Below are 56,817 nucleotides of genomic sequence, written 5' to 3'. Positions count from 1 at the left end.
TCGGCCCGGCTCGGGGACGAAACGCCGATGGCGCCGGTGAAACCGAGCGCGGCCGAGAAGGCGACGGCGCAGAGCAAAAATGTTATCGTCCTGGTCATGAGGTTACCTTCTTCATTTTTGGTTTTTTACACGACTAAATTTATCTAGCACAAAAAATTAAAGCCGTCAAGGGCCACCTTATAAAATAAGGGGCCCCATCGGGACCCCTTTCACGAAGATGGAGAGCGGTGCTACTGGGTGACGGGCTCTTCCGTGGTCTCCGTGGTGGGCTCGGCGACCGTTCCGGCACCTTCCTCAGTCGGAGCTACCTCAGTGGTCGGCGCAACCTCGGTGGTTGTTCCCTCGGTCACTTCGGGGGTCACTTCCGGAACGACCTCTTCGGTGGTGGCGTTGGCGTCGGCTTCGGCATCTTTACTCTCGTCGCAACCGATGAGAATCAGTGGAACGATCGAGAAGGCGCCGATCAGCAGGGCGATGAGTAGTTTCTTCATTTCACTCCCTTTTGTGTTGACGGGTGTTCCCCGCCGAGAGATTTTCTCGGACGATCTGCCGCCCGAATTTTTTCTTTCGTTCTGTATCCTCCAGATACAGTTATCGTAGACTAACACAGCGAAGAGGCTCTTGTCAAGGGTTTACTGATTTTTGCATACTTGTCTAAGGTTTATCCGATCAAAGAGATGGTATGACCGGCGTAAAAAAAGCGTTCAATCTCACCGGCGTGGTCCTCCACACGGGCCTGGGTCGCGCCCCCCTGGCGGACGAGGTCGTAGCCGCCATCGTCGCCGCGTCTCGGGCGGCCGAGGTGGAAATTGACGTCCCGACGGGTGTGCGGGGCCGGCGGCAGGAGGCCGTCCGGGAGCGCTGCGAACGGCTGTTCGGCCTTCCCGGTTGCGCCTTCAACAACAACGCCGCGGCCACGCTTCTTACCCTGGCCGCCACGGCCGCGGGGCGCGAGGTCGTCGTAGGCGTGTCCCGTCTGGTCGCCATCGGCGGGTCCTTCGCCATGCCCTCGGTGATGCGCCAATCGGGCTGCACCCTGCGGGAGGTGGGGAGCGTCAACCGAACCACCGTCAGCGACTACGCCGAAGCGGTTGGGGAGAACACGGGTGCCATTTTTACGGCCCACCGTTCCAACTTCCGCCTCGAGGGCCGCTTCACCGAGCCGTCGCTCGTCGAGCTGGCGGAACTGGCGCATTCCCGCGGGCTCCCTATAATCTACGACCAGGGGTCCGGTCTGGTCCGGGAGGTCCCCTGGGCTCCGGGGGCGGAAGACGTGACGGCGGCCCTGAAAGCGGGCGTGGACATGGTTTGCTTCTCCGGCGACAAGCTCTTCGGCGGGCCCCAGGCCGGGATAGTCGTCGGTCGGGCGGACCTGGTGGAGGGCTGCGTCCGTCACCCCCTCGCCCGGGCGGTGCGGCTGGACAAGGTGGTGCTCGCCGGCCTGGCCGCGACCCTCGACTTTTACCTCGCAGGGCGGGAGGACGAGCTGCCCGCGTACCGCCTTCTTTCCGCCACCGGCGACGAGCTCTTGAAGCGTGCGGAGGCGCTGCTCCCCGAGCTCGAGCGCATCGGGGTCGGGCGCTGGGGGGTGCGTGTGGAGAAAACGGTTGGGCGGGCCGGTTCCGGGGCGCTGCCGCTGGTGGATTTCCCCTCCGCCGCGCTGGTGCTCACCTCCAATGTTGCGGGTGGCCGGGAGCTGGCGCGGGAATTTCGTACCCACGGGATCTTCGGGCGCGTGGAGGACGAGCGGCTCCTGCTGGACCTGCGCGCCCTGCTACCGGAGGAGGAGGGGGGGTTCCTGGCGGCGGTTTCCGCCGCGGCCCCCCGCCCGTAAAAAAACGAGGGGTCGTAAATGGGCCCCTCGGGAAAATCCTTTCCTCAGATGGCGACCCGCTCGGGCCGCCTTTTTTCCGTGACCGCGAACCGAGCGAAGCGAGCTATGCCCCCGGCAAACCCTCACACCTTCCGGGTCAACACCTCCTCGGCCAACTCCACGAGCACGGGCCCGACCTCGGGGTGGGGGTGCGACCGGGCGATTTCCCGGGCGCGTCGGGCGTAGCCCCGGGCGACCTGGGTGGCGTAGCCCAGCGAGCCGGTGCGATCCAGGAGCTCGGCGACCCGTTTTCTCAGGCCCCCGCCGTCCAGGCTCAGAAGGCCGAGGAGCTCGCGGCCGTGCTCGTCGTGGTGCAGGCCGTGGATGAGGGGCAGGGTCAGCCTCCCCGCGGCGAGGTCGTTCCCCTCGTCCTTGCCGGTGACCTCCCGGGCGCCGGCGTAGTCCATCAGGTCGTCGGTTATCTGAAAGGACATGCCGAGGTTGAAGCCGTAGCCGCGCATCCTCGCGACGGTCTCGCCCCCGCCGACCAGGAGGGCGCCCATCTCCCCGCAGGCGCCGAAGAAGCCCGCCGTCTTGCGGGCGATTATCTCCAGGTACTCCCGCTCCATGGGCTCGAAACGCACCGCGAAGCTCCCGCCGGCGTCGGGGCGGACGACGCGCCCCAGCCAGCGCGTCTCGTTGAGCTGCCTTATTTCCCCCTCGCAGAGGTCCGCCACCGTGCTCGCCAGAATGCGGACCAGGTCGGCCCTCCCCGTGGCGGTGATGAGATGGCGGATGGCCCGGGCGTAGAGGTGATCCCCCATCAGCACCGTAATCTGGTTTCCGAGGTCGGTGTGAATCGTGGGTACGCCGCGGCGCGTCGTGGACTGATCTATGACGTCGTCGTGGATCAGGGTGGCCAGGTGGACCAGCTCGCAGACCGCCGCCACCTCCACCGCCGTGTCCCGCGGGCCGCCGTCCTCTCCTCCGCCCCGGGCCGCGAGGAGGACCAGAATGGCCCGCAGCCGCTTTCCGCCGGCGGCGACGAGGCGGGACGCCATGGTGCTCACCAGCTCGAACTCGCCGGCGATTATATCCAGCAGCCGCTCCTCCAGGCGGAGCAGCTCGTCGTTCAGGAGGTCCTTGGCGGTGGCGAGTTTCACGGGTCGGGCCTTACAAAGGGATTAACACGGCCAGGGCGAAACCCAGGGACAGGGCCAGGTTGCCGGCCAGTTGGAGCTGCACCGTCTTCCCCTCGGCGGGCACGAGAGCCCGCGGCTGGTCGTAGTTCGAAAAAACGCCCCGGACGGCGCCGACGGCCAGCGGCAGCGTGAGGAAAACGAGGAGTGTCCAGTAGGGCAGTACGCCCAGCAGCGCCAGGACGAGCGAAGAGACGTACACCGCCGCGACGATGACGGCGAAGGCGGTCCGCGAGCGGCGGGCGCCAAGGCGGACGACCAGGGTGCGTTTCCCCACCGCGGCGTCGGCCTCGATGTCGGGAATCTGGTTCACCCAGATGACGCCCAGGATGAGAAAGGCGGCGGCGATACCGGCGTAGAAGGCGCCGGAATCGAAGGTCCCGGCCTGGACGTAGTAGCCGCCCAGGACCGGCAGGAGGGCCACGTCCAGGGCCACGATGAGCTCCCCCAGGCCGCGGTAGCCCAGCTTGAACGGCGGAGCCGCGTAGAAGAACCCGGTGACGAGGCCGAAGAGGCCCAGGTAGAGGACCCAGTTTCCCGGCGTCAGGAGCCAGAGGACCGCGCCGAGGCCCCCCGCGATCAAGAAACAAACCAGGGATACGAGGCCCACGGTGCGTCGGCTGACCAGGCCGTCCTGGATGACCCGGGAGCCGCCGTTGAAGGGGGAGTAGTACCGGTTGGCCTCGTCGTTGCCCGACACCGAGTCGAAGAAATCGTTGGCGGTGTTCACGCCGGCGTTCAGGGCGGCGATGCCCGCCAGGGAAAGGAGGAGCATCCAGGGATCGAGCGTCCCCGTCCGCCAGAGGGCCACCAGGTTGCCCAGGAGGGCGGCCGAGGTGGTGGCGGTGAAGAAAGGCGCCCTCAGGGTGCGAATGAGCAGTTTGAACGTCATGGGTCCCGATTCCGGTTGCGTCTGTCAAACAACAACGCACAATAGCATCCCCGCCTGGGGCTGTCAATGCAAGCCTTGCCTATGCGGCCGTCCGCCCTTATAATATGGCCGTGATGTCCGAGATGCCAAGTCCCCCGGAACGGTTGCTCGCGAAAATCGCCGGACGCGAGGTCCTGGTCGTCGGCGACCCGTGCCTGGACGAGTACCGCTACGGGCCGGTCGGCGCCATCGCCCGGGAAGCCCCGGTGGCCTGCCTCGACGAGAGGGAGCGGGTCTTTGCCCCGGGGCAGGCGACCAACGTGGCGGTCAACGCGGCCGCCCTGGGGGGGAGGGTGACCGTGGTCGGCGTCCTGGGCGACGATTCCGCCGGCGAGCGCCTGTCGGGCCTGCTCCGGGAGCGGGGCGTCACCTTCGCCGGGGTGATTTCCCCCGACCGACCCACCACGGACCGGCTCAAGCTGGTCGCCACGGAGCCGGACGCCCAACACGTCTTCCACTCGTACCACGAACAGAGGTCGCCGCTCGACCGCGACACCGCGGGGCGGCTGCTGGAGGCGGTCCGTGAAAGGCTGCCGCGGAGCGACGCCGTGGTCGTCTCCGACTACTCCAACGGCGCGGTTTTTCCGGAAATGATAGCCCTGGTGCGGGAATCGGGGCGGCCCTGGGCGGGCGATACGCGCAACCCCCTCGAAAACCTGGCCGGTGCGACCTGCCTGAAGCCCAACGCGCGGGAGGTGCGCCTCTGGGGGAGCACAGTCGGTTCGGAGGGTTCCGACTGGGGCGCACTCTGCGATCGCTGCCGGCGCGAGCTCGGTTTGCTCTGGCTCTGCCTGACCCTCGGCGACGACGGCCTCGAGCTCTACCACGACGGAGGTGTGGAGAAAACCACCGCTCTCTGCCCGCGTCATTTGGTCCGCGACCACACCGGGGCCGGCGACACCGTGACCGCGGCGCTGGGGCTGGCCCTGGCCGCGGGCCTGACACCCGCGGAGACGACGGCGCTCGCCTCCTGGGCGGCGGCCGACGTGGTGGCCCAGACGGGGACCAGCGTTCCCCGGGTATTTCACCGATGAGCCGCATCCTCGTTCTGGATTACGGCTCCAACTCCCTGCGCTGGCTCGTGGTGGACCGGGTGGACTCGCGGGGGACGGACGCGCCGTTGGGGCCCGTGGAGAGCGGCGGGCGCTCGACCGGGCTCGGCAGGCCGGGGGAGGACGGCCGTGTTTCGATGGAGGCCGTCGAAAACACGCTGGCGGCCACACGGGAGGCGATCGCACGCGGGCGTGAGCTGGGAGTAAACCGCACCCTGGCCGTCGCCACCCACTTCGCCCGCGAGCTGCCCGGCGTCGAGACTCTGGCGGACGCGCTGAAATCCCGCTGGGGCGTGGAGCTCACGCTCCTCTCCGGTCCCGACGAGGCCTGGCTGACACGGGTGGGGGTGGACGAAGGGCTACGCTGTCTGGACCTGGACGGGCGGGTGTATCTGGCCGTGGACGTGGGGGGCGGATCCACGGAGTTTTCCTGGTGGGGATGTGAGGAGACGAGGGGTTTAAACCCCTTGCCCCCAAAAGGCGGTCGGGAGCGCAGGCCGAGCCGTAGGTTAAACCTATTCACCCGATCCTTCCCCCTGGGGGCGATAAACCTCACCGGCCGTCATTTCCACACCGACCCTCCCGCGCCCGGGGAGATGGGGGAGCTCAGGGATGGTGTCCGGGCCGTGTTCAGCCGGTTGCCTATGGATACCCACGATTTACCCGTCGTCGCTTCCGGCGGCACGGCGACCGCCCTGGCGGCGCTGCACCTGGGCTTGAATGAGTATCTGCCCCTGGTCATCCAGGGCACGCCGTTGAGCCGGGGCGACCTGGCGGCGCTCATCGAACGCCTGGCGGGTGTTCCCCTCGCCGAACGTAAGCGGCTGCTGCCGACCGACGAGCGACGCGCGGAGATTATCGTCGCCGGGGCCCTGGTCCTCGAGACGCTCCTGGCGCACCTGGGCGACGACGGGCGTAGGCCGGGCCGTAGGTTAAACCTCCTGGTATCGGATTACGACCTGAAGCACGGGGCGGCTGTCGCCCTCGGAGGCGATAAACCGGCCACCTTACCCTCGAAGGGTTTCGGACATGGCACTTAGAACGCTGGCGGTGATACTGGCGGGCGGCAGGGGCAACCGGTTGGGGGTCCTGACCGCCAAGCGCACCAAACCGGCGGTGCCTTTCGGCGGCAAGTACCGCATCATAGACTTCACCCTCTCCAACTGCGTCAACTCGCTCATTTACAACGTCTGCGTCCTGACCCAGTACCGTCCCCACTCCCTGCAGTCCCACCTCGGTCGCGGGGCGCCCTGGGACCTGAAGCGATTTGATGGCGGACTCGTACTTCTGCACCCACACCCGGGCGGTGGGCTCGGCGGGTGGTACCGCGGCACGGCGGACGCCGTGTACACGAATCTCCCCTTCATCCGCTCCGTCAAGCCGGAGTTGGTTCTCATCCTTTCCGGCGACCACGTGTACAGGATGGACTACTCTCGCATGATAAAAGAGCACGTGGAGTCCGGCTCCGGGGTGACGATGGCGGCCATGGAGGTTCCCCGGGAGGACGCCCCGCGCTACGGCGTCATCGAGACAGACGCTTCGGGGAACGTCGTGAGCTTTTTAGAGAAGGTGCCCGACCCGCCGTCCAACCTGGCCAACATGGGCATCTACGTGTTCGACACCGCCCTCCTGGAGGAGCTTCTCGTGGAGGATGCGGGAAGGGACGACTCGGAGCACGATTTCGGTCGCGACGTGCTGCCGCGCTGCGTCGAACTTCAAGTTACGCGGAGCATACCCTTCCGCGCGTTTTTGTTCCGGGAGAAATACTGGCGCGACGTGGGGACGATAGAAAGCTACTGGCAGGCCAACATGGACCTCATCGCGCCCGTCCCCGAGTTCGACCTCTACGATGAAAAATCGAGGGTGCACACCCGCTCGGCGGAGGCCCCGGCGGTGAAGCTGGGCCGGGGGGCTCAGGTTACCGAAAGCCTGGTGTCCAACGGGTGCGTGGTGGACGGACTGGTCGCCCGGAGCATCCTTTCACCCTACGTCGAGATAGGCTCCGGAGCGGTGGTGCGCGACTCGATAGTCTTCTCCGGGACGGTCATCGAGGAGGGGGTCCAGGTGGACCACGCCATCCTCGACAAGGAGGTCATCGTGGGGGCCGAGAGCCTGGTGGGCACCGGCGACGACTTCACCTACAACCAGCGCTTCCCCTCGATCTACAACTCCGGGATGGCGGTCATCGGAAAGAACGCCGTGATTCCGCGCGGCACCTCCATCGGGCGCAACGCCTGCGTGTTCCCCGACGTCACCGACCCCAGGGCCTTCCACGACCGCGAGATCGCCTCCGGGGAAACGGTGGACGGGTAGGCTCAGAGTGTTTTAATGGAATCGGCCTTTCACGAACAGCCCTCCGCGACGGAACCGGCGCCCGAAACGAAGCGAAGCGAGTTAAGCTCCGGCAAAAAGCCCGGTATTTTTCGCCGCTTCCGCCGCGCTCTCGGGGCCGCTTACCACCGCCTCGGTCGCTTCCTGGCCGCCGAGTGGAGGCGGGAGCGTACCGAGTTCAAGGTGGACAAAGGCTTCCTGCTCCTCGGTCTTTTCGTGGCGGTCGTCCTCTTCCTCATCCCCGTTCCCTCCTTCGACGCCTTCGAGCTCGCCATCCCGTCCTCGGGGGAGGTCGTCCAAACCTCCATGCCGCTGGCCCAGGGCCGGCTTTTTAAAATCACGGTGAGCGGGGTTTACCGCTTCCGGTTCGGTGGCCTGGCCGACGCCCAGTTCGCCAGCGTGTCGGGCGAGTTCGACTCCCTGCGGCCCTCGGTGGTCCTGGGCGGTCGTCTATTGCGCGCCCAGCGGCTCGACCTGGAGAACCACCGCTACACCTTCTACGTGGCCGGCGAGGGAAAACCGCTCACGGCCAGCGTATACGACACCTGGAACAGGGGGTTCGCCGAGAACACCATCCCGTACTGGGACAACTCCGGCTACCTGGTGGCCAACGTGCGCGAGGCCGACCTCCGCTGCATCCCTACTCCTTCCGACGGCCCCGACCACCCCATCCGATACCACCTGGACCCCATCCCCGATCCCTCCGACCGGGTCACGTTGAACGTCTGGCGTCTTTCGCCTTCCCGCGAGCGTAGGCCGAGCCGTAGGTTAAACCTGGTCTTCTCCGCCGACACCGACGCGCCGGTGAGCGATTACGGGGACCGGCACCGCCTGGGACGCCTCGCGGTGAACGTCTTCCGGTGGAACGGCGTGGCCAACCAGGGTGAGTTCCGGGGGCAACCGGTTCCCTACGGGGATTACGTGGTCGAGCTTGTGGTGGAGTCGCCTGACGGCCGTTTCAGCACCTGCGACTGGAACGATGAATCGCGTTTGGCGCACCTTGCGGTCCTGCCTGGTCCGTACTCTCCCGACGGCCCCGACGGCGAGCCGTTCGTCCTGGTCGCCCTCACCGACGCCGATGGTCGTCCCCTCTTCGGCCACAAGACCCCTCGCGCCCTCACGCCGACGCTTGGCCCGGCGCGAATCGTCCTCGTGCGCGAGGATTTCCCCTGCCTCTACTACCAGCCCGGCGTGACCGACGCGGTAGGGTATGACAGCCCGGTTCTGGCCTACCTGAAGCGTCAGCTCAACCTGGCGCTCACCACCGCCGCCGAGATAGACGGCGCGCAGTTCGATTCCTGCCGTGATTCCTCCGGCCGCTTCGACGCCGAGCTGGTCCGTCTGCTCGCCGCCTTCCGGGAGCGGTTCCCCTATCCGGCGCCAACCGAGGAGTCCTTCCTGGCCCGTTACTCGAACCTGGGGGGAGGTCGGGAGGGGGGGGCGGTGCCCCGGGCGTATCTCGCCCGCGTCGTCGGCCCGGAGACCTTCGCCCGGCTCCAGAGCATCCGGTTCGAGCTGCCCGGTCTCCCCGGAAGGTGGACCCTGGCCGACTTCGACAACATCCCGACCTACGACGCGGACAACCCGTCCCGCAGCCTGTGGCACCGGTTCGTGGACATCTGCGCCAGGATAAATTCCGAGCGTCCCGACGGTCGGCCCCACCCCGGTTTCTTCTCCCCGGATGACCGCGCGGCCGGGTTGGATTACACCAAGCGCTACGACATCTCAGACGAGGCCTTCCGCGCCTTCTGCCTGGCGGTGAGCTACCAGGAGTGCGGCCTGATGCACGTGCTGGGCTCGGGACGCAGCTACCGCGCCGCCTACGGCCACGGCTCGGCCACGGGGTACATGCAGCTCACCGGCGCCGTTGTCAAAGGGGGGAATTACCTCCTGGAGTACGATGACGCCGGCGTCAGGCGAAGGGTACCCTTCGGCACCCTGCCCCAGGAAACGCGCTACGACCTGCGATACATCGCCGATTTGAACCTCCAGGTGGGCATCAGCTACCTGAAGGGGCTGTTGGCCGAGCAGAGCCGCTGGGGTTTCGACCCCCGTTTTCAGGACAACCTCCTTCCCGGCGGTTGCTTCGATTTCACCACCGAGTGGGCCAGTCTCCTGCGGCTGAAGCTGGCCGGGGCGATGTACAACGCGGGCCCCTACGGGGTCAAGGTCATCCTGCGCGACGTTTACTCGACGATTCCGCCGCCGCCCTCGGGGGTGAACGAGGCGGCGTACTACAGGCAGCAGCTCGCCGCGGCCGAGGCCGTCGGGCGCATCGAGGAGGAGCTCGCGGTGGAGGGGGTGACCGAGGAGGGCGAGATTATCCTGGAGCCCGAAGAAACACCGGTGCCCGCCGATTTCCCGTGGAGCGGTCCACCGGAGTTCGACATGGATTACCCCGGTCTGCCGGGGCTGGACTACTTCTTCGGCCCCTGCGGCGGGGACATAGAGCCTTTCCTCATCCGTTTCGCCTACGACCTCCGCCGGTACATCGCCGGGGAGTACCACTTCCCCTGCGAGAGCTACCCGGGCGGCGAGGAGCGGCTGTACCAGATATTCCGGATGCTGGGGCCGTTCTGGATAAACCGGGGCGCGGGCGGCGACTGGGCCCGGGCGGCGCTCATGAAGCTCGAGAAAGAGGTCATCGGTTACGTCGGCGGCATGGAGCGCAACGTCCCTCTGTTCTGGAAGTCCGGCGAGTATATTTTCCGCGAGCGGGCGTTCGATATGCTGGCCTCCCGGGGCGTCACGCGGGCCGAGCTGGCCGAAGAGGCTGAGATTTCCGGTGATGCCGAGCAGTTGGAGGAAGAGGCCTTCGTGGGCGAGGGGGCCGTGATTGAGGAGGAGGCCGCCCGTGAGTGACCGATCGGTGATTTCGCTGTTCCGGGATGAAGAGGTGCCGCGCTACGACCTGTCCCGGGCGCCGACACTCGTCCGCCTGCTGGACGACCGGCTGCCCGAGGTGGACGACGACCTATGGCGGCGCTGGGGCTCCTTTCAGGGCGAGTTCCTCGACTGGACCCGGGAGCAGGCCGGGGTGAACCGGGAGTACGTCGCCGAGAGTATCGCCCGCCTGGCCGAGCTCTTCGATCACCGGGGGCCTCTGAAGGGGGACGTCCTGGACGTGGGCGGCGGCTGGGGGCTCTTGCGGATGTGGTGGAGCGCGGGCGGCGATTCCCTTTTCGTCGTCCACGACCCCGCCCTGGAGCGTTTCCTCACCGGACCCCCGCCCGTCTACCGGGAGCTGTACGGCGGGGCGCTGGAACGTCCGATGACCTTCGTGGCCGGCTTCGGCGAGGAACTGCCTTACCGGGACGCGGTTTTCGACGAATTCGTCTGCGCCGCGACGCTGGACCACGCCCTGGACCCCCGGCGGGTGCTCGTCGAGGGGCGCCGCTGCCTGAAGCCGGGCGGACGCGCGCTGGTCATCCTGCACTGCACGGGGCTTTCGGGTGAGGAGAGAACGCTCCGGAGGCCCTTCGGGAAACGTCTGGGCTCCGCGCTCCGGCATCCCCTGCGGTCGTTCAAACGGCTCCTGCGCGGGTCGAAAGACCACCACCTGCACCACTTCACCGCGGAGGGGCTGACCGCCCTCATGGAGGAGGCGGGCTTCACCGGGGTCGAGGTCCGCCCGTACGGCGAGGGGTCCGGCGCCCGGGCCTTCCTCGCGCACAGGCCGGAGTAGCAACTGACTTAGGACTTGACGCGAACACATCAGTAATCCATACTCTTTCTGTGATTATCCCCGGACGGGTTTATCCCGTGCCGGTAATAGGTCGCCGGGGAGCTTTTAGCTCTCCGTATTAGTAGGAGACTTGATGCCTTCATTGCAAGTTTAGGTGTATGTTGATGCGGCGTCTCTTTCGATATTTGGGTGAACGACTCACTCCAACGCCTGCAATTTACAATGACCATCGGCGCAATTTTTTTGCGGCCCGCGGAGGGGTCATCCCGCGGAGTCGCCTTACAACTTATTGTGTCGCATCACATATTCGACCTCCTGCAGTCCGCCGTATCGCCTCCTCAACCAGGGGCAAGGCAGCTTAGAGAAATTGCTGCCGTGGCGGGACGGCTCGAAACCAGCCGTTCATGTTAGGAGACCTTTTAAAAGGTAGGTTTTAGCTTTGCACCGGCGCTGTCACGGTTTTTGCTTAGCTCGTTACCTCTTGAATATTCCTGCGTTGTCTTGTAGCAAAAACACGTGCCAGCGCCTACCTCATCTCCAATTCGTGCGTTTTACCACGCATAGCTCGCTTCGCTCGGTTTTCGAGTTATTAACAGGTCTCGATTCGTGAAGTACAATCCTAGTTCCGCCTTCAACGTTCCCTGCCGGCCCGGACCGATGAAAATCCGCCACCGGGTGGCGGGCATCATCGCCCGCGGCGACGGGCTCCTCGTCACCGGCTATGAGCTGAACGGGGGGCGTTTTTACAGCCTTCCCGGCGGGGAGCAGCGTCCAGGCGAGACCGCCGAGCGGGCCCTCGCGCGGGAGCTCGCCGAGGAAACCGGCTGCAGCTCCGAAGTCGGCCCCCTGGCCTACGTCGCGGAAACCTTCTTCGCCGACCCCTACGACGCCCGGCCGATGCACCTCGTCGGCCTCTACTTCCACGCCGAAATCGAAGGCGAGCCGAAGCTGGGTTTCGCCTCCCCCGAGGCTCCCGAGGCGCGCATTATGACCGAGGTCCGTTTCCGCGACCGGCGCACCCTTCCCGACATCGCCCTCTACCCCGTTGGCTTGGGCGATACGTTGATCGCGGATTGGGGCCGGGACGCGCCCGGCCGTTATCTGCGCCTGCCGGCCACCGAGAACACGCTGTGGGATTGCGTCACCGGTACACTGCCCCGACCGGAGGGCGGGATTCGATCCCGGGGAGTGGGTGTGGTGGTGGAGGATGGGAAGGTCCTGGCGACCTTTTACGGCCGCGATTGGTCCCTGCCCGGCGGCGCCGTGGAGCCCGACGAGCTGATCCCCGAGGCGGTGGCCCGCGAGCTGGCGGAGGAGACGGGTTTAATCGTCGAGCCGCAGCGCCTCCTCTTCGTCAACGACAACTTCTTCACCGACCCGGTCCGGGCGCCGGAGATGCAATCTACGGGCCTTCACGAACTCGGTTTCTACTGGCTGTGCCGCGTCGTGGGCGGGGAGTTCGACCCCGGCCCGCACATCGAGCGCTCCGGGGAATTCGAGGAGAGCATCCGGCATTATTGGCGGACCCTGGAGGAGTTGCGCGGCCTTCCCCTCTACCCGAAATGGCTCGCGGCGGAGATCGAGTGCGGGGTGCGTGAAGGCTGGCCTACGGGGGCGAGGCACCTCGTCTCCGGGGACGCCCTGGCCCGATGAAAACCGCCGTGGTATACTTGACCACACGTTGAGGAGGAGGCCCGTGGACGAGCAGATAGGTTACTGCGGCTACAACTGCGGGTCGTGCGCGGCCCGGTCCGACGACCCCGCCGTCCGGCAGAGGCTGGTTGACGGCTGGCGCAAATATTTCGGCCACCAGAACTACACCGCCGAGAACGTCCGCTGCGACGGGTGCCGCGCCGACGGCCGCCTGGCCGACAAGAACTGCAAGGCCCGTCCCTGCGCCGTCGAGCGGGGCGTGGAAAGCTGCGCCCTCTGCGGTGATTTTCCGTGCGACAAGGTGCGGCCTCTCTTCGCCACGCGCGAGGGGATGCTGGTCTTCCCTTACCCCGCCACCGCCGGCATCACGCGGGAGGAGTACGACCTGTGCATGAGGCAGTTCGAGAGCCTGCCCCGGCTGGTGCGTATTCTCGCCGAGGCCGGCAGGCTGCCCGGTTGGTTGAAGGACGGGTCGCTTTAGCTTCTCACACCACTTCCCCATCCTCCCCCGGAGGTTGACATGCCGCTTTTTACGAACGACCGGCTGATGCGCGTGGGCTACGAGAAAGGTTTCGCCGTCGGGGCCTTCAACATCAACAACATGGAGATTCTCCAGGGCATCGTGGAGGCGGCCAAGGCGGAAAGCTCCCCGGCCATCATCGCCGTGAGCTCCGGGGCGATGAAGTACGCCGGGGCCGCCTACCTGGTGGAGATGGTGAAACTGGCCGCCTTCGAGACCGGGCTCCCCTTCAGCCTCCACCTGGACCACGGCAAGGATTTCGCCGCCTGCGTCCAGGCGGTCAGCGCCGGGTTCACCAGCGTGATGATTGACGCCAGTAAGCTCACCTTCGAGGAGAACGTGTCCGCCTCGAAAGAGGTCGCCGGGATGGCCCACGCCTGCGGATGCTCCTGCGAGGCCGAGCTGGGCCGCCTCCAGGGCATCGAGGAGCACGTCCAGGTGAAGGAGGGCGAGGCGATTTTCACCGACCCCGACGAGGCGAAGGACTTCGTGGAGCGCACCGGCGTGGACTCTCTCGCGGTGGCCATCGGCACCAGCCACGGGGCGTACAAGTTCAAGGGCGAGCCGAAGCTGGACTTCGACCGCCTGGCCGAGATAAAAAAGCGGGTTCAAGTTCCCCTGGTTCTCCACGGTGCCAGCGCGGTGCCCGACTGGGTGCGGGAGCGGGCCGAGAAGTTCGGCGCCGAGCTCGGCGGTAGCAAGGGCGTCCCCGACGAGGCCGTATCCAAGGCCGTCACCATGGGCGTGGCCAAGGTCAACATAGACACCGACATCCGCCTGGCCATGCTCGGGGCCATCCGCGAGGTTTTCGCCACCGACCCCAAGGAGTTCGACCCGCGCAAGTACCTGGGCCCGGCCCGCGAGGCCGTCACCAAGGTCGTGCGGCACAAGATGCAGCTTCTGGGCTCGGCGGGCAAGGCGGGCCTGTACCGGTAGGTGAAAAAATGCGAACCGCCGCGGCGATGCTCGTCCTCATTTCTGCTTTCGCCTGGGCCGACGTGGGAGCGGCTCCCCCCGTCGCCTACGCCTACCCAACGCCCTGGGCCTGCGGCGACGGCGAGCTGACCCTCCGCTTCGAGGCCGGCGAAGCGCTCTCCTCCCCGCCCGTGTTCGTCGTCGTGGACCTCGCCGGGGAGGAGGTCGTCCGCGTTCGGGACTCTCGGACGAGGGTGGTCGAGGAAGGTAATGTCTACGAGGTCGCCTGGGATGGGCGCAACGCTGCCGGGCGGCTCGTGGCCCCGGGGACGTACATCTGTTACGTGCAGGGCTTTCCGGAAACGGCCTTCCGCTTCATCGTGACGCGATGAAAGCCAGGTTGCTCACAGTGCTCTTGGTCTTATCGTGCGTCTCCGTCCCGGCGGTGGAGACGTACGAGTTTGAGAGCTGGGCCGTGGGGGCGGTGGGGTTCGGCTGGGCGGGCTTCGGCGCGGCCCTCGCCGGTCCGGGTGAATACTTGATAAACCCGGCGGGACTGGGAAACGCCCTGCGGACCGAAATTGCCGGTACATACGTGCCGGCTTTCGAAGACCGCCTCACGCCGTGCTTCGGCGCTTCGTTTATCAAGCCGATGCGCACCGAATCGGCCTCTTTGGGTGAAGAGCGAACATTCGGGACCCTCGCCGTTTCTCTGTATAATGCCGATGATTCAAATTATTGGTTGGCGCAATATAATCCACGTTCCAATTGGACGTATAAAACAGATTCCCTCGCCTGCGTCTCCTTCGGCAGCCGGGCCAACGATCTCCTGGCCTACGGGCTGAACCTGAAGGTCCTCGCCGTCGAGAAGGACGGGCGCGCCGACTCGGGCTTCGGTCTGGACCTCGGCGTGCAGCTCTACCCGGGCGATTTCCGCGTCGGGCTGGCCGTATCGAACCTCATCCCGCCGGGCATCAGCCTCCGCGACGAGCGCTCATACACCGAGCAGGTCGTCCGCCTCGGCTCCGGGTACTCCCTGGAAGGCGTACTCAACCTCGCCGCCGAGCTGGAGTATGCTCTATCCACGGACAGGCTCGATTACGGCCTGTGCGCCGAGGTCGTCCCTCTGGAGCGGGATGATTTTCGCATCGCCCTGGGCGGCGGCTACCGCGCCCTAGAAAAGCTCTGGGGCGGGTTTTTGAGCCTGCGTGTCGGCCTGTTCGAGGCGGCTTGCGCCGTGCAGCTCGATGTGAGTGGATTCACGACCTCATGTTTGAGGTTTTCATTCTCACCGGATATCTGACGGAAGGGTCGGCTGGAATCGGTTGAAAGAGGCCGTACGCAGGGACGACGGGCGGGTGTCGTTCCACTTGTGGCCGTGCGGGCGGCCGGGACGACCCAGTCGCTCTTGTATTAACGAATGATGCGTTGAGAAGCCCTCCTTGACGGGGTGGTTTCCCCCGCCTCCCCGCTTTCCCCCCCGCGACGCCGGAGGGATAATGAAACGAGCCCTGGGCGTTCTGACGGCGTTGGTGCTCCTCGCTCCGGTGGGCGCGTACGCCAACATCGGCACCCTCGTTTACTGTTACGCCTATCCGGTGCCCTGGTCGCCCGCCGAGGGGCCGCTGACCCTGCACTACGAATCGGGTGGAAGCTCCCCGCCCACCTTCATCGTCGTGGACACCCTGGGCGAAGAGGTGATCAGCTTGGTCGGGGCGAGGGTGAACGGCGGGCGGTCCGAGGGAGTCTTTGGCGATTATGATGACGTCGCCGTCTTCGAGGCGAACTGGGACGGGTGCAACGCCTCCGGTCATCCCGTGAATGCGGGGACCTACCTGTGCTTCGTCCGGAGCCGGATTTTCCGGTTCATCGTGGTCCGATGAGAGGGGTCGCGTCCCCGGCGTAATCGAGATGGCGCGGCCGTAACCCGTAGATAGGTAGTCCGGCGGTGACGAATTTGCACCTCCAGCTCGCGGCCCTGATCGTTCTGACGCCACTCGTCGCCTGGTGCGGTGGTGGTGAGGTTTATCCGGTGGAGGAGCTGGCAGGCGGTTCCGTTTACCTCGGCATGGCGCGGTTCGGCGTCGCCCTGGCCGGGCCCGGTGAAGCGGCGGTGAACCCGGCGGGCCTGGCCTACGCCGAGAGCTCGGATATCATCGGCACCGTGACCGCGGCGCCATATTTGAACGACGCGCTCTACGCCTGCTTCGGCTTGAGCATCGTCAAACCGATGCGCGCCGAGTCGGCCGCCCTGGAGAAGGTCACGACCCTGGCCACCCTCGGCGTCAGCCTGAACCAACTGGACCAGGGAACCGTTCGGGGGCGCGACGGCGAGGGAAATCGGACCGGCCGTGAATACCACACCGATCAATCCCTGGCCTCTATCTCCCTGGGAACACAGATCGAGGGTCTCGGCGCCCTGGGGGTCAACCTGAAGGTTCTGACGGTCAACACCGGGGAACGCGCCGATTCGGGCTTCGGCCTGGACCTGGGGCTGATGCTTCGTCCGGGCGGCCTGCGGGTGGGCTTTTCCGCCGTCAACGTCATCCCGCCGGGTGTCTCCCTGGCCGGCGAGCGCACCACCGCCTCGCTGGTTCTGCGCGCTGGCTTGGGTTACGAGCTTTTCGGGTTCATCACCCCCACGGTCGAGGCGTTCTACGTACCCGATGTGGAGTCATACCGCTACGGGTTCAACCTGCTCGTGGTCCCCTGGTCCTCCGAGCTGGGGCGCCTGGCCGTGGGCGGGGGCTACGATGTCGAGAATGAGCGCTGGGGCGCCGTGTTTTTACTCCGCATGGGTTTCATCGAAGTGGTTTATACGAGATACGAGACGGGTATCATCGGTTTGAGCCACAGTATCCGGTTGGCTTTCTCCCTCTAGCTCCGACGCCCTGAGGTGAAGTTATGCCCCGGCGAGTCGGACCGAGCGAAGCGAGCTATGCCTCTGGCAAACCGAGCTATGCCCCCGGCAAAAATCCTGCTACAATCGCAACGAAGCGAAGCGAGTTATGCCCCGGCAAAACGAGGTTATGCTCCCCGGCGAACCGAGCGAAGCGGCAAAAATGCCCCCGGCAAATCACCCCGATACACGACGAGGTGCGGCTCATGATTGAGCGGACCGAGGAACGCCACGGGCCGTCCGTCCCCACCGGGCTGATGCTCAAGTGCTCCAGCTGCGGCGAGACCCTCTACTCCAAGCAGCTCGAGGAGAACCTCTTCGTCTGCCCCAAGTGCGACTTCCACCACAAGGTCCCCGGCCGGAAGCGCATCGGCCAGCTTGCGGATGAGGGAAGTTTCGAGGAGCACGACACGGGCCTCAAGACGCTGGACCCCCTGCAGTTCGTGGACCGCAAGCCTTACTCCCAGCGCATCGCCGAGACGATGGCGAAGACGGGGGAGACCGAGGCGGTCATCTGCGGCCTGGCGACGATTGACGGAATCAAGGTTTCGCTGGCGGTGATGGACTTCACCTTCATCGGCGGCTCGATGGGGACGGTGGTGGGGGAGAAGGTGACGCGGTCGCTGGAGCGGGCGCTGAAGCTGAAGGTCCCCCAGGTGACGGTGTGCACGTCGGGCGGGGCGCGGATGCAGGAGGGCATCCTGTCACTGATGCAGATGGCGAAGAGCTCGGCGGCCTGCGCCCGTCTGCGCGAGGCCCGGCTGCCCTACCTCGTCGTCCTCACCGACCCGACCACCGCCGGGGTGATGGCCTCCTACGCCCAGTTGGGGGACGTGCACATCGCGGAGCCCGGTGCGCTGATGGGCTTCGCCGGCCCCCGGGTCATCGAGCAGACCATCAAGCAGAAGCTGCCGCCGGGGTTCCAGCGCGCCGAGTTCCTCCAGGAGCACGGCTTCGTGGACGTGGTCATCGGACGCCACGAGCTCCGGAACACCATCGTGAAGCTGCTGCGGCTCTTCGGGGCCGGATAGACAAGCGGGGCGCTGCGGCGCCCTTTTTTCCCACTTCACCTGCTCGTCATGCGCAAGGCCCTCTTGGTCAGCCTCGTCTTTTTCACACAGCTCGCGGCCCAGGGGCTCGAAATTCGTTTCGCCCCGCGGACGGTGCCGCCCGTCCCCGTCGGTCCGGCGGTCCTCGACGAGGAGCCGTCCGCCTCGGCCCTCGCCGCCCGGCGGGAGGCCGACGAGCGCAACGACTTTTTCTTCGTGGATTCCCTCACCGCCGGGGAGCTGGGCTTCGCCGTGGACGCCGAGACCGGCTGGATCGAGTACCGCATCGCTGAGGAGCGGCTGATACTGAACGTCAACGCCCGGGTGGCCTACGACGAAATGCGGCTCTCCGCGGACACGGTGGTTTACGAGGGGGCGTCGGGGGAGGTGGAGGCCCTGGGCGCGCCGGTGCTGGTCGAGGGCGACGAGCGCGTGGACGGCGAGCGGATGCGCTACAACTTCGACACCGGCCGCGGCATCGTGTACCAGGGGCGGACCGGCCTGGAAACCGGCTTCGCCACCGGCAAGAAGCTCAAGCTCCAGGGGGAGGAGGTCATCCACATCGCGGACGCCACCTTCACCACCAGCGTCCGGCCCGAAGACCCGGAGTACCACTTCTGGTGCCCCCAGCTCAAGGTCTACGCCGGGGACAAGGTGGTGGCTCGACCGGTGGTGCTCTTCATCGGCCACGTCCCGGTGATCCTGGCGCCTTTTTACTACTACCCCCTGGGCCACGACCGGCGCTCCGGCTTCCTGGCCCCCCGGCTGAGCTACCGCGCACACCGCGAGTTCCGCGTCCGCAACGCCTACTTCTGGGCGATAAACGATTACGCCGACGGCACCTTCGCCCTGGACTACGACACCACCCACGGCTGGCGCCAGGAGATGGAGGGGCGCTACCTCTACGGCACCGAGCGCGGGATGAACTGGCTCCGCATCATCCACGACGAGGACCGCCTGCGGAACAAGGAGCAGTGGAGCTTCACCGGCCAGCACCGCCAGGACCTGCCCTGGGAGGTGGACGGCCTCTTGAAGCTGACTCTGCGGAGCGACCGCTTCTACGACCAGTACTACTCGGAGTACTTCGAGGAGCGGACCCAGCGCGACCTGGACAGTTTCCTCTCCCTCTCCCGTTCCTGGGAAAACTTCTCGGCCAACGCCAGCGTGGACTACAACGCCACCCTCATCAGCGAGGGGGGTGAGGAAGTGGAGAGCCCTTACATCACAGAGGACCAGAGCGCACCCGGCCCGGCGACCTGGACCGTCCCCCGCCTGAACCTGGGCATGTCCCAGACCGAGCTCTTCGGCTCGGGGGCCTTCCTCTCCACGCGCTTCAACTACTACAACCGCCTGCGCGAGGGGACCATCCCCTTCCGCACCGCCGGCCTCGACGCGCACGTTTCGCGGCCGTTCAGCCTCTTCCGCTGGTTCAAGTTCTCCCCGTACCTGGACGGAAGCCTGGACTGGTACCGCACCGCCGCCGACGGCTCCACCGATCTCGTCCAGCCGCTCTACTCGGCGGGAGTCGGTGGCTCGACCCGTATCTACGGCCTTTTTTACCCCGGTGAGGACGAGCTCCGGCACGTCATCGAGCCGAGCGTGAACCTTACCTGGCGGCCCGGCATAGACACGGAAAACGTGCCCTCGGGCGGTCGGACCCAATCCCCCTCCACCATCCTCACCCTGGGGCTGACCAACCGCTTGAAGCTGCGCCACGGCGGCGGCCTCGAGCTGGACACCGACGCAGCCGAGGATTACAGCACGTCCGGTCAGGCGGTGGAGCTCCTGCGCTGGGACCTCTCATCGGGATACGTCCTCGATTCCCCCGTGCCGGTGGAGCAGCCCTGGAGCGACCTCGTCAGCCGCGTCTATATCACGCCCGTATTCGCCGACTGGTACGACTCCCAGGTCGTCGTCCAGACCCGGCACAACCCGTACACCTGGGACACGCAGAGCTTCGACCTCTCGGCCACCTTCGCCGTTTCCGGGGGCGGCGCCATGCCCCGACTCGAGGACAACGAGTACGAGGAGCCCACCGACGATATTCCCGGCTACGAGCCGCTGGATACCGAACCGCCCCGCGACGAGCTGGAGAAGCGCATCGAGAGCGGCTGGCGCGTCGGGCTCACCTACGACTACACCATGGCCCGCTCCGGCAGCCAGGACATCCACTTCCTCGGCCTCCAGGCGATTCTGAACCTCACCGGCAACTGGCGGCTGTCGTACTCGACCTCGTTGGACATGGTGGGGGGGGATTTCGTCCGGCAGACTTTTTCCATCTACCGGGACCTGCGCTCGTGGGAGGCGCGGCTGCGGCTGGAGGAGAGCCGCGGGGTCATCACCATCTGGTTTTTGATAGATATCAAGGACATCCCCGACATCCGCATCGAGGGCCGCCCGAGCATCTATTAAAGCGTAAATGGCTAACGTAGGGGCCGACCTTTAGGTCGGCCTGTTTCGTTGAAGTTTTTTCTTGACAGCTACGGAGGGAGGTAACATTATAATCTATAAAGAAAGAGGTGAAGAAATGAAGAAAACCATGATGACGATTGTATTCATCAGCATGGTCGGTTTAATCGGCTGTGAAGATGAGGACATGATTAACGAGAATAAGGAATTGAAAGCCCAGGTTAATGATTTAAAAGGACAGGTTGCAGCATTAGAGGAAGAAAACGCTAAATTAAAAGAAACGGCTGATTATCATTACCAGCAAGGTGTCGATTTCCAAAACGCTGGCGACTGGAACAATGCGAAAATCGAATTTGAAACGGTGATAAATAAGTATCCTGAAAGTGAACTTGTCTTAAAAGCAAAAAGTAAATTGAAGGAGACAATTGATAAACTTGCTGAAATAATATTCAATGATGCTGTTGGTCTTATAGAAAATGAACAGTGGACTCAAGCTAAAGCTAAACTTGAGATGCTTATAGAATCATACCCTGATAGTTCTTACGTTGGTAAATCGAGAAGTAGGATTAATTCAATTGAATATGAGTTAAGGTATATAGCTAAGTCTGAGGATGAAGCAATAGCTGAGTGGAAAAATTTTAGAAATAACGAAAACGCTATGCAGGGTACAATTACAACTTGGAGAGTAGAGGTAAAGTATCGTAAAAGCCATGAGTATCTCGGCGGAGGTGGTAATTACCTCTGTTCTTTAGAAGGTAACTATAGTTATCCTGTTTTAGTTAGGTTTGAAAAAAGTCCAAATAAGGGTGATTGGTATAAGGTTACAGGTAAGCTGTGGTATGTAACAGATGATGGAGAAGTTCAATTTGAAGATGTTGAAAAGCTTGAAAATATAGGTTATATAGAGAAATAAGCGTAGTAATATATATAAGTGATTGTCCATACCTACTCGCGGGCCGACTTAAACGGCGCGCCGTCCAGGTCGGCCTGAACTTCCTTATTCTAAAAACTACGTTTGTGGATTTGTTGATTGCGAAGGCTTGAGTTGAGCCAAGGATCTATCCCATCTGAAGCAATTCCTTCAAATCCCATAGTCTGTCGAATCGAATACCCCTTTAGTGTCATCGATTCAATGCAGTTAGCTAGGCGAGGTTCATCAGGTTTATAAAGGGATTCCTCTCGTTCAAATAAAGCCTGGAATATTTTCTGGGCTTCATCATCCTTGGGTTCCTCTAGCCATATTGTCTTGAACGTTCCAGGTTTGACTCCCGCTTCTTTATCAAGGGTAGAGAAGTCACACCCAGAACACAAACGAGCCGCAATAAAATACATCAATTGCGAAGCTATATTCTGTGTAAGAGGTAATTCAAACATTTCTTCTCCTTTTGTTGGTTTTTGTTAACGACATAAAAATTATAACACATGTGAAATAAACCCCCTCAAATAGAAAACGTTCGGATTAAGGAGCCGCTCCTCTTCATACGGGTTGTAAGTACGGTCCCTTTGGAGGGCTAAAAGAAAGACGTACCTTTAGGTGCGCCCGGTTTTTTGTAGGGCGGGGAATCCCTTCCCCGCCGCTTCTTATTCAGAAATACGCTGGCGGCGGGGGGAGGCGCTTGAGCGGTCGCCAAAAGGCACGGTCCAGCCCGTCCAGGCGGGCGGCGGTCCAGTTGTGCTCCAGCCCAAGGGAAGGCCCCGGAGCGAACCAGGTGCAAAGCCCCTTGCTAAATGAGGCGAGTGAAGCGGTCAAGAGGTCGCGGAGCGGCCAATCGCCCTCGTCGGCCTCTTTGACGTAACTATCGGCGTAGCGCGTGAGCCACCTGGTGTCCAGCCCTCCGCCGCCCCGGACGGCGTGCATCTCCACCCGGGGGATGCGCCGGCGCACGGCGGCGAACTCGTCCGTGGCGGGGTTCGGGCACATGCCGCCCCAGGCGGCCATAGCGTAATCGAAGCGGTAAGGCCGCCCCTCGAACCTGCCCTCGCGGCAGAGCATGTACTCGGCGGCCCCCAGCGGCACGGCGCCGAAGGGGTAGCACAGCCCCCAGAGATAACCCTCCCTATCCCCAATCGCCTCTTCCAGGAGAAGCTGGCAGACGCCGATCTCGCGGGCGATTCCTTCGGGGTCGAGCTTGGCCAGGTCGGTGTGGGTCACGGTGTGGTTGCCCACCTCGTAGCCGTTGGCGACCAGCCAGCGGAGCTTGGCCTGCCAGAGTCTCGGCCTTCCCCAGCCGCGTCCCTTGGCGGAAAGGCCGTAGCGCCCGCAGAACGCCTCGATCAGTCCCCACCGCTCCGGTTGGAAGAAAATGCCGCTCCCGCGCTCGTCGCGGGCGAAGATGAAGAACGCCGCCCCGGAGCCGAACTCGGGGTGCTGCTTCCGGTATTTTTCCAGGACGCCGACCGCCGAGAGGGGATCTATGCGGCCGTCGGGCAGGACGCGGAACTGGCCGGGGTCGGAGTCGTCGAAGGTCAGCACGACGGGCCGCTTACCCGTGGGCACGCGCGAGAAGTCGCCCCGGAGGAGCTCGGATAAGTTGATGAGGAAGAAACCGGCCCGGCGCATGTCCTCGAGCTGACGCTCGAAATCCCGCGGGGTGATGGAGTACCGCCCCCCGCGGTTGCCCATCTGGTGGTACATGAGGACGGGCACCGGCTTGGGCGCGACCGGCTCGGTCGTTTCGGTGAGCGGCCCGAAGAGAGTGGTCCAGAGGAAGATGAGCTTCAGAACGATGAACATTGGGCCTCGGCCGCGTTTTTTCGCCCGACGGGCGATTATACACCACCCCCCTTTCTTCGCGCCGGGGATGGACACCCCGCCCGGCGGTCTGGTACACTAAAAAATACCCTTAACGCCCGAGAGGTGCGGCTTGCGCGCTCTCAGATTTGCCGGGGCATCACTCGCTTCGCTCCGTTTTGCCCCCCTCATCCTCTTCCTCCTCGTCTCCTGCGCGGATCGCTTCGGCGGCTGGGAGGCCCTCTCCCGCCCCACCGAGGACCAGGTGCGCAACCTCGCGTCGGACGGCAAAAGCCTCTACCTCGCCACCCTCGGCGACGGCGTGTACTCCAGCTCCGATTGGGGGGTCACCTGGGGTCGGCTGGCGGGCACCGAAGGGATGAGCGTTCACTGCCTGGCCTGCGCGGTCGGCGGGCTCATCATCGGCACCGATTCGGGCGTGTACGTTTGGGACAGCGGGAAATTGAGTGCGGCGGGCCTGGAGGGACGGTCAATCTGGTCCCTGGCCCCGGGCGGGGACGGGACGCTCGCCGGCGGCGTGGGAGTCGTATACGCGCAATCCGGCTCCGGCTGGGAGGAGCTTTCCGGCCTGCCGGACGTGGCGGTCACGGCGGTCCTCGACGTGGAGGGCGCCCTGTACGCCGGCACGTTGGGCGAGGGGCTGTGGACGCTGCTCGAGTTCGCCGGTGAGGAGGGCGTATCCCGGCGCTGGGTGCCGGTCGCGGGGACTCCGGAGATGCCACTGGACGCCGCGGAGGTTACCCTCCTGCGCTACGTCCCGGACACCGGGCGGCTCTACGTCGGCACGATGTGGGGCGGGCTCTACATCTCCGAGGACGGCGGCTTCTACAAGCTCCGCGGCCTCGATCCCGAATTCAAGTACGTCTCCGACCTGGTCTTCGCGGGGAAACGGCTCTTCGTCACCACCTGCGGCATCCGGGCCGACGGGCTCTACTCCGCCGACCCGGACGGGCGGAACTGGCGGCTGTGGCCCGATTCCCCCTACCCCGCGCGCGGGGCGCTCCTCCTCCCCGACGGGCGCATCCTCGTCGCCACGGAGCGCGAGGGTCTCTTCGCCGCCTATCCCCCGGAGACCGACCGTCTCGAGCCCGACGAGGGTGAAGAGTGATCCCGCTCAAGGACGACATCAAGCACCGCAGCTTCCCCTACGTCAACATCGCGCTCATCGCGATCAACATCGCCGTCTTCATCTTCGAACTCGTCATCGGGGACCGGCTCTCGCGGGTCCTCCACGCGAACGCCTTCGTGCCCGCGGATTACACCGTGGGGTTCACCCAGGCCATCGCAAACTACGGCTTCCTGAAGCTCCTCTACAGCCCGTTCGTCTCGATGTTCCTCCACGGCAGCGTGGTCCACGTCGTGGGGAACATGCTCTTCCTCTTCGTCTTCGGGGACAACGTGGAGGACCGGCTGGGCCACTTCCGCTATCTGGTGTTCTACGTCCTGTGCGGGCTCGTGGCCACGGCGGTCCACTTCCTCGCCAACCCCGTGAACCCCTTCCCCATCATCGGGGCCTCGGGAGCCATCGCCGGGGTGCTGGGGGCGTACCTGATCCTCTTTCCCAAGGCGCGCATCCTGACCCTGGTGCCGCTGGTGATAATCTTCTGGGCCATCCGTCTGCCGGCCTTCGTCGTGCTCCCCTTCTGGTTCATCACCCAGCTCTTCAGCGGCTGGCAGGCGATAACGGCGGAGATGGATACGGGCGTGGCCTGGTTCGCCCACATCGGCGGTTTCCTGGCCGGGGGGCTGTACCTCTGGCTCAACCGCCGCCGCTTCCGGCCCATCGAGCAGATGCCGGAACCGGTCACCGTGTATGGCGACAACGACTAGGACGGGTCGCCCTCTCCCCGGAGGTAGGCGGCGATGTCCGCCGGCGTGTGGAGCTTTCCCCGGCCGATGCCCGGGCACTCCCGCCCCTCCCGCTCCCAGGTCGTCCGGCTGGCGAGTGTGCTTTTCCAGAAGGGGTAGGTGCGGCACTGTTTCGGGCGCACCGCGTAGATGGAGCACAGGTTCTCGGGGGTGATGAAGACGCAGTCCCCGTTGGGGTGCTCGACGAGGGACCAGGCGCCGAGGCCGACCCGGCGGCAGTAGCGGCGGCGGAACTCCTTCTCTTCGAGACCCAGGTGGGCGGCGATTTTCAGACGCTCGTGCGTGTCAACATTGACGACGCCGGGCTCGCCACGGCAACAGAACGCACAACCTTCCCGACAACTGAAGCGCACACCGTCGGGAGAGTACCAGCGTTTCATAACGGAGACCGCCCGTGAAAAAGTTGATTCCTATCGCGCTGCTCTGTGCGCTCCCCTTCACCGGTTGTCGGGACGGGGACGACGGGGGGTTCGCCCTCGAGGTGAGCTACGAGGGCGGTTACTCGAACGTGGCTCACGGGTGGTACGCCCTGACGCCCTCGGCCGGCGGGGAATCGGTGGAGTTCCGGCACGGCGAGACGGACATCCACGGCGTCACGGTGGAGTACGGTAAAGTCCTGCCGCGTGCCGATCTGGAGGAAGTGTACCGCATTTTCGTGGACAACGACGTCTGGGACCTGCCCTCGAGCGACCTCGCGACCGCCACCGACCAGCACACCTACACCGTCACGGTTCGCTCGGGCGACCGGGAGCACTCGTTCAGCGTCTACGGTCCCCGCCTGCATCCCGACGGGCGTTACTGGAACGTCATCTCGCCGCTGGTGGAGCTGGGCGACGAGCTGGGTCCGCCCGAGGAGTACGGCCTGACCATGCGCGTGGAGGGCGGCCTGAGCAAGTTGGAGTACTCCCTCTACACGGTCCGGCTCCTGCCCGATCGGGCCGGCCTGGTCGTCGAGGAGAAGGAGCGCCTGGGCGGGGTGGCGACCCGGGAACTGGAGGTTCCCCGCTCCTCCGCGGTGCGGCTGTACCTGGCCCTGGAGGAAAACGGTTTCTGGGAGCTGGGCGACTCCCGCGCCGCGGAAAAAATCGTCACCGACATCCCGACCTATACCCTCACCCTCGAGGTCGGCGATCGTTCGCACTCCTTCAGCGTCTATGCGCCGACCTTCGACCCCGACCCGCGCTACGGCTCGATGACCCGCGCCGTTTACGACTTCGCCTCGCAGGCGTTCGCCTCGCAGGCGGAGTGATTATCAACGTTACCATTGAGGGAGGATCATGCGCAAGGCACTCTTTTGTATTCTGATGACGCTCCTCGTCCTGACCGTTGCGGGTTGCCGCAAATCGGGGCCCGGCCCCGAGGCGTACACGGACCGCGAACCGCTCCCGCAGTTCAAGGTCCACATGCGGGCCACCGGCGGATGGGACTACAAGGAGATGAAGTACGTGGAGTGGACCATCGAGTACTCCGGCCGGGGCGACATCTCCTACGAGTACCTGTCGGAGAACGATCTGGGCCACATGGAACAAAAGGAAGCCCAGCTTCCGGCCTGGATGGGTTACGCCCTATGGGATGATTTAGAGAAAAACGAAGTCTGGGAGCTCGTCTCCGACGAGAGCGTCTCGATGGAGGGACACTCGACGTACGTTCTCGAGCTGCGCCTGGGCGACCGCCGGAACGAGTTCACGATCTACGCCCCGGATTTCCACCGGGATAAGCGCTACCAGCACGCGGTCAAAGCCATCCAGGACTTCTATTGATCGGCCGTTACGGATGGAAAAAGAGGGTGCCGGACACCCTCTTTTTTTATGGGATTCCGCAGCTCTACTCGGGGGCGATCCAGCCCACGTTGCCGTCCACCCGCCGGTAGACGACGTTGAGCTTGTCGGTGCCGGCGTTGGTGAAGACGTAGAAATCCGCGTTCAGGAGGTCCATCTGCATCACGGCCTCGTCGAGGCTCATCGGCTTGACCATGTGCCGCTCGGTCTGAATGACCCGGCGTTCGTGCTCCTCGAGCTCGCCGGCGTCGGGTTCCAGGAGCTCGTGGGTCACGGTGGGGAGCTCTTCCTCCTTCGCGGGGGCGTGCCGGTGCTTGCGGCTCGCGAGCTTGTCCTTGTAGCGACTTACCTGCCGGTCAATCTTGTCCACGGCCTGGTCAATGGAGGTGTACATGTCGCCCGTCTCCCCCTCGCCGCGCATGTTGACGTTGTTGACGTTGATGTTGATCTCGGCGCGGTTGCGGTACTTCTCGGCGGCCAGGACGACGTTGACGTCCATGACGCGGTCGAAGTGGCGGCGGATTCGGGCCAGCCTCTCCTCCAGGTAGCGGTGGACGGCGTCCGAGACCTCGTAGTTCCGACCGACGACGGAGATTCTCATCGTTGCCTCCAGCGGTTGGATTGGAAATGGTGTTCGGCCAGGTAGGAGCTGCGGACGAGGGGGCCGGCCACGACGGTGGGGATCCCGATCCGCCGCGCCTTCTCCCCCTGCTCGTCGAACTCCTCCGGCCGCCAGTAACGCGCCACGGGAAGCTGGCTCCGGGTCGGGCGGAGGTACTGGCCGAGGGTGAGTATGCCGACCCCGGCCCGGACGACGTCACGGTAGACCCGCTCCAGCTCCGGTTCGTCCTCGCCCAGCCCCAGCATCAGGCCGGTCTTGGTGGTGAGCCCGGCGTCGGCCGCCCGGCGCAGAAGATCGAGCGACCTCGCGTAATCCGCCCCCGGGCGCACGGCGGGGTAGAGGCGGGGGACGGTTTCCAGGTTGTGCCCCAGCACGTCGGGGCACGCGCGGAACGCGGTTTCGATGGACGCTTCTTCACCACGGAAATCGGGGACCAGAAGTTCCACCCGCGGGATCGGAGCCAGGGCGCGCAGGGCCGCGACCGTTTTTGCGAATTGCCCCGCCCCGCCGTCGGGGAGGTCGTCCCGGGTGACCGAGGTTACCACGACGTACCCCAGGCCCAATCGCCGGACGGCCTCGGCCACCCGCGCCGGCTCGTCCGGTTTCGGTTTTTCCGACCTTGCGTGGGGAACGGAGCAGAAGCCGCAGTTCCGCGAGCAACTCTCCCCCAAAATCATGAAGGTGGCGGTCCCCGATGCGTAACACTCGCCACGGTTGGGGCACCGGGCGCCCTCGCAGACCGTGGCGAGCGCGAGCTCGGAAAGGGTGCGCCTGACCTCGCCCAGGCTTCCCGGTTTTCTTCGGGGAAGCCGCAGCCAGGTCGGGAGACGCTGGGCGTCGGAGCGGATCAAGCTTGAGTGAGGGGTTTAAAGTTTGGTCAAGGGGTTAACCCCTCGTCACAAGGGTTTGCGCTTCGAGGCCGGAGGGATTCTCATCATGTTGCGGTACTTGGCCACCGTCCGCCGGGCCAGGACGAAGCCGTCCTCCTCCTTCAGCCGGTCCACTATCTCGGCGTCGGAGAGGGGGCGCTCCTCCTCGGCTATCATCTTGCGGATCCGCTCCTTGATGTAGGTGGTGGAGATAGATTTGCCCGAGGTGTCGGGCAGACCGCCGGAGAAGAAGAACTTCAGCTCGAATATGCCCCTGGGCGTCTGCACGTACTTCCCCGACGTGGCCCGGGAGACGGTCGAGGGGTTGATCCCCAACTCGTCGGCCACCATCTCCAGGGTCAGCGGTTTGAGACCCTCGACCCCACCTGAAAGGAATTGGTGCTGGCGCTCGAAGATGGAGCGCGTCACGCGGAGGATGGTCCGCCGGCGCTCGTCTATGTTCTTGATGAACCAAACCGCCGAGTTCACCTTGTCGCGGATGAAGGCCCGGGTTTCCCGGTCCGCCTCCCCGGAGTTCAACACGTCCCGGTAGTACCTGGAGATGCGCAGGCGGGGGATGCCCCACTCGTTCAAATAAACGCGGAAGTCGTCGCCCTGTTTCTCGACGAAGACATCGGGCCGGACGTAGATTGCCCGCTGACCGGAGTAGTTGCGCGCCGGCTTGGGGTCCAGGGAGGCGATGAGGTGCACCGCTTCTCGCACGTCCTCTTCAGTGGAGCCCAGGGCGCCGGCGATGTGCCGGTAGTCCCGTCGGGCGACGAGGGGGAGGTGCTCGGCGACTATCCGCTCCGCCAGGGTGATGAGAGCGTCACCGTTGCCCGCCGCGGGGTCGGCTCCCCGGAGCTGGACGGTCAGGCACTCCTTCAGGTTGCGCGCCCCGACGCCCAGGGGGTCGAGACCGTGGACCCGCTCGGTGAGCACCTTCTCCATCTCCCCGGCCGTGACCTCGGGCCTGAGCTTCAGCCCACCGGCCAGGGTCGCGAGGTCCACGTCGCGCAGGTAGCCTTCGGAGTCCAGGCTGCCCACTATCTCCTGGGCGATGGTGAGCTCGCGCTCGTCGGTGCAGTTCAATGAAAGCTGCCAGAACATGTGGTCGGTGAGAGTGGTGGAGTTGGCCACGACCCGGTCAATGTACGAGTCCTCCTCCCGGACCTCCATTGGGCGGACCGAGCGGTAGACCATGGGGTCGTACCGGACGTGGGCCTCCCAACCCTCCAGGATTCCCTCGTTATCCCTGTCGGTTTGACCCCCCTCTTCCTGGGAGTTGTCTTGCCGGGGGTTCTCCCCGGGCAGGAAATCCCGCTGGGCCTCCCAGGCCTCGTCGCCGCGGTCCTTCGAGTTCAGATCGGTGTCGGTTTGAGCCGCGCGCTCCAGGGGGTCCAGCGCCTCCAGGACCGGGTTGGCCACGAGCTCCTCATCCACCCGCTCCTTTAAAAGGAGCATCGGCAGGGCGAGGAGCTTGATGGCCTGCTGCAGCTTCGGCGAAAGCTTGAGCTGCAGCTTGAGGGTGTTTTCCAGGGTCAGGCGCGGCTCTCTGGCGGACATTGACATGTTTCCTCGGGCGCGTTTGCGTCGCCCATTGTTTCTGTTATTTCACCGTTGGCGTGACTTCGTTTCACGTATGTATCTTTGGAGCTGGGTCTCCACGTTGCCGGTGAGGTTGACGAAGCGCAACCCGAGCCCGAAGACCATGTCCCGGTTTCCCGACCCCGGGTCGGTCCGGGGGTCGTAGTCCTCGGAAAGCTGGACCACCCCGCCCTCGGAGACCTGCCGGTAGGTCCTGACGACCTCGGCCTCCACGCAGGCTATCTGGGCCATCTGTGGGAGGATGAAGGAGAGGGTGATGAGTTTTCCCAGCTTGACCTCGAAGGGGAGCTGATCCTCGATGTTGACCTCGATGGCGATTCCCGAGCTGGAGATGGAGCGGACCCGGACCTCCCGGTGGAGGCTGGTAAGACCGGCGAGGACGACTGCGTCCAGGTCAACCGGTTTGTGCCGGGGGGCTTTGCGGCGTTCGCCGGTGGAGGCCATGGGGCGGCTCCTGGGGTATCGCCGGGGGCGCAGCTCGCTTCGCTCGGTTTACCGGGGGGTAATCCTCGCTACGTTTCGTTTTCCCTTCGGGCGCAGTTCCGCGGCCCCGGAGGGTCTCGCGGACCGGCGAATCGGCCGGAGTGAACGTCCTCGGCGGCTCGAGCCCGAAGGAAAAAAGCCGCGGTTCGAGTCTCCCCCTCCACGTCGGGGATAATAATACCAATCAAAAGTATACCCTACTTTTTCCTTCCGGGCAAGCGACGACGGGGGGTCGCCGGGGGCATAGCTCGCTTCGCTCGGTTTAACTGCACCGGAGGTGTGACTGCGCAGTTAAAAAAGGACCAGGCGGACCGTAGGTCGCACCTGGCCCTGACGTTTGGCGCGGCGGACGGGACTCGAACCCGCAACTTCCGGCGTGACAGGCCGGTGCTCTAACCGAGTTGAACTACCGCCGCTCGCTCACGCCCTTCCGCTGAGGGTGAGCCCTTCCCTCCTGGTGGGCGGAACAGGGATCGAACCTGCGACCTCCGGTGTGTAAGACCGGCGCTCTCACCGGCTGAGCTAACCGCCCCTTTTTCCCTTCGGGCGCAGTTACCCGGGGGCTCATTCACTCGCGCGGGGGGTAGTCTATCCCCCCGTCCGCGTGCGTGTCAAGGGCCGGGTGACCCGGACTCCCCTTCATATTCCCCGCGTCGAGCAATCAGATCCGCTGCTTTTCCCGGCGCTCCTTCCAGCGCATGAAGGTCGGCCGGTCGAGGTCCTCGTCCCGCAGGGTGGGGAAGTTGATCACGAGCCCGCGGTCCGTGGTCCCGGTGGCCTCGTACTCGACTCCGACGAGCTCCCGCTCCTCCTCGGGCTCCGGCTGCTCCACCGGTTCTTGCATCTGCGGCACCTTCTTGGTGAAGCCGGTGGCGATGACCGTCACCGTCACCTGGTCCTGGAGCTCCGAGTTGACGACGCCGAAGACTATCTCCGCGTTGTCGTCCGCCGCCTCGCGGATGGTGTCCATGGCCTCGTTCACGGCGAAGAGGGGCAGGTCCGGCGATGCGGTGATGTTCACCAGCACCCCCATCGCCCCCTCGATGGACACGCCGTCCAGGAGGGGGGAGCTGACGGCGTTGCGCACCGCGTCGTGGATGGCGGTCTCGCCGGTGCCGTATCCGGTGCCCATGAGGGCGTCGCCCATCCCCCTCATCACGGTGACCACGTCGGCGAAGTCCACGTTGATCATCCCCGGCATGGTAATGATGTCGGAAATTCCCTGCACCGCCTGGTGCAGGACGTCGTCGGCCATCTCGAAGGCCGAGGTCATGGTGGTCCTCTTCTCCACCACGGCCAACAGACGCTGGTTGGGTATGACGATCAGGGTGTCCACGTACTTCCGCAGCTCCACCAGACCGTCCTCGGCCTTCCTGGACCGCGCCGGCCCCTCGAAGGTGAACGGCTTGGTGACCACGGCGACGGAGAGGATGTCCATGCCCCGGGCCTGCTCGGCGATGATCGGCGCCGCGCCGGTTCCCGTCCCGCCTCCCAGGCCGGCGGTGATGAAGAGCATGTCGGCGCCTTCCAGGTACTGCCGGATTTCGCCCAAACTCTCCTCGGCCGCCTCGCGACCGATTTCGGGCTGGGCCCCGGCTCCGAGGCCGTGGGTCAGCCTGGCGCCAAGCTGTATCTTGTTGTAGGCCGTGTTCTGCATCAGCGCCTGGGCGTCGGTGTTGGCCACGATGAAGTCCACGCCGCGCAGGCCGGCCTCCACCATGCGGTTGACCGCGTTGCCTCCCCCGCCTCCCACGCCGAACACTTTCAGGTTGGCGAAGGTCTGCTGCTCGGTGTCTAATAGCTCGAGCATGGTCTCTCCTTTTTTATCTCGCCGTGACAGCGAAGCTCTGACGTTTCGCCGGTGGCGTAACTCGCTTCGCTTCGTTTATGACTAGAAAAAGTCCTTGAGCCAGTTTTTCATCCGGGTGATGATGTTGTCGAAGAGGGAGCCGTCCTCGAGGTCCCGTCCGCCGAACTGCCTGCCCTCGGCGGCGTAGAGCACCAGGCCCACCCCGGTGGAGAAGGCCGGGTCGTTCACCGAATCGTAGAGGCCCCCGATGGGGAGCGGGCTGCCGGTCCTCACCGGCCCGCTGAAAACGCGCTCGGCCAGCTCCACGATGCCGGGCAGCTTGCTGGCCCCGCCGGTCAGGACGTAGCCGGCACGGTTCGTTTCGGCGTATTTGCTCTTGGCGATTTCCCCCCGGGCGAGCTCGAAAATCTCCGCCATCCTCGGTTCGATGATGTCCGCCAGGTGGCGGCGGGGAACCAGGCGCGGCGGACGGCCGCCCACGCTGGGCACCTCGATCATCTCGTCGGGTCCGACGAGCTCGTAACCGGCGGAGCCGTGGTCTATCTTGAGCTGCTCGGCCTGCTTCGTGGGCGTCCGCAGGCCGACGGAGACGTCGTTGGTGACGTTGTTCCCGCCCAGGGCGATGATGGAGCTGAAGCGCAGCGCGCCGTCAATGATCATGGCGATGTCGGTGGTCCCGCCGCCGATGTCTATGAGCGCCACACCCAGCTCCTCCTCGTCGTCGGTGAGCACCGCCCGGCAGCTTGCCAGCGGTTCCAGGACGATGTCGGCCACCCTCAGCCCCGCCCGCTGCACGCTCTTGACTATGTTCTGCACGCTGGTGACCGCCCCGGTGACGATGTGGACCTCGGCCTCGAGCCGGACCCCGCTCATCCCCACCGGGTTCTTTATCCCGTCCTGGTCGTCCACGATGTACTCCTGCGGCAGGACGTGGATCACCTCGCGGTCCAGTGGTATGGCGATGGCCTGTGACGCGTCAATGACCCGCTTTACGTCCTGCTCGCGAATCTCGTGGTTCTGCCCCGAGACGGCGATGACGCCCCGCGAGTTGAAGCTCTTGACGTGCCCGCCGGCGACCCCGGCATACACGCCGGTGACCTTGACGTCGGCCATCAGCTCGGCCTTCTGGACCGCCCCCGTGATGCTCTGGACGCAGTCGTCTATATGGATGACGACCCCGCGGCGCAGTCCCTGGGCCGGTGAGGTGCCCACACCGACGATCTCGACCCCGGCTTCGCCCAGCTCGGCGATGATCGCGCAGATTTTGGTCGTGCCGATGTCCAGACCGACGACGGTCTTGCCACTCTGCCCTTTTCCCACAATCCCTCCCTTGTGCTTGGGGGATAGCCGCGCTAGGGTCTAGTAACCGATTCCATTTCTGAGCCGGTCCGGTGCCGGGATATGACCTGTCTGGAGTATCGGGCGTCCAGCTCGGTGAAGCCACACTGGCGCTCGCGGGTATAAACCGCCTGCAGGGCGGCCAGCGTGGACGGCGCGCTTTCCAGGGGGAAGAGGACCCGGGCGCCGTCGGCGAGCAGACCCTCGAGGTGGTCCGCGTGCGGCCGAATCTCCACCAACTCGTCGAGGAGCGGGAGGGCCTGACGCTGCATCTCGGCGCACAGACCGCAGGCGGCCAGAATAACCCCGTCGGAGTAAGGTTCCAGCTCGCCCTTCCGCTCGACCTCGTAACCGGTCACCACCGGCAGATCGAACACCGCCCCGTCCACCCGTCGGGCGTCACCCACCCCGAACAGGGGCAGCACGGTGCCGTTGCCGGCCAGGAGCTGCAGCGGTCCCTCGGCCAGGTAGCAGGCCGGGGTCCGCTCGGTCACGCGGACGACCAGCTTGTCGGGGTAAACCTTGTCTATTTGGACTTCCGCCAGGTACGGGTGTCGGGAGAGACGTTGCGCGACCTCGCCGGAGTCCAGGGAGAAGAGGTTCTCCCCCATGGGCAGGAGGTTTTGGATCTCGGCGTCGGACACGACGGTGTTCCCCTCCACCGCCACCCGTTTCAGATCGAAGGCGTCGGAGCGCAGGTAGAGGAACCCCGCCACGCCGATGAGCGCGAGGACCGCCACCCAGGTGAACACCTTTGCCCGACGGCCCATCCTCGGGTGAAAGCCGTCCCCTTTTTCATGGGTCTGGACGTAGGTGGAGTGCCGCATTTTAAAACTCCCCGATACGGCGGACCTCGGTCCGGAGCCGGAGGCCGAAGGTCTCCTCGACGGTTTTCTCCACGAGCTCGATGAGCGCGGCGAAGTCCGCCGCCTTTGCGCCGCCCCGGTTTACCATGAAGTTGGAGTGCTTGGCGGATATCTGGGCCCCGCCGATTCTCTTTCCGGTCAGCCCGCAGACGTCCACGAGCCGCCAGGCCGGCAACTGGCGGGTACCTTTTTCCTCCAGGGCCCGGAGGGAGAATTCCGCGCCCAGGGCGGACTCCAGCTTTTCATAATCGAGGTCCATCCCCGGCTCCCAGGTAAAGTTCTTGAAGACACTGCCGCAGTTGGGCCACTCCAGGGGGTGCTTTCGTTCCCGGTCGTCCAGGCGCTCCAGGCAGCGCTTCCGAATCTCGCGGGGGTCCCCCTCGTCCAGGACGAACTCCGCCCGTACGAGCGCCGCGCCCGGCGGCAGGTCGGCTCGGCGGTACCCGTACCCGATCTCCCCCCCCAGGTAGCGGTGGAGCTCGCCCGATTCGAGCACTACCTCGACCCAGTCCACCCGGGGCCAGACCTCGGTCCCGTAGGCCCCGGCGTTCATGGCCAGCGCCCCGCCCAGGCTCCCCGGGATGCCGTACAGATCCTCGATCCCCCCCAGGCCCACGTCGCCGAGGCGGTCGAGGAAGGACTGGAGCCGGACGCCGGCCGCAACCGTGCAGCGCGCGCCGTGGACCTGCACCCCGTCGTCCTCGAACCCCTCGCCGATCAGGAGCACCAGACCCCGGAAGCCGCCGTCGCCGACCAAAAGGTTCGTTCCCCGACCCATGACCAGGACCGGGGTCCCCTCCTCTCCGGCGAAGAGGAGGGCGTGGGAAACCTCGTCGGCGGTGCGGGGCCTCGCGAATAAATCCGCCGGGCCGCCCACCCGAAGCCCGGTGTGCCCGGCGAGCGGCTCGTCGGCCAGCACCGGCATCCCCATTTCCGTCAGGCTGCCTGAGAGCGGATTCAACCTCTCTCCTCCGAGAGTTTTTTTACGATGTCCCGGGCGGTTTCCCAGATGTTGCCCGCCCCGAGCACCAGCACGAGGTCGTCGTCGCTCACCATGCCGGCCACGGCCTCGGGAATCTTCCGGCGGTCGCGGATGAAGGTGACCTCCCGGTGGCCGTGCTCGGTCACTCCCTTGGCCAGCGCCTCGGCGCTGACGCCGGGAATCTCGGGCTCGCCGGCGGAGTAGATGTCGGTGATTATCAGCCGGTCGGCCTGGTAGAAGCAGCGCAGGAAACGGTCGAAGAGCGCCTTGGTTCTGGTGTACCGGTGGGGCTGGAACACCGCCACGATCCGACGGTCCCAGCCGGTCCGCATGGCGTCCAGGGTGGCGGCAATCTCCGTCGGGTGGTGGGCGTAGTCGTGGATGACGGTGATGTCGCCGATGTGGCCCACCACCTCCAGGCGCATCTCGATTCCCTTGAAGGAGCGCAGGCTTTTGATGATCGTTTCGGGGGCGACGCCGATCTCGAGGGCCAGCGCCGCCGCCCCCAGGCTGTTCAGGACGTTGTGCCGGCCGGGGAGGTTCAGGTCCACCTCGCCCAGAAGCTCCGCACCCCGGTAGAGCTTGTAGCTGGCGCTCATCGGCATCAGCCGCACCTCCCGCCCGACGACGTCGCACTGGGTGGTGAAGCCGTAGGTGATGTAGCGCCGCTTGAGCTCCGGCAGGATGCCCTGCACCACGGGGTCGTCCAGGCATACGATTGTGGCGCCGTAGAACGGCACGGAGTTTGCGAATCGGATGAAACAGGCGCGGATGTCGTCCAGGCCGGAGTAGTAGTTGAGGTGGTCGGAGTCTATGTTGGTCACCAGGGCGTAGGCCGGCGATATGGCGAGGAAGGTGCCGTCGCTCTCGTCGGCCTCGACGATGAAGTATTCGCCGGCGCCCAGGCTCGCGCCGGTTCCGATGGCCCGCCCGTTCCCGTTGGGCTCGGTTTTGGAGCGCAGGGCGTTGAGCTTGCCCCCGATGACCGCCGTGGGCTCCAGGCCGCCGTCGGAGAGGATGGAGTAGATGAAGCTGGCGGTGGTGGTCTTTCCGTGGGTGCCGGCGACGGCGACGGGGTATTTGAGCCGCATGATTTCGACCAGAATCTCGGAGCGGTTGATCACCGGGATGTTGTACTTCCTCCCGGCGACAACCTCGGGGTTGTCGGGGGGAATCGCGGTGGAGACGGCGATGACCCCGGCGCCGACGACGTTCTTCTCCGAGTGGCCGATGGTCACCCGGGCCCCCAGTTCCGCGAGGCGCTCCGTGGCCTTGCCGGCCCGCAGATCGGACCCGGACACCTCGAAGCCGAGGCTAAGGAGAATTTCGGCGATGCCGCTCATCCCCGCGCCGCCGATGCCCACCAGGTGCACCCGGGTTATCCTGCCCAGCATGAGGGTCATCGGAACCTCCGTGCGGTATCGAGGGCCAACTCCGCCGCCCGCCGTGCCGCGTCGGGCCGTCCCAGCCCCTTTGCGGCCGCGGACATCCTCCGTCGCAGCGCGTCGTCGGTGACCAGACGTTCAACCTCTTGCGCCAGCCGTTCAGCGGTCAACTCCCGGTCCCCGATGACGACCGCCGCCCCGGCCCGCTCGAAGGAAAGGGCGTTGGCGGTCTGGTGGTCCGCGGCGGCGTAAGGATAAGGCACGAGGACGGCCGGCAGACCGAATAGAGCCAGCTCGAAGACGCTCCCCCCTGCACGGGCGACGACAAAGTCGCCGGTGGCCAGGGCGGGGCCGATGGGGTCCAGATAGGCGGTCACGAAGGCCCGCAGGCCGGATTCCTCCACCGCCCGCCGCACCGCATCGCGGTCGTCCCCGCCGGTTTGGATTATCATCTGCAACCCCCCGATGGCCGCCAGCCTCCCGGCGGCCTGGGCGACCGCCCGGTTGACGGACCGGGCCCCGGCGCTCCCGCCGAGGACCAGCCCCGTCACGCGGCCCGGGTCGAGACCGAAGGCGGCGTGGTCGGGTGAGTACGAGGCGAGATCGGCCCGCACCGGGTTCCCCGTCACCCTCACCCTGGGCGAGGCCGGTCTGGCCCGCCTTCCGGGGAAAGCCACCGCGGCAGCCGCGCTCAACGGCCCCAGCACCCGGTTGGTGAGCCCGCAGACGGCGTTCTGTTCCAAAAGCATAATCGGCACGCCGTGGCCCCGCGCCGCCAGGGCGACGGGAAAGCCCTCGTAACCGCCGCAACAGACGACGAGCCCGGGCCTCATCCAGCGCATCAGCTCCGCCGCTCTCGCCGTCCCGTTAAGGTTCATGAATACGCCCGCGATCAGTTGCAGGGGGTTCGCCTGGTAGATGGGTGCCGCCGGCACCTCGTGGTAGGGCCAACCCCGTTTGTCGCACTCCCGTTTCGGCAGGTCGAAACCGGCGCCGCAGAAGGCTATTTCCGCGCCCGGCTCCAGCTCCCGCAATTGTTCGGCCACCGCGAGCCCCGGGTAGAGGTGACCGCCGGTCTTCCCCCCGGCGAAGAGGAACGGTTTCATCCTCCACCCCCATTATGACCATCTCCGCCACCGGTAGGTCGAAGACCTCCGGCGGCGGTCGGCGGGGCTGTACACGCCGAGCCCCTTGAACGCCGCGGCGAGGCTCGCCCTGTGTTTTCCCACCGAGTATGCCGGGCCGTGCACCGGGGCGGACGGTCGGATTAAATACGCCCTCCTCCGGGCGACCGGCGCCTCCTCCCCGGCCTGGACGGTGACCGTCTCGGCGCTCTGTCTCGCCACGCCGGCCAATATGCCCATCGCCGCCAGGGAGACGATGAGCGAGGTGCCGCCGTAGCTCACGAAGGGAAGCGGCAGGCCCGTCGTCGGAAGAAGCGCCGTCACCACGCCGATGTTCACGATGGCCTGCACCCCGAAGAGCGCGGTGATGCCGGTGGCCAGGAGCCTCCCGAAGGGGTCCGAGCACCGCATGGCGGTTCTTATCCCCAGGGCGACGAGGAGCCCGAAGAGCGAAACGACCAGGAGCGACCCGAAGAGGCCGAGCTCCTCGGCCAGAATCGAAAAGATGAAGTCGGTGTGGGCTTCGGGCAGGTAGAAGAGCTTCTGCTGGCTGGCGCCCAGACCCACGCCGGTGAGCTTGCCCGAGCCGATGGCCAACAGGCTCTGCACCGCCTGATAACCCTCGCCGTCGGCGACCTTCCACGGGTTCGCAAAGGCCGTGACCCTCGCCCAGCGGTAGGGTTCCAGGTAAATCGCCAGGATTGCCAGGGGAACCAGGACGGCCAGGGTCGCCAGCACGTGGCGGGTGGGCACCCCCGCGACCCAGAAGATCACGTATCCGGTGATGAAGAGCATCACCGCCGTCGAGAGGTCGGGTTGGATCAGCACCAGGCCCATGGCCAACACGAGGACCGCCAGCGACGGCAGGAGGCCCTGCTTGAACCCGCTGAGCCGGTCGCGCTTCCGGGTGAGAGTCTGCGCCAGATACAGAATCATGAAAAGCTTGGCCAGCTCGCTGGGCTGGAACGAGATGATGCCCAGGGACAGCCAGCGCCTGGCCGAGTTGGCCTCCTCGCCCAGGTTCTGCGTGAACACGAGCCCCAGCATCACGAAGGTGAGTAACAGGAGCGGTTTGGTCCACTTCGCGATTTTCTGGTAGGGCAGCCGCCAGAAGAGGAACATGAGGGCCAGGCCGGGGATGAGCTTCCAGAGCTGTTGGGTCAGGTAGTAGCTCGGGTCGCCCCGGGCCGCCCCCAGGACCTGACTGGCGCTGCCCACCATCAGCAGTCCGATGATGACCAGCGCGGCGGTCACCCCGAAAAGTTGCAAATCTGTGCGGCGAAGGTTCATCTCACCCGCCACCGGTAAATCGCCGACCTCTCGGCGAGCCGTCCGGCGCTTCCCCGACTGGCGCCTGCGGACCTAAAGATTGGACACAAGTCCGGGGGTCTCACGGGCGATCGTCGGCCGGTGGCAAGTGCAGGACGTGCTCAGCTACCTCCGCCCGGGTTGACGACCGCAGGGGCAGCGGTGAGTCCATCAGGAAGGTCAGCTGATACTCATCGTCCTGCAGGAGCTGGTTATCCTTGGGGGGGTTCATAGGGACCTCGCTTATGCCGGAACTTTCGTCTCTGGAGGGGGCCGGCCCCCTTTACCTTTTTAACGCAGTTTGAGGGTCGAAATCGCCAAGAGAGCGAACAGGGCGGCGATTATCCAGAACCGGATGATGACCTTCGACTCCGACCACCCCTTCAACTCGAAGTGGTGGTGGAGAGGAGCCATCCTGAACAGGCGCTTCCCCTCGCCGCCGGGCCCTTTGCCCTTGGTGAGCTTGAAGTACCCGATCTGGAGCATCACCGACAGGCCTTCGATAACGAAGACGCCGCCCACGATCAACAGGAGCAGCTCCTGCTTGCAGAAGATGGCCACGGTGCCGATGGCCCCACCCAGGGCCAGCGAGCCGGTGTCCCCCATGAAGACATCCGCGGGGTGGGAGTTGAACCACAGAAAGCCCAGGGCCGCCCCCACCAGGGAGGTCATGAAGATGGTCAACTCGCCGATGTCGGCCAGATGGGTCACGTCGAGGTACTTGGCGAACACGGCGTGTCCGGCGACGTAAACGAAAACCACGTAGGCCAGGCCGGCGAAGAGCGTCGTGCCGATAGCCAGGCCGTCGAGCCCGTCGGTGAGGTTGACCGTGTTGGAGGTCCCCACGATGACCAGGGCCACGAAGGGAATGTACCCCCAGCCCAGGTCTATCTGGACGTCCTTGAAGAAGGGGATGGTCAGGATCGTCGAGTGCGCCGGGTCCAGCGGCCAGAAGTAGAGGATGCACCCCACCGCCAGGCCGAGAACCGCCTGGCCGATGAGCTTGTACCTCGCGATGAGCCCCAGGGGGCGCTTCTTGATGTTCTTCAGGTAGTCGTCGGCGAACCCCAGGGCGCCCAGCCCCAGCGTGACCGCCAGGACCATGAGCACGTACCGGTTGGTCAGATCGGCGAAGAGGAGGGTCGGCACGGCGATGGCGAGGAGGATGATCAGGCCGCCCATGGTGGGTGTGGTCTGTTTGGCCTTGTGCGACTCGGGGCCGTCGTCCCGCGTGACCTCGATCAGGTGAAGCCTGGCGAGCTTGTTGATGATCGGCCTGCCGAAGATGAATACCACCAGGATGGCGACGATGGAGGCCGCCGCCGCCCGGAAGGTGATGTAATTGAATAGGCGGAGGAAGCCTATCTCGTCGGCCAGGGGTGTCAGAAGATGGTAGAGCACCGGTTTACTCCTCGGCCGGAAACGAAGCGAAGCTAGTTATGCCCCGGCGAACCGAGCGAAGCGAGCTACGCCCCGGCGAATCAATTCGGTTCGATGTACCCCTCGAGCGCGTCGTCCTCGAGCAGGAAATCCAGACGCAGAGCCCGGCTGGCCTTGACGAGGAGCACGTCGCCGGGCCGGAGCACGCGCTTTAAAATCCTTCCAGCCTCATGGCGGTCGGCCGCCGTGTATATTTCCCCGAGACCATTCTCCCGTGCGCCGCGGGCGATGTCCTCCGCGAACGCCCCCACGGCCACGAGCACGGCGATTCCGCGCTTGGCCGCCTCGGCCCCGACGCTTTCATGCAGCCGGGGCGCCGTCGGGCCGAGCTCCAGCATGTCGCCCAGTACCGCCACCCGGCGACCTGGGAGGCCGGCCAGGGTTTCCAGGGCGGCGCTCATGGACAGCGGGTTGGCGTTGTAGGTATCGGCGAGGATGGTCAGCCCGCCCCCGCCACCGGTGGGTCGAAGACCCCGGCGGTACACCTCTCCCCGCAGGGGGGTTATCCGCGCCCCGGCGAGCTTTTCGGCGATGAGCCCCGGCGGCACGCCCAGGACGAGGGCCGCGGCCGCCGCACGCAGCGCGGAGAGCACGTGGTGGCTGCCCGGGGTGGGCAGCTCGATTTCGAACCGCGCGGGTGGGACTAAGATTCCCTTTGGCGGGTTCCAAACCACCTCGAACCGGCTCCCTTCGGCGCGCCGCTCATCGAGCCGCGTAGGTCGCACCTCGGCCCGGCAGTTGCCGGCGACCAGGCCGAAGGTGACCACGGGGCAGGGGGTGCGTTCCGCCAGCAGCGGGAAGTGCTCGCACTCCAGGGGAAGGACGGCCGCGCCGTCGGGCGGTAGTTGCAGCAGCAACTCGGCCTTGGCCAGGGCTATGGCCCGCACGTCGGAGAAGAACTCCAGGTGGGCCGGGCCGACGGCGGTTACGACGCCGATTCTCGGCCGGGCGACCTCCGCCAGCGAGGCGATTTCACCAGCCCACTGCATCCCCATCTCCAGCACCGCCAGGGCCGTGTCCCCGCGCAGGCGGGCGAGGGTGAGCGGGACGCCGTATACCGTGTTCATGTTCCCCTGGCTCACGATGGTCGGCGCGAAGGCGTCCAGGACCGCGCCCAGGTAGTCCTTCGTCGTAGTCTTCCCCACGGAGCCGGTGATGCCGACGACGGTGAGCTCGGGGAAGCGCCGCCGGAATCCGTCGGCGATGGAAAGAAGCGCCCGGGGTACGCTCTCGACCACCAGTTGGGTCAGCGTCAGGTCCGGGTCGGGCCTTTCCACCAGGGCGGCCAGGGCTTTACCGGCGACGTCGGAGAGGAACTGGTGGCCGTCCGCGCGCTCGCCGGGCAGGGCGACGAAGAGGTCGCCGGCGGCGAGGGCCCGGGAGTCTATGGCCAGCCCCCGCACCGGCTCGTCGAGGACCCCCGCCACCGGTGGGTCGAAGACCCCCCGGGGTCCCAAAAGTCGGGCGTCCGCCCATTCGAGCAGTCGGCCCAGGGGGAGAGGCTCCCCCACGTCGGCTCTGAGCTGTCCGTAATCCTCGCGCACCTTCTCTCCCCTGACCGGTGTGAGCATTAGAAGGTCCTGGAGAGCGGTCGTCACCTCGAGCCCGCCAGCTGGACCGACAGGGCGTCCCCGCCGGTGGATACCGCGACCACCCGACCGCTTCCGTGCATTTCCACGGGCACCCCCCTGGCGGCCAGTACCGCGGCGGCCTTCCGGGCGTTCAACCCCAACAGGTTCAACGGGCTCCCGGCGGCCGACGGCGTGGAACACGGCACCTCGGGTGAGTCGGCCCGCACCAGACGGGCCGTCGCCCCCCCGGGTGCCGACACCCCCTCGAGGGCCAGCACCTGTCTGACGATTCTGGCGAAGGCCGGCCCGCAGACCGGTCCGCCACCATAGATGGGCCTGGGTTCGTCTACGATTATCAACAAGACCAGCGCGGGGTCCTGTGCCGGGGCGAAGCCGATGAAGCTGGCGATGTAGTGCTTGCCCTCCAGATAGCCCCCCTCGCCGACCTTCTGGGCGGTGCCCGTCTTGCCCCCGATGGTGTAGCCCGATCCCCGGGCGTCCTTGCCCAACCCGCGCTCCACCGCTCCGATGAGAATCTCGCGGAGGGCGGCGGCGGTTTCGGGGCTGATGACCCGCCTGGGGCGCGGTTTTCGCGAATTCTCGCGGGACACGATGCTCGGCTGGACCAGCCACCCCCCGTTGGCGATGACCGCGTAGGCCCGGACGAGCTGAATCGCCGTCACGGCCACCCCCTGGCCGAAGCTGGCGCAGGCCGTGTCCAGGGGGTACCACTCCGAGGCCGGTCGGAGGATCCCCCGGACCTCTCCGGGTATCTCCAAGCCGGTCAACGCGCCGAAACCGAATTTTCCCAGGTAATCGCGCAGCTTATCCCGCCCGACCTTCAGGCCGATCTGGAGGATGCCCACGTTGGAGGACCGTTCGATGATCTGGGTCGCGGTCAGGCGGGGGTCGTGGGGCAGACTGTCCCTGATCCGCCGACCGGTCACGTAGGTTTCCCCGGGGGTGTCGAAGACGGTCTGGGGTGTAACGAGCCCCTCCTCCAGGGCGGCGGCCAGGGTGAAAACCTTGAACGTGCTACCCGGCTCGTACACGTCGGTCACGATACGGTTGCGCCGGACCCAGGACGGGTACTCGCCGAAGCGGTTCGGGTCGAAGAACGGGTAGTTGGAAAGGGCCAGCACATCGCCGGTGTCGGGGTCCAGCATCACGGCCATGCCTCCCCGACCGTTCGAACGCTCAACGGCGTAGGCCAGCTCGCGGTCTACGATGTGCTGGAATCGGGAGTCTATGGTCAGGCGCAGGTCGTTGCCGCGCTGCGGCGGCTGCAGGGTTTTGCCAGGGGCATAGCTCGCTTCGCTCGGTTCGCCGGAGGCGTAGCTCGCTGCGCTCGGTTCGTCCAGGGGGTACAGCGGGCGTCCGAGGGCGTCCCGGACCTTGAGCGTCCACCCCGGTTCCCCCGAGAGGAGGTCGTCGTAGGCGAGCTCCATCCCCTCCAATCCCTGGTGGTCAATCCCCACGAAGCCCAGCACGTGAGCCGCGGTGCGCCCGAGCGGGTAGAGCCGTGAGGGCTCCTGCCTCACGTACACCCCGGGGAGGGACGCCTGGCGCAGTCTGTCGGCGGTTTCGGCGTCGAGGTGCCGGGAGAGCCATACGAAGTAGGAGTCCCGTTCGAGCAACCGGCGCGTGTCCTCCGCGGAGAGCCCCAAAATCCCCGCCAGCTCCTCGGCCACGCGCCCCTTCTCCTCGGGCTCGATTTCGTTGGGGGCGGCGAAGGCGGTGGGCGATTCCCGGTCCAGGGCCAGCGGGATGCCGTTCCGGTCGTAGATGGTTCCCCGGAGCCCCACCAGGGGAACCCGCGTCACCTGCTGACCGCGGGCCTGCTGGGCGAGCTCGGCGCCGCGGACGAGCTGGAGCTGAACCAGGCGCCCGCTGATGACGACCAGCGCCACACCCATCAGAATGAAAACGATGCGGAGCCGCCTGCGTGCGGGTCCGTCGGTCTGGTTGGCTGGGCGGAATTGGTTCATCGTCGTAGGCTAAGCCTAGTACACGGTTACGGTTTCGAGCTCGGCGGGAACGTCGAGCTCCAGTCTTTCGGCGGCCAGGGATTGCAGGTTCTCGGGCGCGGTGGAGAGCATCCAGTCCTCCTGGAACTGGCGGGCGGTCTCCTCCTGGGCGACCGCCTGCCCGCGCAGATCGTCCACCTCTATCCTCAAGATGTAGAGGTGGTTGTTCAGGAATAGAAAGAGCCCTCCCAGGACGCCGGCGACCAGGATGACCACGAACCAGAACCTCAGTCGCTCGTTCTTCATTTTTTTACCGGGGACGTGATTTAAGAATCTCCGCCGCCCGGAGCTTGGCGGAGCGGGCTCGGAGGTTGAGCTTGACCTCGTCTATCGAGGGCTGGAGCGGTTTTTTGGTGATGACGGCGAGGGCGTTCATCGGGTCGCACCGGCAGACCGGGGTCCCCGGGGGGCAGACGCACCGGCCGCTCATCCGCCGGAAGAACAGCTTCACGATTCGGTCCTCGCCGGAGTGGTAGGAGATTGCGACGAGCCTGCCGCCCGGCTTTAAAAGAGAAACGGCCGCCTCCATCCCCCGCTCCAGCTCTTCGGGCTCGCCGTTCACCGCCATGCGGAGGGCCTGGAAGGTGCGCGTGGCCGGGTCTATGCCGCCCGAGGGCCCCACGGCGCGGCGTACGACCTCGGCCAGCTCCAGTGTGGTATTTAACGGCCGGGCCTCCACTATGGCGCGGGCCGCCCGGCGCGCCCTCCGCTCGTCGCCGTAGCGGTGGATTATCCCGGCCAGCTCCTCCTCGGGGAGGTTTACCAGGTCCGACGCCCGGAGCCCCTGGGTCCGGTCCATCCGCATGTCCAGGGGTCCGTCCACATTAAAGCTGAACCCCCGCTCCGGGTCGGATAGCTGCTCCGTGGACAGCCCGAGATCGAATAGAACCCCGGCGAAGCCGCCGGGTAGTTGGTGCAGGCGGCTGAAGGGGAGGAGCTCGAGGTCGAGCCGATTTTCGAAGTGGGGGAGGAGCTCGTTTTTCACCCGGGCCAGGGCGTCGGGGTCGCGGTCGCAGCCCAGGACGGTCGCCCCTGGGTGGGAGTCCAGAATCGCCCCGGTGTGCCCCCCGCGGCCGAGTGTGGCGTCGAGGTAGCGCCCCTCCGGGTCGTTGACCAGGAGCGCGAGAACCTCGGCCACCATCACCGGGGTGTGGCGTTGGGGTTTTGTCTCGGGGCTGAGGGTTGTTGACGACACCAGTCCCTAAAACTCCAAATCGGCCAGTTTCTCCGCGGCCTCCTCGTAGTCGGCGGTTGCGGTGTAATCCTGCCAGCTATTCTTGTCCCAAATCTCGATCCGGCGGCCCACGCCGATGACGACGGCCTCGCGTTCCAGTGACGCCCACTGGCGGAGGTGCACCGGGATGTTCACCCGGCCCTGTCGGTCCAGGATAACCTCGACCGCGCCGGCGAAGAGGATGCGGGCGAAGCGGCGTGCGGCCGACCGGTTCGCGGCCAGGGACTGTATCCGAGCCGAGACCTCGCCCCACTCGCTCTTGGGATAGAGGAAAAGGCAGTGGTCGAGCCCCTGGGCCAGGACCCAATCCTCCTCCTCGCCGCCGGAGCGCAGCTTGGCCGGAATCGCCAGGCGGCCCTTGTCGTCCAGGTTGTAGGAGTATCGGCCGAGGTACATGGCAAACCGCCGAGAGGGGAGGTTCAGTTAATACTTTGGGGGATTCGATGGAAATCGGTTCAGGGATTATCCACCCATTATTCCCCACTTATCCCCACAGTCGAATGGTAGTGGGTTGTAAAATTTATGTCAATAAAAAAATGCAATTTCTTTAAAAAAAAATAATTGCGGGACATTTGCCCCCGCACCGCCGGTGAATGACACCCCTGTACTCGTGGGATGAATTGCGCGCTCAATCCATTGATAACACGCGATTAATCGGTAAATGTCTTTAGTGGGGAATCTCTCAACCCCCGGTGGACGCCTTCCCTCCCTTTTTTTTCCTTTAATTCGACCCCCTCTTTATGCTAAGGTCCAACCTCTACATCGGCGAGACGCCGGTGGTTTTGGTTCACCAGGCCCCCCGGGCCGCGACCCATCGGGAATTTTCACGTTCCCGGTGCAGTTGGTGCATCACGCCGCACGGCGAGTTGCGCCGCCAAGAGGAAGTGGATGTTGACACCCAAAGACGAAAACCTTCAACCCGAGGAGTCTCCAGCGGATAATGCGCCCGAAGAAAATTCCGAGGAGACCCCCCGCGAGGAGCAGCCGGAGGACGGCCCTGAGTCCGCTCCGGATGCCGAAGAGACGCCGGAACCTGTACCCGAACAGACCCGCCCCAAGGGAGCTTCGCGCCGGAAAGTAAAAACGACCCCCCCTCCGTCCGCCGAGGACGAGCCCGCACCCGAGGGTGAGCTTTCGGACGACGCCACCATGGACGAGCTCATGGCGGCCTACGAGGACACCCTGGCCGACCTGAAGGAAGGCGATGTGGTCCGCGGGGTGGTCGTCAGCATCTCCGGCGACGAAATTCTGGTGGATGTGGGCTACAAGTCCGAGGGCCCCATAGACCGGAAGGAGTTCGGTCCCGACGCCCAGATTGAAGTCGGCGATGAGGTGGACGTCTATCTGGAGAAAAAAGAGGACCAGGACGGCATCATCGTCCTGTCGAAGGAGAAGGCGGACTTCGCCCGGACCTGGGAAAAAATCCGGACCGCCTTCGAGGACGAAGAGGTTATCGAGGGCAAGGTGGTGGCCCGGATCAAGGGCGGCCTGGAGGTGGACATCGGCGCCCGGGGATTCCTGCCCGCGAGCCAGGTGGCCCTGAGACCGGTGCGCGACCTCGAATCCCTCGTCGGCAAGCAGCTCGAGATGAGGATTTTGAAAATCAACCGTCGGCGACGCAACATCGTCCTCTCCCGGAAGGTGGTGCTCCAGGAGCGCCGCGAGAAGCTGAAAGAGGAGCTCGTCTCCGAGCTGGAGGAGGGTCAGATCCGCGAGGGCGAGGTCAAGAACATCACCGATTTCGGTGCCTTCATAGACCTCGGTGGGATTGACGGACTCTTGCACATCACCGACATGAGCTGGGGCCGGATCAGCCACCCCGGAGAGATGCTCCAGATCGGGGACAAGGTCAAGATCCTGGTCCTGAACTTCGACCGCGAGCGCGAGCGGGTGTCCCTCGGCCTCAAGCAGCTCACCCCCCACCCCTGGAAGGATGCGGCCCAGAAGTACTCCGAGGGGACCATCATCCGGGGGAAGGTCGTCAACATGACGGACTACGGCGCCTTCATCGAAATCGAGGACGGCATCGAGGGCCTGATTCACATCTCCGAGATGAGCTGGACCCAGCGCATCCGCCACCCGTCCCAGATGCTCACCATCGGCGAGCTGGTCAACGCCAAGGTGCTGAACCTGGACACCGAGAAGCAGCGCATCAGCCTCGGCCTGAAACAGACCGAGGAGGACCCCTGGGAGACCATCGCCGAGCACTTCCCCCGCGGCACCCGCCTGGTGGGCCGCGTGCGCAACATCACCGACTTCGGGGCCTTCGTCGAGGTGGACGAGGGCATAGACGGCCTGGTCCACATCAGCGACATGAGCTGGGTCCGCCGGGTGCGGCACCCCTCGGAGATCGTCGGGAAGGGCGACGAGATCGAGGTCGTAGTCCTCAACGTGGACACCGAGAACCGGCGCATCTCCCTGGGGATGAAACAGCTCACCGAGGACCCCTGGGAGCACATCGAGGACTACATCTTCGAGGGCGCCTACGTGGAGGGGGCCGTCGTCCGCATGGCCCGCTTCGGCGCCATCATCGAGCTCTCCAACGGCATCGAGGCCCTGCTGCACATCTCCGAGATCGTGGACGCCCACGTGCCAAACGTGGAGGACATCCTGGACGTCGGCGAGCACCTGACCTGCAAGGTGATCAACATCAACCGGGAGGAGCGCAAGGTCAACCTGTCCCTCAAGGCCTACAACGCCGACATGGGCATCGGCCCCGAGGACGACCCGGTGATGCAGCGGTTGATCAAGCACCAGGAGGCCGGCTCCCTTTCTGAACGGGAGCCCGAGCCCACCCCGGACGACGAGGACTTCGAGCCGACCGTCGCCGGTGAAAAACCGGTCCCCGCCGAGGCACAGCCCGAAGAGGTTACGGAAAAGGAGCCCGAAGAAGAGGTCGCCGAACCGGTGGATGAGCCCCCCGTCGAGCCCGCCGCCGAGGAAGGGGAGCCCGAGGCTCAGGACGGGTCGGCCGCGTCGGCTGTCGCGGATGAAGACGACGGAGCCGTCGAGGGTGAGGAGCTTCCCGAGGAAGAGGTATAGTTCAATCCTCACTCCCCCCCCCCGGTGACACGCCGGGAATGCCGTTGGTCAGTGACTCGTATCTTCTTGAAAAAGCGCAGGATAACCTTAAAGGTGTCGTTTTTTCTTGCAGAACGTAACCCGCTAGGGTAGAATCATATCGAACCATGTTTACCAAGCCGGCACAGCCGGCCCAACCTGGAGGGTGTGCATGAGGAAATTCCTACTCCTCACCTTTGTCGTCGCCGTCGGTCTTTTCTTTACCGGCTGCGGCAAGGAGCTCAACGACGAGAACTTCGCAGCGTTCTGGCTCGATGCCTTCAAGGTCGAGAACGAGGCGGATGCCCAGAAGCTGGCCGATGACTACGGCTGGACCGATGAGGACATGGACAAGTACTTCGAAGAGCTGAAGGCCGACGAGGCGCGTGCGGACAAGCTCATCGCCTCCATCTCCGAGAAGAATGAGGACGCCGGCTTCGCCCTGGAGCTGACCCTCTTCCCCGACCGGGCCTTCGGCAGCCTCATGGAAGGTCTCGGGGACCTCGGGGATCTCGGTACGGAACTTGAAGGACTGGGCACGGAACTCGAGGGCGCCATGGGTGAAGTTGGAGAGGCCCTGGAGGACGTAGGTAAGGAAGTCGAGACCGAAACGGCCCCGGCTACCGAGTAGTAACACTCCACGGATTGCGTTCCTGTTCCAGCTAAACGATCAGGAGGGAGATGCAACGTAACATTGCGTCTCCCTTCACTCTTTTCCGCGAGGATGAAAAACGGCCTTGTGTTTTAAACCCGGGACCGATATAATCCTCAACACTATAGAAAGAAACGTAGTCACCATCCGAAGGACCTGAATCCCCAAACAGTCCAAACCTGGAGGATACTTAATGCGCAAGCTCCTCACGGCTCTCTTTATCACCGCGGTCGTCCTGACCTTCGTCGGCTGCGGCGGGGCGAAGATCGACGATGCAAAGTTCGTCGATGTCTGGCTCAAGACGTACGACAAGATAGACGACGAGGCGGCTTACACCGCGGCGCTCAAGGAGTACGACCTCACCCCCGACGATATCAACGCCTTCATCAAAGACATGCTCGGGGATGAGGATCGGTCTCAGAAGATATCCGAAGAAATCACCACGAAGGATCTCGGCGCCGGACTGGTCCTCGCCGGTAAGGTGCTCGAAATCGGTCTGGCAGATATCGAATTCTAACCGACCGCGTGGAGAGAACCGAAGGGCGGCCTTATGCGGCCGCCTTTTTTATCCCCTTCACCCACTGATGGGTTGTGTGGGTTACATCGTCCCCCCTCTCCCTCTCAGGGAGATGGCTGGGGTGAGGGTGAAAATGAGGGCGGGCACAGAGGCCCGACCCTACGTCATCGCAATCAGCGGGTAGCTGCGGCCGAAGGTAAACCATCCTCAGGCCGTCGCGGCGCCCGGTGGCAGGCGGTTGACAACCGCAGGGTTCGGGGTGTAACCTCCTTCGTTGAAGCTTGCGATTCCATCCTCACTTAATAAAGACGGATCCACCCAACATGTTCGGAGGTTCCCGATGCGCAACGTACTCTTGATTGCGGCTTTGACCGCCTTTCTCGTCGGTTTCACCGGCTGCGGCAAGGAGCTCAACGACGAGAACTTCGCCGACTTCTGGGTCGAGTACTCGGCCGCCGCGGACGACACGGCCCAGGAGAAGGTCATGGACTCCTACGGCTGGAAAGAGGACGATCTGGACGCCTACGTCAAGGAGCTCACCGCGGACGAGGAGCGGGTGCAAAAACTCTACGATGCCCTGAAGGCCAAGGACGAGAACGCCGCGCTGGCATTCACCTTCCTCATCGTGCCCGGCGAGGTCTTGGACGGCGCGATCCCTGGTGATCTGGGTGCGATTCCCTACGTCGAGGGCGGGACCACGGCCATGACCGACGCGCTCCTGGCCGAGCTCTTCGTGAAAATCTACCCCGAGGAGCCCAACTCGCCTGCGGCTCTGGCGGTTTATCCCGAGTACGGGGTGACCGGGGAGCAGGTCGAGGGGTACTTCGATACCGTGGCGGATGACCCCGCCCACGCCGCCGCGGTGAGCGTCCTCGTTCACGGGCTGGACCCGGAGAAGGGCGCCGAATTCGACAGGATCACGGGGTTGACCGAGCCGGAGTAAATCTCCGGGAAGCGTTCCCAGTGAGTTGAAAAGAAGGGCCGTCGCGGTGACGGCCCTCTTTCTATTAGGGTAAGGCAAGGGGCCTAAGCCCCTTGTCTCCTCCATGCGGAACTGCCGGTGGTTCGAGGCGACCCGACGTCCGGGTTACCTGGAGCCGAACTCCTTGATCAGATGAATGGCCACGATCCAGCGTTGAATCTGGTTCGTCCCCTCGTAGATCTGACAGATCCGCTGGTCGCGGTAGTAGCGCTCGACGTCGTTCTCCCGCATGTACCCGGCGCCGCCTAAAATTTGAATCGCCCGGTGGCAGACCATCTCGGCCGCCTCGGTGGCGAACATCTTGGCCATGGACGACTCCTTGGTGTAGGGCAGCCCCCGGTCCTTGAAAGAGGCGGCGCGGTGAATCATGAGGCGGGCCGCCTCGATCTGCGTCCCCATCTCGGCCAGCATGAATTCGATGGACTGGAAGCCGATGATCGCCTGGCCGAACTGGACCCGCTTCTGGGCGTACCGGAGCGCCTTCTCGAAGGCCGCCTGGGCGCAGCCCAGCGCGATGGCCGCCACGCTGAACCGCCCGCCGTCGAAGGCCCGGAGCGCGATGCCCAGGCCGTGGTTCTCTTTCCCCACAAGATTCGCCACCGGTACGCGGCAGTCGGAGAACTCCAGCTCGGCGTTGTCGCTGCAACGCTGGCCCATGGGGTTCATGGTCTTGGAAACCGAAAATCCCGGCGTGGACGATGGCACCAGGATACAGGACAGGCCCTTCCTGCCGCGGCCGGGGTTGGTCAGCGCCACGACCAGGTGCAGGTTGGCGAACTTGCCGTTGGTGATGAAGCGCTTCTTGCCGTTGAGGACGTAGAAGTCGCCGTCGCGGACGGCCGTGGTCCGGACGTTGCCGGCGTCGGAGCCGGCGGATTCCTCGGTGAGTGCCAGGCTGGTGAGAATCTCCCCCGTGGCCATTTTCGGCAGAATCTTCTCCCTCTGCTCCGGGGTGCCGTACTCGTTGATGGTGAAGGCGCCGATGGAATTCTGCACGGCGAAGATGACCGCCACACCGGCCGCCGCCTTGGCCAACTCCTCCAGGGCCAGGCAGAAAGTAACCGAGTCCACGCCGGAGCCGCCGTACTCCTGGGGCAGCGTCAGACCGTACAGCCCGAGCTGCCGCATCTCGTCCACGATCTGGGACGGGTAAAGCCCCTCCTCGTCGAGCTGCCGCGCGATGGGCTCGATGCGCTCCTGGGCGAAGCGGCGGATGAGGTTGCGGTACTGGACCTGTTCGGCGGTGAGGGTGAAGTCCACTGAAATCCTCCGGCGGGTTGCTGTTCGTCAGATTAAATTATACCCATCCGACTCAGCTTGGACAAGTCGGCGTTTCGGGTCCGCGGGGACGGGCGCTACCCGTCATCAGCAGTAACGCATGGACGAGATGACTGCATCAAGCCTCCTCGGCGTGGAATTTCACGCCGTCCCGCTTGCACAGAATCATCGCCAGGTGCCGGCCGTCCGAGCCCGCCGGCGGCAGGCCGCCTCCCGGAGAAACCCACTGGCCTATCATGCGGAAGTTCTTCAGCCCCGGGACGGTCCGCTTCATCCTCAACCGCAGTGTCCCGGGGGTCATCATCCAGCCCTCCATCCCGCCTTGCCAGTTGGCGGTGTAGCGCTCGAAGGTCAGCGGCGTGGCCACGTCGGTCATCTCGACCTGGGAGCCGATGCCGGGGAAGCGCTCCTCGACGTGTTCTAAAACCTGTCGGGCGATTTCCTCCTTGGCCTCCAGGTACGCCTCCCGGTCGGCGGCCTTGGCCTTCCACCACTCGTAGTCCGAGCCGAACATCACCTTGACGACCGTCGAACCCGCGGGGGCGAGGGTGGGATCGAAGTTCTCGACGACGACGGTGAGATGCTCGAAGGTGCGGTCGGCCACCTCCAGCGGTCGGCTGGGGTGGAAGATGACGCCGCTGGTCAACGGCGGGAGCTCGTCGAACACCCGCTTGACGCCGAAGGCGACGAAGACCAGCGGGTCGAAGATAGGTATCTCCTCGAAGTAGCGCCTCTGCTCGTCGCTCACGTATTTCCCGCCCAGAAGTTTGAAGAAGGTCGAGTGCCCGTCGGCGGCGCTCACCACGTAGTCGGCCCGATGCTCGGTGCCGTCCTCCAGCCGCACCCCCACCGCGGTGTCGTCCTCGACGAGAATTTCCGCCACCCGGCTGTCGTAGGCTATCTCACCGCCCAGGTCCGTATATCGCTTCTCGATGGCCCGGGCGAACTCAAGCGAGCCGCCCACGGGATACCCCGTGTTGCGGGCGTGCATCCCCGCCAGGGTCATCGGCAGCGCGAGCGCCGTGATGGCTTTCGGGATAATCGCCGTTAACGACGCGCGGAGTTCGGGATTGGTGAATCTCTCGGCGTAGGATTGCTGGTCGAGCTTGAACAGGGGGCCGAGGGCCCGTAGCAGCGGCAGCATGCGGAAGAAGCCGCCGATTTTACTGAAAAAGCCCCGCAGCTCGGGCGGCACCAGAATGTCGTCATCCCTCTGCTCCAGGGCGGCCATCTTGCGGATAGTGGCGGCTAATTCATCAATGGCCTTGGAATCCTCGGGGGCGATTTCCTTCAGACCCGCCGCCAGCTCGTCGGGATTGACGCGGAAATGGATCGTCCGGCCGTCGGGCAGCTCGTAGCGGGCGAACTCGTCGTAGTAGACGATCTCGCGACCCTGGAGGGCCCCCAGCTCCCGCCAGATGCGGTGGAAGGGAGAGCTCGGCGCCGTGCCCACCAGCCAGTGGATGCAGCCGTCAACGGTGTACCCCTGGCGCTTCCAGGATGTGCACAGCCCTCCCGGCTTGTCGTGCAGCTCGATGATATGCGTCCCGTAGCCGTTCATCCGCAGGTAGCAGCCCGCCGACAGCCCGGCTATCCCCGCGCCGATGATGAGTACCCGTTTGGATTCCATGCCTGTAGTCCTTTTTCACTCGTGTTGAATAGTGAAGAGGCAGAAGTTTTCGGAAACCGAATGATGGGCGTCGGCGGCGCGGCCGCTCTTGTCCGCGGGGAGAGTTTGTTGAATTTCGGGCTTCACTCCCGCGAGCCCAAGTCTCCGTTTTTCAACATCAACTGCCCGCAGGCGGCGCGGCCGCTTTTCTCCGCGGGGAGAGTTTGTTGAATTTCGGGCTTCACCCCCGCGAGCCCAAGTCTCCGCTTTTCAACATCAACTGCCCGCACGCGGCGGCGATGTCGGTTCCCCTCGAATTGCGGACGCCCGCCGCGTAGGCCCCCCGTCGCGCCTCGGCGAGAAAATGTTCCACCGCTTCCGGGGTCGGCGGTTTGAAGGGAAGGTTTTCCACCGGGTTGTACGCGATCAGGTTCAGCTTGTGCGGTACTTGCGCGAGGAGCCGGACGAGCGCCCGGGCGTCCGCCGTCGAGTCGTTGTACCCGCCCACGAGGACGTACTCGAAGGTGACCCGTCGCCCGGTGCGGTCGTAGTACTCCCGGCAGGCCTTCAACAGCTCCACGAGCGGCCACTTCTTATTGAGCGGCATCAGCTCCGACCGCCGGGAGTCGTCGGGAGCGTTCAAGCTCACCGCCAGCTTCACCCGGTACGGTTCTCCGGCCAATCGTTTTATCCCCGGTACGACACCGGCGGTGGAGACGGTTATCCGCCGCGCCCCGAAGCCCATCGGCCCGGTCAGCAGACCCACCGCCCCCAGCGTCGCCTCGTAGTTCAGCAGCGGCTCGCCCATCCCCATGAAGACCACGTTGCGCAGCCTGGCGGATATTTTTTTCAACAGCAGGACCTGGGCGGCGATTTCGTGGGCCGCCAGGTCCCGCGTCTTCCCCAGCGTCCCCGTGGCGCAGAAGACGCAACCCAGGTCGCAGCCGGCCATCGTCGAAACGCAGGCCGCGTCGTAATCCCCCCCCGGCATGAGCACCGTCTCGACCCGCGCACCGTCTTCCAGCTCAAGCAGGAGCTTCACCGTGCCGTCGGCGCCCCGGGCCTCGTCCGCCACCTTGGGCAGGGTGATCGAGTAGACCCGGGCAAGCTTCTCCCGCAGCGCCCCGGGCAGATTGGTCATATCGCCAAAATCCTCCGTTCCCCTGGTCCAGAGCCAATCGTGAAGCTGCCGGGCGCGGTAGGCCGGCTCGCCCATTTCGCTGAGAATCCCGGTGAGCCCGGCGAGGTCGAAGGCGCGGAGGTTTTTCATTTCACGGACCATATCGCTTTAATACCAAAAGACGGGGCGACCGAGCCCCGCCTCACTCGTTCACACGCGGGGTTAGACGTCGAACCTGTTGATGGTCAGGCCGGTCAGCATCTTGGGGTAGAAGTCGGTGGATTTTTGGGGCATGCGCTCGCCGGCCCCGGCCACCTCGGCCACCTGCTCAGGCCGCGTCGGGTTCATCAAAAAGCACATCTGCATCTCGCCGGTGTGAACCCGCTTGATGGCGTTGCGCGCGTCCCTGGCGTAGACCACGTTGGTCTGCTTCGTCAGCGCCTCGGCGTCAATCCCCAGAATCTTGTCCAGCACCAGGCCGTGGAGCACCGCCACGTCCAGGCCCTTGTACCCCTTCGAGAACTTTTGGCCGAAGAACTCGTCCACCGCTTTATTCCGGGCCAGGGTCACCACGTAGCACTCCTCCTCGATCTCGCCCAGAATCAGGCCGAAGGCGGTCTTATGCTCCGAGTACTCATCGGCGAGGATGTCCAGCATCTCGTCCTCGCCGCCGCCGGTCATGGGGATGACACGAATCTCGAAGTCCTTCTCCAGCGCCGCGATGATTCGGGCCGGGTCGGCCTTTTCCGCCGGCAGGGAGTGGATGAGCCGGTGGGTGGCGAAGACGGTGAGCCCCTTGGAGAACATGTTCACGAAGGCCATCATCCCCTTGTCCACGGCGCCGAGACCCGAGCCAGCCTTCCCCTTGGCGGTCATCTCGTTCATGTAGTTCACCGCCGTCTCGTAGCGATGGTGCCCGTCGGCGATGAAGAGGTCCACCGGCTCCAGAATCGCCTGGAGCTCGGAGATGACGCCCTCGTCGGTGATGACCCACACGCGGTGAAGGGCGCCGAAATCGTCGGCGACCTCCAGCTCCGGCTTCCGCCCCCGCTTGGCCCCCTCGAGGAGCCGGTCCGAGGCCAGCTCCCGGTCGGGGTAGAGCATGAAGATGAGGCCGAAGCCGGCGCCGGTGGCGCGGGTCAGGTTCAGCCGGTCGGCCTTGGGGCCGGCCAGGGTCGTCTCGTGGGGCTTGACGTGCCCCTTGGAGAAGTCCTCGAGCTGGGCCGTGGCGATGAAGCCGCTCCGGACGCGGGTCTCGCCCCCGGGGCCTTCGTACTCGATGTCGTAGGCGTAGATTGCCGGTTTGTCGTCCCGCGCCAGCACGCCCTCGGCGATCATCTTCCGGAAAAGCTCCGCCGCCCTGGCGTAGGTGTTGGTGCCGTCGGCCGGGCCCTCGTCGCTCTTTATTATCCGGGCGATGTTCCACTCGCTGCGGGCGTAATACTCGGTCCGAAGATCGTCCTTGATTTTATCGTAGGGCTGCGTTACCAGTTTTTTCAGATCCCCAGCCTTCGCTGAGTACCGGTAGGCCCGGAAGGGGAATATCTTGGCCATGGACTCGTTCTCCTTCGCGTGATCGGTGGTTCAGCGCTTGGGAATCGAGGGCTATCTTATTGACCCCGCCGGGAGATGTCAACCGCCGTCCCGATGGTCCACCGGGCCCTTCGCCGCCTGAGAAAGCCGCGAAAAAGAGACAGCCCGGCGGACGGTCTCCTTCTCGTGGCGGGCGGTACAGGATTCGAAGGGGCTCATCCCCCTCTCGATAAAATAAAACGACGGTCGCGGTGACCGCCGTTTTTGGTTGTTTGGTGGGCGATACTGGATTCGAACCAGTGACTTCTGCTCTGTGAAAGCAGCGCTCTAACCAGCTGAGCCAATCGCCCTCAACCCCCCCATCCCCCCCATCTTGGGGGGGCACAGTCGCGGGGGGCATTCTTTTTGGGATACCTTTGTGTTCCTGGACCATCCTTAGTCTCATCTACAACGCTAGATAAAGGACTTACGGGGATGCTATCATGTCACATGAACTGGAGGCATGGTGGCAAACAAAGAGTCCGAGGATCGGCATGTCAAATGT

General features: G+C 65.0%; 51 protein-coding genes and 3 tRNA genes. 24 read left to right on the top strand and 30 right to left on the bottom strand.

Annotated features, from left to right (window positions below):
- Positions 1-230: 230 nt before the first annotated feature.
- Positions 231-491 (bottom strand): hypothetical protein, encoded by a 261-nt coding sequence (locus tag VM054_09195; protein HUT99236.1) that lies wholly within the window; start codon positions 489-491, stop codon positions 231-233.
- 191 nt (positions 492-682) lie between these two features.
- On the opposite strand from VM054_09195, the gene selA reads away from it, so the two are divergent.
- On the top strand, positions 683-1,834 hold the full coding sequence (selA, locus tag VM054_09190; GenBank protein HUT99235.1) for an L-seryl-tRNA(Sec) selenium transferase: 1,152 nt from the start codon (positions 683-685) through the stop codon (positions 1,832-1,834).
- Positions 1,835-1,956: 122 nt separating this feature from the next.
- Here the strand turns inward: selA and VM054_09185 are convergent, their stop codons facing one another.
- Together VM054_09185 and menA are read right to left on the bottom strand one after the other, a co-directional pair.
- Complete coding sequence (locus tag VM054_09185) at positions 1,957-2,976, bottom strand: polyprenyl synthetase family protein (protein ID HUT99234.1); 1,020 nt, start codon at positions 2,974-2,976, stop codon at positions 1,957-1,959.
- Between the two features lie 10 nt (positions 2,977-2,986).
- Positions 2,987-3,904 carry a 1,4-dihydroxy-2-naphthoate octaprenyltransferase gene (gene menA / locus VM054_09180; protein HUT99233.1) on the bottom strand — a complete coding sequence of 306 codons (918 nt, stop codon included), beginning with the start codon at positions 3,902-3,904 and terminating at the stop codon, positions 2,987-2,989.
- A gap of 113 nt (positions 3,905-4,017) precedes the next feature.
- Here menA and VM054_09175 point away from each other — a divergent pair, with 113 nt between their 5' ends.
- From VM054_09175 to VM054_09105, 15 genes are all read left to right on the top strand, one after another.
- On the top strand, positions 4,018-4,977 hold the full coding sequence (locus VM054_09175) for a PfkB family carbohydrate kinase (GenBank protein HUT99232.1): 960 nt from the start codon (positions 4,018-4,020) through the stop codon (positions 4,975-4,977).
- Positions 4,974-6,035, top strand: a complete 1,062-nt coding sequence (locus VM054_09170) for a hypothetical protein (GenBank protein HUT99231.1) — start codon at positions 4,974-4,976, stop codon at positions 6,033-6,035. The genes VM054_09175 and VM054_09170 overlap by 4 nt, the downstream gene beginning before the upstream one ends.
- The gene (locus tag VM054_09165; protein ID HUT99230.1) at positions 6,025-7,308 is read left to right on the top strand and encodes a glucose-1-phosphate adenylyltransferase family protein; all 1,284 of its coding nucleotides are present in this window, start codon (positions 6,025-6,027) and stop codon (positions 7,306-7,308) included. Before VM054_09170 ends, VM054_09165 begins: the two co-directional genes overlap by 11 nt.
- Positions 7,309-7,323: 15 nt before the next feature.
- Positions 7,324-10,188 (top strand): hypothetical protein, encoded by a 2,865-nt coding sequence (locus VM054_09160; GenBank protein ID HUT99229.1) that lies wholly within the window; start codon positions 7,324-7,326, stop codon positions 10,186-10,188.
- Positions 10,181-11,011 carry a methyltransferase domain-containing protein gene (locus VM054_09155; GenBank protein ID HUT99228.1) on the top strand — a complete coding sequence of 277 codons (831 nt, stop codon included), beginning with the start codon at positions 10,181-10,183 and terminating at the stop codon, positions 11,009-11,011. The genes VM054_09160 and VM054_09155 overlap by 8 nt, the downstream gene beginning before the upstream one ends.
- A 606-nt stretch (positions 11,012-11,617) precedes the next feature.
- Positions 11,618-12,664 (top strand): NUDIX domain-containing protein, encoded by a 1,047-nt coding sequence (locus tag VM054_09150; protein ID HUT99227.1) that lies wholly within the window; start codon positions 11,618-11,620, stop codon positions 12,662-12,664.
- A gap of 43 nt (positions 12,665-12,707) precedes the next feature.
- The gene (locus VM054_09145) at positions 12,708-13,145 is read left to right on the top strand and encodes a DUF3795 domain-containing protein (protein HUT99226.1); all 438 of its coding nucleotides are present in this window, start codon (positions 12,708-12,710) and stop codon (positions 13,143-13,145) included.
- 39 nt (positions 13,146-13,184) lie between these two features.
- Complete coding sequence (gene fba / locus VM054_09140) at positions 13,185-14,120, top strand: class II fructose-1,6-bisphosphate aldolase (protein ID HUT99225.1); 936 nt, start codon at positions 13,185-13,187, stop codon at positions 14,118-14,120.
- Positions 14,121-14,128: 8 nt separating this feature from the next.
- Positions 14,129-14,491, top strand: a complete 363-nt coding sequence (locus VM054_09135; protein ID HUT99224.1) for a hypothetical protein — start codon at positions 14,129-14,131, stop codon at positions 14,489-14,491.
- Between the two features lie 17 nt (positions 14,492-14,508).
- Positions 14,509-15,402: a conjugal transfer protein TraF gene (gene traF, locus VM054_09130; GenBank protein ID HUT99223.1), complete on the top strand. Its 894-nt coding sequence runs from the start codon at positions 14,509-14,511 to the stop codon at positions 15,400-15,402.
- Positions 15,403-15,598: 196 nt separating this feature from the next.
- Complete coding sequence (locus VM054_09125) at positions 15,599-15,982, top strand: hypothetical protein (protein HUT99222.1); 384 nt, start codon at positions 15,599-15,601, stop codon at positions 15,980-15,982.
- Between the two features lie 65 nt (positions 15,983-16,047).
- Complete coding sequence (locus tag VM054_09120) at positions 16,048-16,980, top strand: hypothetical protein (GenBank protein ID HUT99221.1); 933 nt, start codon at positions 16,048-16,050, stop codon at positions 16,978-16,980.
- Positions 16,981-17,204: 224 nt separating this feature from the next.
- Positions 17,205-18,029, top strand: coding sequence for an acetyl-CoA carboxylase, carboxyltransferase subunit beta (gene accD, locus VM054_09115; protein ID HUT99220.1), 825 nt, complete (start codon positions 17,205-17,207; stop codon positions 18,027-18,029).
- Between the two features lie 48 nt (positions 18,030-18,077).
- The gene (locus VM054_09110) at positions 18,078-20,459 is read left to right on the top strand and encodes a putative LPS assembly protein LptD (protein HUT99219.1); all 2,382 of its coding nucleotides are present in this window, start codon (positions 18,078-18,080) and stop codon (positions 20,457-20,459) included.
- Positions 20,460-20,574: 115 nt separating this feature from the next.
- Entirely contained in the window at positions 20,575-21,369 is a 795-nt protein-coding gene (locus tag VM054_09105; protein HUT99218.1) for a tetratricopeptide repeat protein, read from the top strand.
- A gap of 89 nt (positions 21,370-21,458) precedes the next feature.
- Here the strand turns inward: VM054_09105 and VM054_09100 are convergent, their stop codons facing one another.
- Both VM054_09100 and VM054_09095 read right to left on the bottom strand, forming a co-directional pair.
- Positions 21,459-21,830, bottom strand: coding sequence for a hypothetical protein (locus VM054_09100; protein ID HUT99217.1), 372 nt, complete (start codon positions 21,828-21,830; stop codon positions 21,459-21,461).
- 211 nt (positions 21,831-22,041) lie between these two features.
- A complete protein-coding gene (locus VM054_09095; GenBank protein HUT99216.1) occupies positions 22,042-23,190 on the bottom strand; it encodes a polysaccharide deacetylase family protein in 1,149 nt (382 codons plus the stop codon).
- Positions 23,191-23,320: 130 nt separating this feature from the next.
- On the opposite strand from VM054_09095, the gene VM054_09090 reads away from it, so the two are divergent.
- Both VM054_09090 and VM054_09085 read left to right on the top strand, forming a co-directional pair.
- On the top strand, positions 23,321-24,316 hold the full coding sequence (locus tag VM054_09090; GenBank protein ID HUT99215.1) for a hypothetical protein: 996 nt from the start codon (positions 23,321-23,323) through the stop codon (positions 24,314-24,316).
- Positions 24,313-25,038: a rhomboid family intramembrane serine protease gene (locus tag VM054_09085; GenBank protein HUT99214.1), complete on the top strand. Its 726-nt coding sequence runs from the start codon at positions 24,313-24,315 to the stop codon at positions 25,036-25,038. Before VM054_09090 ends, VM054_09085 begins: the two co-directional genes overlap by 4 nt.
- On the opposite strand, the gene VM054_09080 is transcribed toward VM054_09085, so the two are convergent.
- Positions 25,035-25,457 (bottom strand): YkgJ family cysteine cluster protein, encoded by a 423-nt coding sequence (locus VM054_09080; protein ID HUT99213.1) that lies wholly within the window; start codon positions 25,455-25,457, stop codon positions 25,035-25,037. The two genes, VM054_09085 and VM054_09080, sit on opposite strands and share 4 nt — an antisense overlap.
- A gap of 14 nt (positions 25,458-25,471) precedes the next feature.
- On the opposite strand from VM054_09080, the gene VM054_09075 reads away from it, so the two are divergent.
- Positions 25,472-26,326, top strand: a complete 855-nt coding sequence (locus tag VM054_09075) for a hypothetical protein (protein ID HUT99212.1) — start codon at positions 25,472-25,474, stop codon at positions 26,324-26,326.
- Positions 26,327-26,354: 28 nt separating this feature from the next.
- Positions 26,355-26,837: a hypothetical protein gene (locus VM054_09070; GenBank protein HUT99211.1), complete on the top strand. Its 483-nt coding sequence runs from the start codon at positions 26,355-26,357 to the stop codon at positions 26,835-26,837.
- Between the two features lie 64 nt (positions 26,838-26,901).
- Here VM054_09070 and raiA read toward each other — a convergent pair whose 3' ends face one another.
- The 19 genes from raiA to mraZ all read right to left on the bottom strand — a co-directional run bounded on the left by raiA (position 26,902) and on the right by mraZ (position 45,918).
- On the bottom strand, positions 26,902-27,456 hold the full coding sequence (gene raiA, locus VM054_09065) for a ribosome-associated translation inhibitor RaiA (GenBank protein ID HUT99210.1): 555 nt from the start codon (positions 27,454-27,456) through the stop codon (positions 26,902-26,904).
- A complete protein-coding gene (gene lipA / locus VM054_09060) occupies positions 27,453-28,328 on the bottom strand; it encodes a lipoyl synthase (protein ID HUT99209.1) in 876 nt (291 codons plus the stop codon). Before lipA ends, raiA begins: the two co-directional genes overlap by 4 nt.
- A gap of 45 nt (positions 28,329-28,373) precedes the next feature.
- The gene (gene rpoN, locus VM054_09055; GenBank protein HUT99208.1) at positions 28,374-29,912 is read right to left on the bottom strand and encodes an RNA polymerase factor sigma-54; all 1,539 of its coding nucleotides are present in this window, start codon (positions 29,910-29,912) and stop codon (positions 28,374-28,376) included.
- Positions 29,913-29,960: 48 nt separating this feature from the next.
- Positions 29,961-30,398, bottom strand: a complete 438-nt coding sequence (locus VM054_09050; protein HUT99207.1) for a PilZ domain-containing protein — start codon at positions 30,396-30,398, stop codon at positions 29,961-29,963.
- A 377-nt stretch (positions 30,399-30,775) separates the two neighbouring features.
- Positions 30,776-30,853: transfer RNA gene (locus VM054_09045), tRNA-Asp, on the bottom strand.
- A gap of 39 nt (positions 30,854-30,892) precedes the next feature.
- A tRNA-Val gene (locus VM054_09040) sits at positions 30,893-30,969 on the bottom strand.
- A gap of 129 nt (positions 30,970-31,098) precedes the next feature.
- Entirely contained in the window at positions 31,099-32,247 is a 1,149-nt protein-coding gene (ftsZ, locus tag VM054_09035) for a cell division protein FtsZ (protein ID HUT99206.1), read from the bottom strand.
- An 81-nt stretch (positions 32,248-32,328) separates the two neighbouring features.
- Positions 32,329-33,567: a cell division protein FtsA gene (gene ftsA / locus VM054_09030; GenBank protein ID HUT99205.1), complete on the bottom strand. Its 1,239-nt coding sequence runs from the start codon at positions 33,565-33,567 to the stop codon at positions 32,329-32,331.
- Between the two features lie 32 nt (positions 33,568-33,599).
- On the bottom strand, positions 33,600-34,412 hold the full coding sequence (locus tag VM054_09025) for an FtsQ-type POTRA domain-containing protein (protein ID HUT99204.1): 813 nt from the start codon (positions 34,410-34,412) through the stop codon (positions 33,600-33,602).
- Position 34,413: 1 nt separating this feature from the next.
- Complete coding sequence (gene murB, locus VM054_09020) at positions 34,414-35,412, bottom strand: UDP-N-acetylmuramate dehydrogenase (GenBank protein ID HUT99203.1); 999 nt, start codon at positions 35,410-35,412, stop codon at positions 34,414-34,416.
- Positions 35,409-36,827, bottom strand: coding sequence for a UDP-N-acetylmuramate--L-alanine ligase (gene murC / locus VM054_09015; GenBank protein HUT99202.1), 1,419 nt, complete (start codon positions 36,825-36,827; stop codon positions 35,409-35,411). The genes murB and murC overlap by 4 nt, the downstream gene beginning before the upstream one ends.
- Positions 36,828-36,832: 5 nt before the next feature.
- Positions 36,833-37,924: a UDP-N-acetylglucosamine--N-acetylmuramyl-(pentapeptide) pyrophosphoryl-undecaprenol N-acetylglucosamine transferase gene (locus VM054_09010; protein ID HUT99201.1), complete on the bottom strand. Its 1,092-nt coding sequence runs from the start codon at positions 37,922-37,924 to the stop codon at positions 36,833-36,835.
- A gap of 12 nt (positions 37,925-37,936) precedes the next feature.
- A complete protein-coding gene (ftsW, locus tag VM054_09005) occupies positions 37,937-39,232 on the bottom strand; it encodes a putative lipid II flippase FtsW (protein ID HUT99200.1) in 1,296 nt (431 codons plus the stop codon).
- Between the two features lie 309 nt (positions 39,233-39,541).
- Positions 39,542-40,651, bottom strand: coding sequence for a phospho-N-acetylmuramoyl-pentapeptide-transferase (gene mraY / locus VM054_09000; protein HUT99199.1), 1,110 nt, complete (start codon positions 40,649-40,651; stop codon positions 39,542-39,544).
- An 80-nt stretch (positions 40,652-40,731) separates the two neighbouring features.
- Positions 40,732-42,234 carry a UDP-N-acetylmuramoyl-tripeptide--D-alanyl-D-alanine ligase gene (murF, locus tag VM054_08995; GenBank protein HUT99198.1) on the bottom strand — a complete coding sequence of 501 codons (1,503 nt, stop codon included), beginning with the start codon at positions 42,232-42,234 and terminating at the stop codon, positions 40,732-40,734.
- Between the two features lie 50 nt (positions 42,235-42,284).
- On the bottom strand, positions 42,285-44,249 hold the full coding sequence (locus tag VM054_08990) for a penicillin-binding protein 2 (protein HUT99197.1): 1,965 nt from the start codon (positions 44,247-44,249) through the stop codon (positions 42,285-42,287).
- Positions 44,250-44,264: 15 nt separating this feature from the next.
- Complete coding sequence (locus VM054_08985; protein HUT99196.1) at positions 44,265-44,534, bottom strand: hypothetical protein; 270 nt, start codon at positions 44,532-44,534, stop codon at positions 44,265-44,267.
- A 4-nt stretch (positions 44,535-44,538) separates the two neighbouring features.
- Entirely contained in the window at positions 44,539-45,483 is a 945-nt protein-coding gene (rsmH, locus tag VM054_08980) for a 16S rRNA (cytosine(1402)-N(4))-methyltransferase RsmH (GenBank protein ID HUT99195.1), read from the bottom strand.
- Between the two features lie 6 nt (positions 45,484-45,489).
- Entirely contained in the window at positions 45,490-45,918 is a 429-nt protein-coding gene (mraZ, locus tag VM054_08975) for a division/cell wall cluster transcriptional repressor MraZ (protein ID HUT99194.1), read from the bottom strand.
- A 492-nt stretch (positions 45,919-46,410) separates the two neighbouring features.
- On the opposite strand from mraZ, the gene VM054_08970 reads away from it, so the two are divergent.
- The 4 genes from VM054_08970 (at position 46,411) to VM054_08955 (ending at position 50,694) form a co-directional block, all read left to right on the top strand.
- Positions 46,411-48,564: a 30S ribosomal protein S1 gene (locus VM054_08970; GenBank protein HUT99193.1), complete on the top strand. Its 2,154-nt coding sequence runs from the start codon at positions 46,411-46,413 to the stop codon at positions 48,562-48,564.
- Positions 48,565-48,754: 190 nt separating this feature from the next.
- Entirely contained in the window at positions 48,755-49,213 is a 459-nt protein-coding gene (locus VM054_08965; protein HUT99192.1) for a hypothetical protein, read from the top strand.
- A gap of 214 nt (positions 49,214-49,427) precedes the next feature.
- Positions 49,428-49,751: a hypothetical protein gene (locus VM054_08960; protein HUT99191.1), complete on the top strand. Its 324-nt coding sequence runs from the start codon at positions 49,428-49,430 to the stop codon at positions 49,749-49,751.
- A 340-nt stretch (positions 49,752-50,091) separates the two neighbouring features.
- Positions 50,092-50,694, top strand: coding sequence for a hypothetical protein (locus tag VM054_08955; GenBank protein ID HUT99190.1), 603 nt, complete (start codon positions 50,092-50,094; stop codon positions 50,692-50,694).
- 144 nt (positions 50,695-50,838) lie between these two features.
- Here VM054_08955 and VM054_08950 read toward each other — a convergent pair whose 3' ends face one another.
- The 5 genes from VM054_08950 to VM054_08930 form a co-directional block, all read right to left on the bottom strand.
- The gene (locus tag VM054_08950; GenBank protein HUT99189.1) at positions 50,839-51,993 is read right to left on the bottom strand and encodes an acyl-CoA dehydrogenase family protein; all 1,155 of its coding nucleotides are present in this window, start codon (positions 51,991-51,993) and stop codon (positions 50,839-50,841) included.
- 136 nt (positions 51,994-52,129) lie between these two features.
- Positions 52,130-53,641, bottom strand: coding sequence for an NAD(P)/FAD-dependent oxidoreductase (locus VM054_08945; protein HUT99188.1), 1,512 nt, complete (start codon positions 53,639-53,641; stop codon positions 52,130-52,132).
- Between the two features lie 220 nt (positions 53,642-53,861).
- Positions 53,862-54,890 (bottom strand): 23S rRNA (adenine(2503)-C(2))-methyltransferase RlmN, encoded by a 1,029-nt coding sequence (gene rlmN / locus VM054_08940; protein HUT99187.1) that lies wholly within the window; start codon positions 54,888-54,890, stop codon positions 53,862-53,864.
- A gap of 72 nt (positions 54,891-54,962) precedes the next feature.
- On the bottom strand, positions 54,963-56,294 hold the full coding sequence (locus VM054_08935; protein ID HUT99186.1) for a DUF1015 domain-containing protein: 1,332 nt from the start codon (positions 56,292-56,294) through the stop codon (positions 54,963-54,965).
- Positions 56,295-56,546: 252 nt separating this feature from the next.
- Positions 56,547-56,623 (bottom strand) — tRNA-Val (locus VM054_08930).
- Positions 56,624-56,817: the final 194 nt, after the last annotated feature.

Source organism: bacterium (assembly GCA_035528375.1).
GTDB lineage: Bacteria > RBG-13-66-14 > RBG-13-66-14 > RBG-13-66-14 > RBG-13-66-14 > RBG-13-66-14.
Note: the sequence above shows the minus strand (reverse complement) of the source record. Positions and strands in the feature narration are given on the sequence as shown.

What these genes read in the sequence shown, in the direction of transcription:
- VM054_09195 (HUT99236.1), bottom strand. Translation starts at nt 491, where the DNA reads ATGAAGAAACTACTCATCGCCCTGCTGATCGGCGCCTTCTCGATCGTT.
- selA (HUT99235.1), top strand. Translation starts at nt 683, where the DNA reads ATGACCGGCGTAAAAAAAGCGTTCAATCTCACCGGCGTGGTCCTCCAC.
- menA (HUT99233.1), bottom strand. Translation starts at nt 3,904, where the DNA reads ATGACGTTCAAACTGCTCATTCGCACCCTGAGGGCGCCTTTCTTCACC.
- VM054_09175 (HUT99232.1), top strand. Translation starts at nt 4,018, where the DNA reads ATGTCCGAGATGCCAAGTCCCCCGGAACGGTTGCTCGCGAAAATCGCC.
- VM054_09170 (HUT99231.1), top strand. Translation starts at nt 4,974, where the DNA reads ATGAGCCGCATCCTCGTTCTGGATTACGGCTCCAACTCCCTGCGCTGG.
- VM054_09165 (HUT99230.1), top strand. Translation starts at nt 6,025, where the DNA reads ATGGCACTTAGAACGCTGGCGGTGATACTGGCGGGCGGCAGGGGCAAC.
- VM054_09160 (HUT99229.1), top strand. Translation starts at nt 7,324, where the DNA reads ATGGAATCGGCCTTTCACGAACAGCCCTCCGCGACGGAACCGGCGCCC.
- fba (HUT99225.1), top strand. Translation starts at nt 13,185, where the DNA reads ATGCCGCTTTTTACGAACGACCGGCTGATGCGCGTGGGCTACGAGAAA.
- VM054_09135 (HUT99224.1), top strand. Translation starts at nt 14,129, where the DNA reads ATGCGAACCGCCGCGGCGATGCTCGTCCTCATTTCTGCTTTCGCCTGG.
- VM054_09125 (HUT99222.1), top strand. Translation starts at nt 15,599, where the DNA reads ATGAAACGAGCCCTGGGCGTTCTGACGGCGTTGGTGCTCCTCGCTCCG.
- accD (HUT99220.1), top strand. Translation starts at nt 17,205, where the DNA reads ATGATTGAGCGGACCGAGGAACGCCACGGGCCGTCCGTCCCCACCGGG.
- VM054_09110 (HUT99219.1), top strand. Translation starts at nt 18,078, where the DNA reads ATGCGCAAGGCCCTCTTGGTCAGCCTCGTCTTTTTCACACAGCTCGCG.
- VM054_09105 (HUT99218.1), top strand. Translation starts at nt 20,575, where the DNA reads ATGAAGAAAACCATGATGACGATTGTATTCATCAGCATGGTCGGTTTA.
- VM054_09100 (HUT99217.1), bottom strand. Translation starts at nt 21,830, where the DNA reads ATGTTTGAATTACCTCTTACACAGAATATAGCTTCGCAATTGATGTAT.
- VM054_09095 (HUT99216.1), bottom strand. Translation starts at nt 23,190, where the DNA reads ATGTTCATCGTTCTGAAGCTCATCTTCCTCTGGACCACTCTCTTCGGG.
- VM054_09080 (HUT99213.1), bottom strand. Translation starts at nt 25,457, where the DNA reads ATGAAACGCTGGTACTCTCCCGACGGTGTGCGCTTCAGTTGTCGGGAA.
- VM054_09070 (HUT99211.1), top strand. Translation starts at nt 26,355, where the DNA reads ATGCGCAAGGCACTCTTTTGTATTCTGATGACGCTCCTCGTCCTGACC.
- raiA (HUT99210.1), bottom strand. Translation starts at nt 27,456, where the DNA reads ATGAGAATCTCCGTCGTCGGTCGGAACTACGAGGTCTCGGACGCCGTC.
- rpoN (HUT99208.1), bottom strand. Translation starts at nt 29,912, where the DNA reads ATGTCCGCCAGAGAGCCGCGCCTGACCCTGGAAAACACCCTCAAGCTG.
- VM054_09050 (HUT99207.1), bottom strand. Translation starts at nt 30,398, where the DNA reads ATGGCCTCCACCGGCGAACGCCGCAAAGCCCCCCGGCACAAACCGGTT.
- ftsZ (HUT99206.1), bottom strand. Translation starts at nt 32,247, where the DNA reads ATGCTCGAGCTATTAGACACCGAGCAGCAGACCTTCGCCAACCTGAAA.
- VM054_09025 (HUT99204.1), bottom strand. Translation starts at nt 34,412, where the DNA reads ATGCGGCACTCCACCTACGTCCAGACCCATGAAAAAGGGGACGGCTTT.
- murC (HUT99202.1), bottom strand. Translation starts at nt 36,827, where the DNA reads ATGCTGGGCAGGATAACCCGGGTGCACCTGGTGGGCATCGGCGGCGCG.
- VM054_09010 (HUT99201.1), bottom strand. Translation starts at nt 37,924, where the DNA reads ATGAAACCGTTCCTCTTCGCCGGGGGGAAGACCGGCGGTCACCTCTAC.
- ftsW (HUT99200.1), bottom strand. Translation starts at nt 39,232, where the DNA reads ATGAACCTTCGCCGCACAGATTTGCAACTTTTCGGGGTGACCGCCGCG.
- VM054_08990 (HUT99197.1), bottom strand. Translation starts at nt 44,249, where the DNA reads ATGAACCAATTCCGCCCAGCCAACCAGACCGACGGACCCGCACGCAGG.
- VM054_08985 (HUT99196.1), bottom strand. Translation starts at nt 44,534, where the DNA reads ATGAAGAACGAGCGACTGAGGTTCTGGTTCGTGGTCATCCTGGTCGCC.
- mraZ (HUT99194.1), bottom strand. Translation starts at nt 45,918, where the DNA reads ATGTACCTCGGCCGATACTCCTACAACCTGGACGACAAGGGCCGCCTG.
- VM054_08970 (HUT99193.1), top strand. Translation starts at nt 46,411, where the DNA reads ATGTTGACACCCAAAGACGAAAACCTTCAACCCGAGGAGTCTCCAGCG.
- VM054_08965 (HUT99192.1), top strand. Translation starts at nt 48,755, where the DNA reads ATGAGGAAATTCCTACTCCTCACCTTTGTCGTCGCCGTCGGTCTTTTC.
- VM054_08960 (HUT99191.1), top strand. Translation starts at nt 49,428, where the DNA reads ATGCGCAAGCTCCTCACGGCTCTCTTTATCACCGCGGTCGTCCTGACC.
- VM054_08955 (HUT99190.1), top strand. Translation starts at nt 50,092, where the DNA reads ATGCGCAACGTACTCTTGATTGCGGCTTTGACCGCCTTTCTCGTCGGT.
- VM054_08945 (HUT99188.1), bottom strand. Translation starts at nt 53,641, where the DNA reads ATGGAATCCAAACGGGTACTCATCATCGGCGCGGGGATAGCCGGGCTG.
- rlmN (HUT99187.1), bottom strand. Translation starts at nt 54,890, where the DNA reads ATGAAAAACCTCCGCGCCTTCGACCTCGCCGGGCTCACCGGGATTCTC.
- VM054_08935 (HUT99186.1), bottom strand. Translation starts at nt 56,294, where the DNA reads ATGGCCAAGATATTCCCCTTCCGGGCCTACCGGTACTCAGCGAAGGCT.